Raw genomic sequence first — 57,671 nt, 5'->3', positions numbered from 1 at the left:
AAAATCTGAAGCCGCAAGAGCTATAAATGCAACCGATTTTTCGTATGGAGGAAATGGTTATGCAACATTAACTTTATACAAAAGCGGTGATGCAAAAGTGGCTTTTTTTGGAAATGAAAATAATAAGGAGAAAAAGCTTTTTGAGCATGAGATTATAAAAGCAAAGGAAATTAACTGGGCTTCAAATATCCCAAATAATTTTCCGTCAACGATTAAAACTTCAATTTATTCGCCGGAAATGACCAGAAAAAGTTTGGTGCATAAATTTTTATTCGGAAATCATTACAGAAAATACTACAGCCTGCCAATTGAAGTTAAAACAGCTACAGTAGATACTTTAAAAGGAGGTTTGAAACCCATTCGCGAAGGCGGAGGGCATCAATCAATTTCGTTACGAATGTCTGATCCACAAGGAAGGGAATATATAATGCGGGCTATGAAAAAAAGTGCTACAGTTTTTTTACAGTCGGTTGCTTTTAAGGATCAGTATATTGTAAACGATTTTCAGAAAACCTATACGGAGGATTTTTTACTGGATTTTTATACTACTTCTCATCCGTATGCTTCTTTTGTAACAGCGAGTATGTCTGATCAGATAGGACTTTCGCATACTAATCCAATTTTATATTATATTCCGAAACAGGAAGGTTTGAAAGAGTTTAATTCAAACTTTGGAGACCAGCTGTATATGGTAGAGGAACGTCCGGCTGACAATCATCTGGATGCTAAAAATTTTGGAAATCCATCCAATATTATCAGTACAGACGATATGATGAAAAATCTTCATAAAGATGAAAAATACGCTGTAGACGAAAAAGAATACATTAAAGCACGTTTGTTTGATATGCTTATTGGCGATTGGGACAGGCATAGTGACCAATGGCGCTGGGGCGAATATAAAAAAGAGGATAAGATTATTTACAAACCAATTCCGCGTGACCGTGATCAGGCTTTCGTTAAGTACGACGGGGCTTTACTTTCGCTTTTAATGAATATTCCGGCACTTCGTCATATGCGTACTTTTAAAGGCAAAATTGATAATATAAAATGGCTTAACAGAGAGCCGTATCCAATGGATTTGGCCTTTTTAAGAACTGCCGAAGAAAAAGACTGGATTGCAGAAGCTAAATTTATTCAGGAAAATTTATCAGATGCTGATATTGATACTGCTTTTAAAAACATGCCAAGAGAAGTTCAGGATGAAACGGTTGAGGACATCAAAAAGAAATTAAAAAACAGAAAAAAAGATCTTCAAAAATATGCTTCAGAGTATTTTGATGTGCTAAGCAGAACCGTAATGTTGGCCGGAACTGATAAAAAAGATAAATTCGTTATCAATTATAATTCGGAAAAAAGTATTGAAATTCAGGTTTTCAGAATTAAAAAAGAGGGAGATGATTTGGTTTACACCAAAACAGTAACCGATGCTAAAACTAAAAATTTATGGATTTACGGACTTGATGATAATGATGTTTTTGAGGTAAAAGGAGATCAAAAATCAAAAATAAAGATTCGTTTAATAGGTGGTCAGAACAATGACACTTATACTGTTGAAAACGGTAAAAAGGTTATTGTGTATGATTTTAAATCAAAAGAAAACACTTATAATTTAGATTCAAAAACCAGAACCCAGCTTACAGATGATTATGATGTTAATTTATATAATTATGAAAAGCCAAAATACAATGTAATATCAGGTCTTCCAAACATTGGATTTAATCCGGATGATGGTGTAAAAGTTGGTTTCAATTTGAATTACACGGTTAATAATTTTAAACAGAATCCATACACACAGCGACATGTTTTAAATGGATTTTATTATTTTGCGACTGGGGGTTTAGAATTTAATTATGCGGCACATTTTCCGGGATTATTAGGGAAATGGGTTATTGATGTTGAATCTCAGTATACTACGCCGAATTTTGCGATGAATTATTTTGGATACGGAAATGAAACTGAAAACGATGATGAAGAATTCGGGATGGATTACAACAGAGTCCGCATCAGAAAGTTTACTGTTTCGGGGGCGATAAGACACGTTGGGCGTTTTGGAAGTGAATTTAGCATACAGCCAATTTTTCAGCGTTTGACAGTGGAAGAAACGGAAAATCGTTTTATTGACGTACCCGGTATTATAAATCCGAATGTGTTTAACGGTCAGACATACGGAGGCTTAAAAGCAAAATATGTGTTTAAAAATTCTGATTTTGTAGCAAAACCAACTCTGGGAATACATTTTATGATTTCGGGAATGTGGGTAACAAATTTAACTGAAACTAAGCAAAATTTCCCAACACTTGAAAGTGTTTTAGGATTTACACATAAAATTGATCATAACGGAAAATTAGTTTTAGCTACGTTACTAAAAGGGAAAGCAATTTTAAATAATAATTTTGACTTTTATCACGGAGCTTCTTTAGGTGGTGATACTGATTTACGCGGGTACAGAAATGAACGTTTTTTAGGAAATTCCTATTTCTCTCAAAGTAGTGATTTGCGTTTTAGTATTGGAAAAATCCATCGTACGGTTGCACCAATGTCATACGGTATTCTTGGAGGTTTTGACTACGGAAGGATCTGGCTTGACGGAGAAAACTCAAGAAAATGGCATCAGGATTATGGCGGCGGATTATGGCTGAATGCTATGAATTTATTAACTGCAAGAATCTCTTATTTCCAGTCTCCTGACGAACCTGGGAGAGTTGTTTTTGGAGCAGCGTATAGTTTTTAATTTTAAGAGGCTAAGGTTCTGAGTTGCTAAGATTTTAAGTTTTTTCTTTGTTACCCAGAATCTCAGCAACTTGGATTATTTTAGCTTAAATTCATAAACATTTCCACTTATTTTATCGGTCTTCTCGTCGGCGATAAGTAGGGTGTTGTTGTCTTTGAAAACGACAGCTTCTTTTTGTGAAAAATGATTTAGGTTTATTTCAGTCTGTGAACCTTTATCAAATAAATCTCCTTTAAAGCCTTTCAATAAAACAATTTTATCATGACTTAGTAATGCTACTTTTTTGCCGTCGGGACTAATAGTTGCACTGGTTAAAACACAATGATTGTAGTTGCTGCAGGTTTTAAATTCGCCTATTTTAACTGCTTTTTGAGTTCCTGAAGCATTTTTGATTTTGTAAATAAATACAGTTCCGTCAAAACCTTTGCTTCGGTTTTTGGTAAAAAGATAAAAAGAACCGTTATGTTCAAAGAAGCTTTCCACATCATAAAATAGTTCTCTTTTCTTTGGAGGAAATTCTTTTTGTTCCGGATAGGAGAATGAAATTTTATATTCAGCTAAAGCAGTATCTTTATTTAGTTGATTTTTGTTGACTTTATAAATGCATAAATCCCTGCGTTCGTTGTCATTATTTCCAAAATCGCCAATATAAATATTGCCGCTTTTATCTTTGGTAATATCTTCCCAGTCTACGTTTTTTGCATTTGAAACAGTGATTGTTCTGGATAGTTTTCCTTGTGAATTAATTGCATAAATAGCATTTTTATTACCACTGTCTTCCAGTGAGTAGATTGTATTGGTTTCTGGGAAATAAGTTATTCCTGAAACTTCTTTTAGTTTTTTAGGAAGCGAATAAAGTGTTTTTAAATCGGTATTAGATTGTTGCTGACAAGCTAATAAAGCAATAGAAACGGTTATTACAAAAGACTTTTTCATAAAAATTATTTTTTTAAACCAAATTGGTGTTTTTAAAATTACGTGTTATAAATTCGAAGGCCGCATGCATGATATGCCCCATTGATTTGGCATTTTTAAATTTCATATCATTAGTATAACGGTATAATTCCATTTTTAGCTGATTCAAATGTTCTTCTGTTGAAATGGTATCGTGGCACATTATATTCAATAACTTTTTAATTCTGTTTTCCGCAGAGTGGATGCGTTTTGCCAAAATGGCACGCTCTTCGTCTTTATACTGAAAAATGGAACGTTCCTCAAGTTTTTCCTTAATCAGTTTTATCATTGGGTAATTTTCCTTGAAAAACTGAGGGCGGTACACTTTAAAATTGCCTTCATAACATTGCTGGTCAAAATCAATCGGACGAATTTTATACACTACCTGATCAAAATCATGAATTGGGACAATTACATAATTATAGGCTCTCATGTCGCCCAATAGCCTAATCATACAGCGTTCGTTAAATTTTACAAACTCTTTTGCAATTTGTGCTTTTTCTGTTTCTGTACATTTATCTAATAAGGTATCCATAAAAACATCACCGGGAATTCCGATAATATGTTCTTCTATCAAAGTATTATTGTAAACCAGAAAGTTGATTTTATCCGGCGAGAGAATGTCTTCTAATTCCAGTCCGTAAATTCTCGAAGCATCTGCTTTTTTGATGTAAAAATGAACGTAATTGTCATTCAGGATATTTCGTACTTTAATTCGGAAAGGTTTTGAATTTCCAAAAGTACAATAGTCAATTGCATCAACATTGAGGTACTGAATAATTTCGCTGTTTCCATCAGAATGTAATAGCGAATATATTTTTTTCAGGTTCAGATCAATTTCATTTCTTTCAAATTCATTGTAATAAACCCTGATCCATAACGTATCAATATCATTTTTATCGTACACATTTATAGAGCCTGAAAAGCGCAATAAGTCGTCATAAAACACAGAAACTTTTGAGATTCGTTCGTATCTTTCTAAATAGCTTAAAAGTGATTGTGTTAAAGGGTAAGAAGGTTTTTTAAAAAGCATTAAAGGCTCGCTCATTTTCAATATCTTTAAATGCAAATTTACATTAATTTATATTTAGGAGTAACAAAATAAAAGTTGAAACGTCTTACTAAAAACTAAAACCGTATAAATTTGGAAACCATACTAACAATTGAGAATCTTCATAAAAGATATGGGCGAATTCAGGCCTTGAAAAATATATCTTTTGAAATACAAAAAGGACGCGTTTATGGTATTTTAGGACCAAACGGAAGCGGAAAATCTACTACCTTAGGAATTGTGCTGAATGTTGTTAATCGGACATCAGGAAGTTACAGTTGGTTTGGTGGAAAAATGCAAACTCACGAAGCTCTAAAAAAAGTGGGTGCTATTATAGAACGTCCTAATTTTTATCCGTACATGACAGCCGAAGAAAATCTCAAGCTGGTTTGCAAAATAAAAAGTATTGATTATTCTAAAATCGATGAAAAACTGAATTTAGTAGATTTGGCAGAAAGGAAGAATAGTAAATTCAGTACATTCTCATTAGGAATGAAACAGCGTCTGGCGATTGCTTCTGCACTCTTAAATGATCCGGAAATCTTAATTTTGGATGAGCCCACAAATGGTTTAGATCCTCAGGGAATTCATCAGATTAGGGATATTATCAAAAAAATTGCTTCGCAGGGAACCACCATTTTACTGGCTTCACATTTATTGGATGAAGTTGAAAAAGTTTGCTCACACGTTGTTGTTTTGCGAAAAGGGGAGATGCTTTATTCAGGTTCTGTTGACGGAATGTCGGCAAATGAAAGTTTTTTTGAAGTTCAGTGCGAGGATAATGAAGCTTTGAAAATTGTTTTAACTGAACATTCGGCTGTTGACAGGATTACTGAAGAAGACGGGAAAGTTTTGGTTTATTTAAAATCAGAATTATCAGCTTCAGAATTGAATTTGTTTTTGTTTTCTAAAAATATTGCCTTGAATCATTTAGTAAAACGCAAAAACAGTTTAGAAGCCCAATTTTTAGAATTAACCCAAAATGCAAGTCCCAAAAACAACTAAGCCATGAACAGACTTCTCTCTATAGAATTACAGAAAATCTGGAAAAATAAAGCCAGTAAAGTGTTAACTATAACTTATTTTATTTTGCTTTCATTTATAGCTTTGATAGCTTCAATAAAATTTGAAATTGGATTTTTTAAGTTAAATTTAGCCGAAATGGGAATTTTTAATTTTCCGTTTATCTGGCATCTTAATACTTATATTGCTGCCTGGCTTAAGTTTTTTCTGGCGATTGTAATTGTTTCTATGATGGCAAATGAGTATAGTTACGGTACTTTAAAACAAAATTTAATAGATGGTTTGAGCAAAAAAGAATTTGTATTGTCTAAATTTTTAACGGTTGTACTTTTTGCTTTGTGCTCTACTGTTTTTGTTTTTGTAATGAGTCTGATTTTAGGGCTTTGTTTTTCATCTTATACAGAATTTGGAATAATTATCACAGATTTGGACTATTTGTTAGCCTTTTTTGTAAAACTGACGGGTTTCTTTTCTTTCTGTTTGTTTTTGGGAATTTTAGTAAAACGGTCTGCTTTTGCATTAGGTTTTCTTTTGGTATGGCTTTTTGTTGAATCAATTATTAGAGGTTTTTTAGCCTTTTGGATTTTTCCTAACAGTAATGTTGATGAAAAAATTACACAGTTTCTGCCTTTAGAATCTATGTCAAATCTGATTGTCTTGCCATTTTCAAGGTTATCTGTTATACGAAATATTCAGAATCAAATAGGATACCAAGACAATATAGATTACAGTACCAATTACTTTTCAGTTTTAATAGTTTTAGTCTGGACATTCTTGTTTGCTTACTTTTCGTATAAAGTGTTGAAAAAAAGAGATTTGTAATTTTTTTAAGGCTGTAGTTTTTTTCGGATTTTTTGAATATATCCCGAGAAATAATTTTGTAAAAGGACGTAAAAAAATATTTTGATATAAAAAGTAATGCAAAAATTATTACTTTTAAAATATGTTAAAAAATATACTTTTATATCTTTCACTGCTATTACTGCCATTTTTGAGTTTTTCACAATTTAGTAAAACTCATTATATACCGCCTGTAGTGGCTTCGGATGAAGTGCCTGTAGGAGAGCAGTATATTTATATTTCGACTCCAAGCTTAACTCCGGTAAGTTTTAGTATAAACGAAATTGGCGGAGCAATTACCACCGGAACAGTTTCCAGAGATATACCTTATGTTTTTGATATTAATGCACACAATGATAGTCAATTAGTTTTGAATGAATCTGAGGTAAGCAGTGTTAAGTCTAACAAAGGTTATGTTATTGAAGCAGGAGATGTAGTTTATGCAACAGTTAGGGTTATTGACAGAACCGAAAATCAGGCAAGTGAAATAGTTTCTAAAGGTTTGGCTGCATTAGGTACTCAGTTTAGAATTAGTGGTTTTACAAATAAAGTAAACGAGGGGTACTCAGAGGTGCATTTGACATTTGCATCTGTTTTAGCAACTGAAAACAATACAATAGTCAATTTTAAAGACATCAAAAATGGGGCAATTTTGATTAATAATAGCATTACAGCTAACTCAACCTTTAGTATTACTTTAAACAGTGGAGAAAGCTATACTATTGCAGTGAAAGGCCCAACGAAGACTAATAATGACGCACTGATTGGAGCATTGATTACTTCAAATAAACCAATAGCTGTTAATTGTGGTTCGTTTGCAGGATCCAATGGGGAGTTAAGAACTAATATGGATTTAGGATTGGATCAAATTGTTTCCGCAGAAAGAACAGGAACTGATTATATTTTTATTAAAAGTACTGGCTCAGACAATGTAGAAAAAGTGATTTTAATTGCTCATGAAGATAATACCGAAATATTTTTAAATGGCTCATTAACCCCAAATTATATCATTAATGCTGGTGAATATGTTTCGCTTTTAGGTTCGGATTATAATCTTCAGGGAAATTTGTATGTACGTTCCAGTAAAAATATCTTTGCTTATCAGAGTGTCGGGGATGGTTCAAGAACCGATGAAGCCAATCAGGAAATGTTTTTTGTTCCGCCTTTAAGCTGTCAGACTCCAAAATCGATAGATAATATTCCTGCTATTGAATCTATAGGGAATCGTGTTTTTACCGGCAGAGTTGCAATTACAACTAAAAAAGGTTCAGCTTTAAGTTTTGTAATTGATAAGGTTGCTTATACTTTAGCTTCCCTGCGTCCGGAAGTAAAAGTTTTAGGGCCAACTTCTGTAACCGGAAATACAGAATATGAATGTTATGTTTTAACAGGTCTAAAAGGAAATGTATCTGTTTTTTCTACTTCTCAATTGTATTTAGCGGCATACGGTAGTGAGAACGCCGCAACATTTGGAGGGTATTACTCAGGTTTTACCTTTAAACCCGAAGTGAATTTTCAACCATTAAATTTAAACCAATCGAGTTGTGTTCCTAATGTTAGGCTTAATGTGAGTTCTGTTGCCGGATTTGATGTTTTTCAATGGTATTTTAATGATTTGGAAATTCCGGGAGCTAATTCAAATAGCTATTCACCAACACAACCGGGATATTATAAAGTAAAAGCTATATTATCAGCCTGTGGAACAGAATTTTTTTCGGATGAAATTCCCGTTAGCGATTGTCCTGCTGATATGGATAATGACAAAGTTAATGACAATATAGATTTGGATAATGATGGGGATGGAATAGCGAACTGTACCGAATCGTTTGGGAATCAGAGTGTCAATCTTTCTAATTTAAGTTCGAATGCTATTTCTGTTGGTACTTATACAAATTCCTTCACTGGCGCGATTACTACTTCAATGACAACGAGCAGTGTGCCTTTTTCAGGAACCTCTGATGGAAGTTTTGTTAGCGAAGTACCTGCTGGTAAAGAGAATTGGGTAAAATATACAATGACTTTTGCAAAGCCTGCTTCAGTTGGACTGGATTATATTTCAACAGGAAATAGTACTGATTTACTGAATTCTACTGCTGAGTATATTGTAAATTCCGAAACGAATAAAACGATAACCGTATTAAATCCAAACAATCAATTATTGATTGATACCAATTATGACGGTTTTTATGAAAGCGGTGTAACTGAATTTTCATCCTTTGAAATTCGTTTCAGACTTAATGGTGCTGTCCCATTAGCCGCTGGTACGGGAACTTTTAAATTTTTAACGAATCAGTCTAAAATGCTTAGTTTTAAGCATCAAAATCTTTCAGATGTAGCATCAAACAGAACATCATTAAAATTCTATTTGGTATGTGTTCCTAGGGATTCAGATAATGACGGGATTGAAGATCAGTTAGATTTGGACAGTGATAATGATGGTATTCCGGATACTGTTGAAGCGCAAGGTGTAAATTTAAAAGCGGTTTCAAATGCTGATGCAAATCATGATGGAATTGATGATGCTTATGGAAGCGGATTAGTGCCCTCGGATTTTGATAATGATGCTATTCCTGATTATATAGATTTGGATAGTGATAATGATGGAATTTATGATGTAACTGAGTCTGGGAGTAATGCTGCAGATGTAAATCGGGATGGTGTAATTGACGGAAATAATTTTGGTGCAAATGGATTGGCAAATTCAGTAGAAACTACTCCGGAAAGTGGAAAACTAAATTATAGTTTAACAGATACTGATTCAGACGGCATTTATAATCATACAGAGCTTGATAGTGATAATGATTTGTGTTCTGATGTTATAGAAGCGGGTTTCGGTGACAGTAATAATGATCGTATTTTGGGAGCAGTTTTTCCTCCAACGGTAAATAAAAATGGAGTGGTTACAAGTGGAACTGGTTATACAAGTCCAAATTTAAATTACACAATTGCCGCACCCATCATTATTGATAAACAACCGGAGAACAAATCGGTTTGTGAATTACAAAATACAGTTTTTACAGTCACAGCTGCTTTAGTCTCAGGTTACCAATGGCAGGTTTCTACTAATAATGGTGTCACGTGGAATGATTTGATTAATAATACAGCGTATTCAGGTGTAAATACATTGTCTCTGACGGTGTCAAACGTTTTAAAATCAATGAATACGTATCAATACAGAGTGTTCCTGAACAGAGCAGGAAATTCCTGCGGATTATATTCTAATGCTGCAACTTTGACAATACTAGCATTGCCAGCGGTTAGTTCACCGGTAACTTTAGTGCAATGTGACGATGATATAGACGGTATTTCTACATTTAACCTGACTCAGAAGAATAATGCTATTTCAGCTAATTCAGCACTGGAAAAATTTAGTTATTACACTACTTTAGCAGCAGCAGAATCAAAAGATAACTCCTTCTTAATTGGAGATCCTTTAACTTATATTAGTTCAGACAAAACAATTTATGTGCGTATAGAAAATGCAAATGACTGTTTTAGCGTTTCACAATTGAGGCTTGTAGTATCTGTGACTCAAATTCCGAATAGTTTTAAAATTGCAGATTTTCAACTTTGTGATGATTTTATAAATGATGTTAGTACAGATACAGATGGTATTTCAGGTTTTGACTTTAGTAATGTAACGCAGCAAATTAAAAATACACTTCCTGCTCCTGTATCAAATTATGTTGTGAGTTATTATAAAAATGAGATTGATTTTCTGGCTGAAACTGATGCTCTCGGAAATTCATTGGCGATTGCAGATATTTCAAATTATCGAAATATTGGATATCCAAATAATCAAAAAATATGGGCAAGGGTCGAAAATTTCGTGTCTAATGATTGTTTTGGGTTTACAACTTTTAATTTAATAGTTAATCCATTTCCAAATATAGATTTGAATATTGATGGAATAGAAAATGAAATTGTGTGTAATAATTTACCTGAATTTATGGTAAAGCTTGAAGCTGGGATTAATGACGGTACACCAATAAATAATTATACCTATCAGTGGTATTTGGATGGAAATACAATTTTGGGAGCGACAACTTATTCGATAGAAGTAAATAAAGCAGGAATCTACACTGTTGAGGTAAAAAATACAAATAATTGTTCCAGAACCCGAACGATTAAAGTTGTGGCATCAGATATTGCGGGAATTTCAGCTGTTGAAATTAAAGATTTAAGCGAGAATAATTCGGTAATGGTAAATGTAACCGGTCCGGGAAATTATGTTTATAGTATGACGGGCTTAAAAGATTCTTATGTAGATTCAAATCTGTTTGTAAATGTTGATGTAGGTTTTCATACCATTTACATCAAAGATTTAAATGGATGTGGAATTATAGAAAAAAGAATTGCGGTGCTTGGAGCTCCAAAATTTTTCACTCCAAATGGAGATGGTCATAATGACACCTGGAATGTAAAAGGTGTAAGTGCAGAATTTTATTCAAAATCAATCCTTTATATTTTTGATAGATATGGAAAACTGATTAACCAGATTTCGCCTTTTGGTTCGGGCTGGGATGGAACATTTCAAGGAAGTCCAATGCCTGCTGACGATTACTGGTATACGGCAAAATTTGAAAATGGACGTGAAGCAAAAGGGCATTTTAGTTTGAAAAGATAATTTTTCAAATTCCAATTTTCAAATTCCAATTTTCAAATTCCAATAAAAATTTCTTAAAAAAAAGAATCCCAAACTCCATGATTGGAATTTGGGATTTCTATATTGAAATTTAAATCTTTTAGATTTTAAATCTTTTTCTATCAGTTTCAGTCAAATAGATTTTTCTTAAACGAATAGATTTTGGAGTAACCTCTACATATTCATCTTTTTGAATGTATTCTAAAGCTTCTTCTAATGAGAAAATGATTGGCGGGATGATTCTCGCTTTTTCATCATTTCCGGATGAACGAACGTTAGATTGTTTTTTCTCTTTCGTTACGTTTACACACATATCATCACCACGAGAGTTTTCTCCAATTACCTGACCTTCGTAAATTTCAGCATTTGGTTCAACAAAAAACTTACCACGGTCTTGTAATTTATCGATAGAGTAAGGAATAGCTTTTCCTTTTTCCATAGAAATCAATGAACCTTTGTTACGTCCTGCAATTTCACCTTTGTAAGGCTCATATCCAATGAAACGGTGTGACATAATCGCTTCACCGGCAGTAGCAGTAAGTAACTGATTACGTAATCCAATAATTCCACGAGATGGAATATTAAATTTAATAATCATACGCTCACCCTTAGTTTCCATACTTAACATTTCACCTTTACGAAGTGTAACAAATTCAACAGCTCTTCCAGAAAGATTTTCTGGTAAGTCGATTGTTAATTCTTCAATTGGCTCACATTTTTTACCATCAATCTCTTTAATGATAACTTGCGGCTGACCAATTTGTAATTCGTAACCTTCTCTTCTCATTGTTTCAATAAGAACAGATAAGTGAAGTACACCACGACCAAAAACCATGAATTTATCAGCAGAATCAGTTTCACCTAACTTCATCGCTAAGTTTTTCTCTAATTCTTTTGTTAAACGCTCTCTAATATGACGAGAAGTTACAAATTTACCCTCTTTACCAAAGAAAGGAGAGTCATTGATCGTAAATAACATACTCATTGTAGGCTCATCGATAGCAATAGATGCTAATCCTTCAGGATTTTCGTGATCAGATATTGTATCTCCAATTTCAAAACCTTCAATACCTACAACAGCACAAATATCTCCAGCAATTACTTCTGTAACTTTTTTACGTCCAAGACCTTCAAAAGTATGTAATTCTTTAATTCTTGATTTTGTTACAGTACCGTCTCTTTTTACCAAAGATATTGCCATACCTTCTTTTAAAATACCTCTTTCTAAACGACCAATAGCGATACGCCCAGTAAATGCAGAGAAATCTAAAGATGTAATCAACATTTGAGGATTACCTTCTGATACTTTAGGAGCTGGTACATTTTCAACAACCATATCCAATAATGCTTCCACATTATCAGTTACGTTTTCCCAATGATCAGACATCCAGTTGTTTTTTGCAGAACCATAAACTGTTGGAAAATCCAACTGCCATTCTTCAGCACCTAATTCAAACATTAAGTCAAAAACTTTTTCGTGAACTTCTTCAGGAGTACAGTTTTCTTTATCAACTTTGTTGATAACTACACAAGGCTTAAGACCTAAATCAATAGCTTTTTGTAATACGAAACGAGTTTGTGGCATCGGACCTTCAAATGCATCCACTAGCAAACATACACCATCGGCCATGTTCAACACACGTTCTACTTCACCTCCAAAATCGGCGTGACCAGGAGTATCAATAATATTGATTTTTGTCCCTTTGTACTGAACAGAAACGTTTTTAGAAGTAATGGTAATACCTCTCTCACGCTCTAAATCGTTATTATCAAGAATTAAATCACCTGTGTTTTCGTTTTCACGAAATAATTGACAGTGATACATAATTTTATCAACCAAAGTGGTTTTACCGTGATCGACGTGGGCAATAATTGCAATGTTTCTAATAGATTCCATCTGTGATTTTTAATGGGCGCAAAGGTACACTTTATTTTTTAATAAAAAACGTTTTGAAGATAGTTTACGTAATGCCAACGAATTAGTTTAACGAAATAGTAATAATACGATAGATTTTAAAGCATTTCTATTTGTTTCAATCTGGTTTATTTGTCTATATTTGAGTAATGAAAAGTAAACGCAAACAGATTACGCTGATATACATTGTCATTTCGTTATTTATGGCTATCTTATGTCATAAATTTCTAGTTTACTACGCTTTAAAAACTGAATTGTTTTATTACAGTTTTGTAAAAGACATCTTTTTTATACTTTTTACAGGTGTTATTTTTAATTATATTTTATCAAAAAATGAAAGCAGAAATGTTTCCATTTTAAAAAAAATGCAATTTACGAATGAAGAGATTAAAGAATCTAATGAAAAGTATGATATCGTTTCAAAAGCTACCAGTGATACAATATGGGATTGGAGAATTCAGGAGGATTACATTACCTGGAATAGAGGGATCGAAAATGTTTTTGGGTATAAACAGCAAGATGTAGGAATGACTTCGAAATGGTGGTTTGATAAAATTCACCCTGAAGATAGTATCAGAATGTCTGTTAAACTATATTCTTTTATTGAGCAGAAAACCGAAAAGTGGCAGGATCAATATCGGTTCAGATGTGCAGATGGAACTTATAAGTATGTTTTAGACAGAGGCTTTCTTTTAAAAGATGAAAATGGCAAGGCAGTCCGGATGATTGGTGCTATTCAGGATATTTCAAAACAAAAAGCAGAGGAGCAGAGACTTAAATTATTAGAAACTGTAATTACGCAATCTAAAGATTCTATTTTAATTACCGAGGCAAATTCTATAGATGGTAAAATTCCGAGAATTGTTTACGTAAATCCTGCTTTTTCTAAAATGTCAGGCTACGAATCCGATGAAATACTAGGGCAGTCACCAAATGTTTTTAAAGGGCCTAATTCGGATTCAGAAGCATTGAAAAAAGTATTAAAAGCAATCAGAGAAGAAAAAGAATGCTTGATTGAAACCATAAGCTATAGTAAAGACAAAAAGGAGTATTGGGTTCGTTTTTCAATGATTCCGATTTTTAATTCAGAAGGTGTTTTGTCTCATTGGATATCTATTCAGCAGGATATTACGGAAGAGAAAAAATTAGAAACAGAAAAAGAGCATTTAATTCGTGAATTGACCCAAAATAATAAAGATTTAAAGCAGTTTTCTTATATAACTTCGCATAATCTAAGAGCTCCGTTATCTAATTTGATGGGATTGCTAAATTTAATAGAGGATATTTCAATTGAAAATCCTGAATTAGAAGAAATATTAAGTGGCTTTTATAAGTCTACAAATCTCCTTAATGAAACGATTAATGATTTAGTAAAAGTTATCATTATAAAAGATAATCCTTCTATACAAAAAGAAATGGTTACTTTAAGTGAAGTTTTTGAAAATGTATTTGGTCAGTTATCCTTTCAAATAGAGATACATAAGCCAATAATAAAACTTAAGTTAGATAAAGTTCCTTTACTTAATACTAATAAGGCGTATATTGAAAGTATATTACTAAATTTGTTGACGAATTCGATAAAATATAAATCAGAGAATAGAAAATTAAAAATCTCTATAACTGCTGAACAGATTGATCAGAGAGTTTTTCTAACTTTTACTGATAACGGAATCGGTATTGATTTAGAAAGAAACGCTGATAAAGTTTTCGGATTGTATCAAAGGTTTCATAATTATCCAGATAGTAAAGGTCTTGGTTTATATCTTGTAAAATCTCAGGTTGAGACTATGGGAGGAACAATTAGTGTTGAGAGTGAGGTAAACAAAGGAACCTCATTTATCATAACATTTAAAAATTAAGTTATGTTGGAACAAATTTTATGTATTGATGATGATCCTATTACATTGATGCTGTCTAAAAAAGTAATTGCAAGATCTGGTTTTTCTGATGAAATCATTACAGCTCAAAACGGTGAAGAAGCGTTGTCGTATTTCAATACTTTAAAATATAGTAAAGAGCAGCCGGTAAAAAAACCGCAATTAATTTTTTTGGATTTAAACATGCCGGTCATGGGAGGATGGGAGTTTTTGGATCATTTTACATTATCGGATTACGATGAATTTAATTCAATAAATGTTATTGTTTTGTCCTCTACCATTAATCCTGAAGATCTGGCTAAGGCAAAAAAATATCCTATTATTCTTGACTTTCTTTCTAAGCCAATAACCTTGCAAATGATTGAATATCTGAAAAATAAAATAGAACTATAAAAAAACGGCAATTATAAATGTAATTGCCGTTTTTTGTTTTAAGTAAGTAATAGAAAATGAATGCCTTCTTAGTTTTTTTCTTCTTTATTGAAATATACTAAGTAGTAATACATTTGTTTTTCTTCATCCCAGCCTTTTTCAACAAATTTCTCAGCGCTTTCAGGATTGATAAAATCCATTTTAATCTGAATATGAGTATCCAGATTAATAACGTTTTTAATCGATTTTCTGGCGTCAGAAACTGCTGCGTTTGCAATAGGGAATGAGGTTACATCTTCGATGCTGTATTTTTCTCCTTTATCAACTTTATAGTTTTTAAATTCAGGAATTAAGTCCGGATTGTCTAATACTTCATTCAGGAAATTTTGTTCTTCAAACTGATCATTTTTAGCAAAATAATTCACAGATCGGTTCATGAACATTACTTCCTCTTTCTTGTCTTCTGCTGGTAAAACCACGTCTTTTGCGAAGTTTTGACAGAATTTTAAATATTTTTTTGTGATGAAATTTTCATCTTCAAAAGCATCAACAGATAAAAAGTGTTCTAGCCAGTAACGCGCATCGTAACGGTTGCTGTCTACAGTTAGAATTTTGTATCCTTCTTCTTTTTTATAGTTAAAAATCAAACATCCTTTATCTAATTTGCTAAGGTTGATTCCCTGTTGCAAAATCATTTCAAGATTACTGTCTTTTTCTTCAAACTGTAAAAAGTCGGCTTGTAATTCGCTTTTAAAAATTCCGATGGCATCCACAACATTATTGTCGATACTCAAATTCGTTAAATAAGTAACATAAACCTCTCCGTTTTTAATATGCGGATGATTCGACTGCTCGAATAAATGCGTAGTAATTTTTTTTGAAATCTCCTGTAAATTGCCCGGATTGGTAAAAATCTCCGTAGCATATTTAAACATGTCGTTGTAATCTAAATCAACTTCGTGTGCAAACTGATAATAGTTTTCTTCTTTCTCTCTAAAAGGCTTAAAAAAGTATTCTTTTATCAAAGGCACGATTTCATCATTTAAATTAAAAGGCTGTTCTGATAAAAAAATCGCTTCGTTTCGGCTTTTGTTTCCTACGCGGTGTATCGCAAGCGTCTCGATGTGGGTGTTGAATAAGTTGATCATGTTTAAAGGTGCTGAGGTTCTAAGTTGCTAAGATTCTGAGTTTTTTAGTTTCTGTCTTTCAATTTTTTGATAAATGAAACTAACATTCTTTCGACTTCTCGGCTGTCCTCGTATAAGTTATTAAATTCGTGTTCATTCAGATAAGTTATATTTTTTGCAATTTCTAATTGAGTTTGCATTTCAAATAAAGAACCTACTGAAATATTTAAAAAGCGTAAAAAATCTTTATTGCTTTCTCTTCCAGATCCTTCAGCAATATTACTTGGAATAGAAATGGAACATCGTCTAATTTGTGAAGTTAACCCGAAGATTTCTTCTTTTGGAAAATTATTTGTTGAAGAATAGATTTTGGTAGTTAAGGACATTGATTTTTGCCAGATAAGCAGACTTCTAAAATTACTCATTTTTATATTTTTAGTTCATTAAATATAAAAATAAGAAAAAACTTTCAAAAAAAACACACCTTAGTGACTCAGCATCTCAGAACCTTAGTAACTTTTTCTCTAATTCCAATTCTCCTCAAAACCAAAATCTTCAAAGCTGTCGTCTCCTTCAAACATGTCAAGATCGTCTTCGTCTAAGTCATCTTCAAATTCGCCGTAGATATCATCGTGCATATCGGCTTCAAAGTTTTTTTCACCTGAATCATCAGGCATTTCTCCGTGAGAGAATAAAGTTTCAGGATATGGTGCGCCTGCAATTTGGTCTTCAATAGCGGCCAGTTCTACAAGGAAAGTCCACATATTAATAAAATCATAAACGTAGATGATCTTCGTGTTTTCTTTGTCTAAGATAGAAGATAATGGATAATCACTCATAGTTCGCTGTTCGCCGGGAACGTCTCCGGTATCAAAAAGCGGAATTTCATCTTCCTGATTCCAGGTTTCGTCGCAAGTGTAAAACGAAGCCACTTCCATTCCGTCAAAACCAAAAGCGTTGAAGATTGCATTGTGTAAATCCTCAAGAGTGTCGTCTTCAAGAATTGCAATGTCTCTAAAAATATCTTCTTCGGCGTCCAGAATTACTCTAAATTTATAAACCATAATCTTTGTATTTTTTGAAAAGCCAAAGGTAAAATATAAATTATGATTTATGAATTAGTAATTACGATTTGTTGAAAACATTTTATTGTAATGAGTTTTTTATGTAGTATGTTATTTCTGGCAAAAAAATCATTTACGACTTAATCGTTTTCTGATTTTGTGATAATGTTTATGATAAGTGCTATGACTTGGGTAGCTTCTGCTTGATGTCATGTTGTTGAAAATTAGAGCAGTAAAAAGCAAAATCAAAACGCCAATTAGTACAGGTGAAAGTACATACATATACCCCAGATCTTTTATTTTATCTGAACCAATAATTGCAATAAGAGCCGTAGCACCTCCCGGTGGATGTAAAGTTTTGGTAATCTGCATTAAAATAATCGCCAGTGAAACAGCAAGAGGAGCCGCAATCCAGATAATATCGGGAGCTAATTTGTGAACGGTAACTCCAATAAATGCCGAAACTAAGTGTCCTCCAACTAAATTTCGGGGCTGTGAGAACGGGCTCTGAATAATTCCGTAAACCAGAACGCTCGATGCTCCAAAAGAACCTATTAAATAAACAGCATCATTTCCTGAAAAATGTATTGATTGAATATAAGCAAGGATTCCAATACCGGCAAATGATCCTAAAAAAGACCAAAAATGTTCTTTATAATCTACTAAAGTTTCTTTGTAGAGGATGTATCTCGTTTTGCGATATCCTCTTTTTATTTTTTGAACAGGCATACCTTTCTATTTTAATAAACCAGAAGAATAACTGTAAACCGTATAGGGATAAATCATTTTTGCAGTATATTTCGAAATCAGACAAACTACAAGAATTGGTAAAAACAAGGTGTAATCGTTTGTAAGTCCGCATACTAAAAATATTGCAGTAAAAGGTGCGTGGATACTGGCGCTTAACACTGCCGCCATTCCGATAATCATAAAGTTAACAGGGATTACATGCACTTCAAAAAAAGTATTTAAAACAGAAGCCAGTAATAATCCTAAAAAAGCACCAATAAAAAGACTTGGTGCAAAAACGCCTCCATCACCGCCTGAAGCTAGCGTTATGGAAGTGACAATTGGCTTAAGAAGTAGTATGCCAATAAAAGTTATGGCTAAAGTAAATGTCATGATTTGATTAGGAGCAATGAAACTGGTTTTAATAGCATGATACCCTTCACCATATAATTGTGGAAAAATAAACAGCGAGATGCTTAAAACAGCTGATCCTATTATAATTTTATAATAATGAGTATCAATTTTTCCGAATTGAGATTTAAAAAACAAAACACAGCGGGTTAGATAAACAGAATTCATACCGGCCAAAATTCCCAGAAGAATAAAATACGGAATTGCTTTTAAATGCCAGGTCGTAATTGAAATTGCAAACAAAGGTTCTTCTTTTAGAATAGAAAGTAATCCGAAAGCAATTGAAACCGCTATTACATTTGAAATGATAAAGGCTCGGGTCACTTTTCTTGAAATGACTTCCAAAGCGAATAAAATTCCGGCAATTGGACTGCTGAATAAAGCCGTAACTCCGGCCGCAACACCCGCACAAATTAATTCGGTTTTGTATTGACGGAAAACATTTTCTTTTTCGTGCGCTACAGAGCCAATTGTTGCTGTGGCAACTACGGTAGAAACTTCGATTCCGGTTGAACCTCCAAAAATAACTGTCAATAAACCGTTTATAAAATGTGACGGAATTTTATATGAAGGTAAATTTTTTGATTTTGAACCGGTACTTTCAAAAACCTCCTTAATTCCTTTGTTTTCTTTTTTCTTAAAAATATATTGCCTTAGGAAATAAATTACGGATAATCCAAAAACCGGAAAAATGATATAAAAAATTGGATTTACCGATACTTCATGAAAGAAGATTTCTTCGTAATATTCGGTTATTTTTTTTAGTGAAATTCCGAGAAAGGCAGAAAGAAAGCCAATTAAGATAGAAACAATAACTAATTTTCGGAATTTAATAAATTGATGATTTTTTTTGATTTGCGCCGTTTTGTTCATCAGAAAGTAAATTTGTAGACCGCAGGATTTTATTTGCGATTTCACAAAATTAGACAATCAAATCTGTTTTTTAATAATAAACTGTCTTTTTAATTTGTTAAAGTTGATAAAACAAGAAAATTCTTTCAGTATGTTTTTGTAAATATTGCGATGTAAATGAATCCCGAAAAGTTTTCTTTTTGTATAGAATTGCCTTTCAGTTTTAGCACGGTTTTTTCTAGTAAATCTTTATTTTAGAGTGTTAAAATTGATGTAAGCAGGGAAATTTGTTCAAGGTTTGATTTTGCCGCAAAGGACCTAAGGCACAAAGATTTTTTATTTAAAGCAATGATTAGAAATGCAGTTTGTCATTTGAAATGACAAAAAATGAGAAAATCTTTGAACCTTTGTAACTTTAACCCTTTGTTTCTTATTTATCTCTCATAAAACTCAATTGGCAATAAATCAGGGTCAGCGATAAAAGTAAATCGTTTTTGAGTGGTTTCATCAATTCTTATCGGTTCTGATTCGATCTTTTTTGTATTCAAAAAAGATACGGTCTCATCTAAATTAATGACTTCAAAAGCCAAATGACGCAAACCAACAGCTTCAGGTCTTGACGGTCTCTTTGGTGGGTTTGGGAACGAAAATAATTCGACAATATAAACGCCATTTAAAGCCAGATCTAATTTATACGACTGACGTTCTTCGCGATAGATTTCTCTGACAACAGTTAATCCTAAAACTTCGGTATAAAAAGTTTTAGATTTTTCGTAATCAGAACATAAAATGGCGATATGATGAACTTTGTTTAAGGTAAGCATTATGTGTTTGATTCAGGTTCCTGATTTAATTTACGAATAACTTTTGCGGGATTTCCAACAGCTAATGAATTCTCCGGAATGTCTTTTGTAACGACAGATCCAGCGCCAACAACACAACCTTTGCCAATCGTAACTCCCGGACAAATAACCGAGTTTCCGCCAATCCAGCAATCGTCTCCAATGGTAACCGGATACGCATTTTCGAGTGTTTTTCTTAATTCAGCATCAAGTGGATGACTTGCAGTATAGATTTGAACATTGGGTGCAATAAAAACATTTGAGCCAATAATTACCGGAGCGCAGTCTAAAACAACACAATTTACATTAAAATAAACGTTTTCTCCACAAAAAATATTATATCCGTAATCGCAGTGAAATGGTGGTTCGACATAAAAGCCGGCTTTGGCGTTCGGAATCAGTTCTTTTAAAATTTCTTTTGCTTTTTTGGTAACTCGATATTCTTTTACATTCAAAGTATGAAGTAAGTTTTTTGCGGCGCGACGACCTTTTACTAATTCCGGATCAAAGGCATTGTAGTATTCGCCGGAAATCATTTTTTCTTTTTCTGTTTTCATACCTTTTATTTTTAATCTATTTTATTTGATATTATTTTCTTTCAGAATTTTGTCTAAAGACTCGCTTCCCCAGCCTTCATTCATACTTTTGTTTTTCTTCCTAGTTTCAAGGATTCTTTTATTAATAGAGATATCTTTAAAGGCAATTAATGTTTCTGAAATTTGTAAATAAACATGGGGATTATCGTCTTTTAGCATTCTTTTAAAAAGGGGTTCAATAAAGATTTTGTCTTTAAATTCTAAAATTTTACTACAATACATTTCAAAATCATTAACATCTGTATTAATAATTTTATTTGTGATTATGCTGTAAGCTGTAGTTTTGTCATTCAAAAGAATAAAGTTTAACATTGTTTCATCTAAACTTTCACTTATCATATCGTTGTTAGTTTTTAGAATAGTTTCTGAGTTTATAGTTTGATAATTTTCTACTAATTTTTTATTAGTAAATTCGTATGTCTTAGATTTATTTAACCCTAATAGATACTTGAAACCCTCCATAGTAATAAGATTTTCTTCTTCCCATATTTTCCATAATAAATCATCATAAATTTTAGATTTATTTGCTAAAATTGCTTCATAAACAAAATGAATATGATATTTTTTAATGTTTTGATGTTTGACTTTTGTGAATGGAATTTTCAATAATTCTAGAGACTTCTGATTTTTATATGTTGCAATTGCTGTGTACAATTGCAGCCACTCACCATCATAATGGTCATCATTTAAAGTTAGGTTTAAGTTTTTTTCAAGCAGTGGTAAAAAGTCGGAATCAGGAAAATTTTGGATTGCTTTGTAAGTATAGAAATAACCGCTGTTACTATCGTTGTTTTTTAAAATCAAATTTATATCACTTTCTTTTTTATATTTTGCTAATGTAACTAAGGCAGTTTGATTGTTTTGTTTTATTACCAACTCACGAATTTTTGGATAAAGAAATTCTGTAGGGGACGCATTTTGGATAGCTCTAAATCTTGAATCCAGATTGTTTTCTCTATAAATTAAAAGACTATCAAGTATTACGAATTCCTTTTTATTCAATTTTTTTATATCGGTGTCAACATATTCCGGAGTAATAAGATTGATGAAAAAATCACCAACTTTTTCTTGAGATTTTATACAGCCAAATAGAGTTTCTATTGGTGTGTCATCTGTGATGTGTTTTTTTACAATTGAAAATAAGTCAGCTTCTTTATAATTTGATAATGCCCAGAACGAATAACATCTTACAACGCCGTTTGCATGATTAGTAAGGGCTTTCAATTCTTCTATTGAGGCATTTTTTTTTAAGTTTTCAAAATTCTCATATTGTTTTGGTTTTTTTCCTGACGAATAAACAGCTGATCCCATTAGAATATTAATTTTTTCTATTCTTAGGACTATGGCGGTTGTTTTTTTAGATAATTTTGATGTTTCAAAATTATTTTTTTTAACACAACCAAAAATAAAAACTGCTAAAAGAGATAAAAGGAATGAGAATTTGAAAACAGATTTATTCATTTGGAATGATTTAATTTAATGTGATACCTCTTCTTAATTAAATTTAAAATTTCTTCTTAGCGATTTTCTCATGTATTTTTACAGTTTCCTGCAAAGCAGCAGTTGCATACCAAGGTGTTAATTCGGCTTCAAGTAATTTTGCCTCAATTGCGGGATCGGTATCCACAAGTGCTTTTGCTTCGTCTATGGTTTCTACATTAAAAATATAAATGCCTCGATAATTTCTCTCGTTTTTCATAAAAGGCCCTGCGACAACCAGCTTTCCTTCTTTGGCTAATTTATTGATGTTTGCCATGTGGCCTTCAAATAATTTCTTGCTTTCCTCTTTGGAAATCGTTGTGTTGGTTCCCGATTTTAAAAGGCAGAAAACATATTTTTTCATTCCGTATTCGTCGGCTTGAAGTGATTTTGCTAATGTCTCATCATATCTTTTTTCTGTTTCCTGTGAAAATCCCATGGAGCAAAGTAAAAGAAACATTATTAGAATTGATTTTTTCATTTTTAGCGGTGTTGATTATTATTTATTTAGCATTTTGTTATTTATCAGTTCCAAATTCCTAATAGAATTTACAGGCACAATTTTGATATTAGCGTTTCCTTCTGATAGATAAAAATAATAAGCAGTATTAGACCCAATTATATAAACATTTTCAGATTTTTCATCACTATAATTCAGTTTGTAAGTATATTCTATATTATTGTTTTTTATATTCTCGGAAGTAAATTTTCCATCAGCAAGTCCATACCCGAGGAAAATAGATATTAAAAAAAAGCTGAGTGATTCGATTGCAATATTATTATAATAACCTAATCTTTCATTTTCTGATAATTCAGTTTTAATGGTCGTCGATCCAAAAAGCTTGTGCAGCCTTTTTTTGTCTTCGTTTTTTAGCAAAATTTGTGGAAGTTTAGAGTAAAAAATAAAAAGGACTACTATAAAAATAAAAATCAGTGGATGATAAGTAATCATAGCAATTGGACTTATCAAAATGTCCATGACAGATGAATATCTAATAATATTTATTCCAATTTGATAATAGAATATACTTTCTTTAACTATTCCTAATATGACAAGAAAAAGGTAGCCTAACGGAAGTAAATTTTGTATTTTATTGATGTTTTTCATCTGTACCTGTCTATTTAATTTTTAATGTTACAAAAGCTTCTTTAAAATTACAATCTGCCCTAAATGATACACATCGTGCTGTATAATTCCGTGAAGGTGTTCGTAATAGGTGTGATTATTATTAACGTATATTTTTGCTAAATCAGCATCATTAAAATCTTCAAGAAAAGCATTCCAGGCTTCTTGTGATTTAGCCAGATTTTGAAGCGATTGTTCCCAGGCGGCTTCAGAAGGATCTAAAACAGGTACAAAATAATTATGGTCAGGAGTCGTGATTACTTCTCCCTGCACACGTTTTAAAATGTTTCTTCTCCATTGGATAAGATGATTGACAATTTCCCAAATCGTATTAAGATTAGGGGTGGTTTTTTTATAAGCCTGCTCTGCGGTTACATCTGCTAAAGTATTTGTCAAGTTGACTTCCAGCCACGGATTTCCATTATAAATGGACTGATACAGATTCGAAATTCTTTTACTTTCTGACATAGTTGATCGTTTTTGAAACACTTTAGCTAAGATACAAATAAGTAATTTACAACTCATCCCCGAAATTCTACAATTGGGTTATTTAATATTTTTTAACAGGAATAGTTCAAATACATTTGCTTCATCAAAACCAAAGATGACATGAAAACCAAATTACTTTTTACAATATTTTTTTTATTTATTACGGCTTTAATTTTTGCCCAAAACACGATTTCAGGGAAAGTTCTGGACCAAAAAGGGAAGCCCGTTGCCGGTGCCAATATTTATTTAGACGGAACTTACGACGGAGCAACAAGTTCTGAAACCGGAGAGTTTTCTTTTGAAACTACTGAAACCGGAAATAAGTCTTTAGTAGTAAGCTTTTTGCTTTTCGAAACTTTTAAAAAAGAAATTGATGTGGCTAACTTTAAAGACCAAACGGTTAGACTAAGAGAAAATATAAATGCTCTGGATGCTGTTGTGATTACGGCAGGAACTTTAGAATCGGGAGATAAAGCGAGAGTTTCAGTTTTAAAACCTTTAGACATTGTTACTACAGCAGGTTCTGCCGGAAATATTATTGCAGCTTTACAGACTTTGCCGGGAACACAAAATGTAGGCGAAGACGGACGTTTGTTTGTACGCGGGGGAGAAGCCAGTGAAACCCAGACTTTTGTTGACGGAATCCGAGTAGCACAGCCATACGGGGCAACAACAAATAATTTGCCAACAAGAGGAAGGTTTTCTCCTTTTTTATTCAGCGGAATTGCTTTTTCTACCGGAGGCTACTCTGCAGAATATGGTGAAGCTTTGTCAAGTGTTTTACTTTTGAATACGCAGGATGAAGCAGATCATGATAAAACGGATATTGGTTTTATGACGGTAGGTTTAAGTTTAGGAAATACGCAAAAATGGAATAAAAGTTCTTTAAGTGTAAATATGATGTATGTAAATTTAGCGCCTTATCAAGCCGTGATTCCGCAGAATGTTGACTGGAACAGCCCTTACCAGTCACTTGGAGGAGAAACGGTTTACAGATACAAGTTTATAAACGGAATTTTTAAGCTGTATGCTTCTTTTGATGGAGAAAAATTCGATTTGAATCAGAAAAACATCAATTTCGAAAATCCAATCAGAACCGATATGAACAATAATAACTTTTATCTGAATTCTTCATACAAAGGGAGTTTTGGAACAGGATGGCAAATTACTTCAGGAATTAGTTATGGTTACAGCAAGAATAAGTTGAAATATGATGTTAACAATATTGACAATGATGAAAATGCTGCCCAGTTGAAATTAAAACTGCAAAAAAAGTTTTCGAATCATTTCAAATTGTCTTTTGGGGCTGATTATTTCATTACCAAATTCAATGAAGATTTTGATGATAATAATTCAGTTCAGGTTTCCAATGGCTATGATTCAAATATTGCTGCATTTTACACAGAAGGAGATATTCAGTTTTCAAAAAATCTGGCTGCGAAAGTTGGTTTCAGAATTTCGAATAATAGTTTATTAGATGAAACAGCAATTGCTCCAAGGGCTTCATTGGCGTATAAAGTATCAAAAAGCAGTCAGTTCTCCTTTGCTTACGGAGATTTTTCTCAGTCGCCTGTTGTAGATTATATCAAATATTCAAAATACCATCAGTTCGAAAGCGAGAAAGCAAGACACTATATTTTGAACTATCAGTTTACAAAACCGGGACAGACTTTTAGAGCCGAAGCGTATTATAAAGATTACAGCAATCTGGTTCAGTATGATACGAGAGATATTCAGTACAATTCGGTTTTCAATAACAACGGATCAGGATATGCAAAAGGAATAGACTTGTTTTGGAGAGACAGCAATTTGTATAAAAACTTAGAATACTGGATTTCTTATTCATATATCGATTCCGAAAGACAATATAAAAATTTTCCAACAATGGCAACGCCCAATTTCATTGCCAATCACAGTTTGTCAATTGTAACAAAATATTTTATCACCGACTGGAAATCGCAAATTGGTTTTACAAATAGTTTCAGTACAGGACGTCCGTACAATGATCCAAATCAAACACAGTTTATGAACGGAAAAACGAAGGCATACAACAGTCTGAGTTTTAACTGGGCTTATTTATTAACCACACAAAAGATTCTTTACTTTTCGGTTTCAAACATTTTAGGGACACAAAATGTTTTTGGATACGATTATGCCAGAACACCAGATGCAGGCGGAGTTTATCAAAGACAAGCCATTGTACCAACTGCAGACAGATTTTTCTTTTTAGGTTTCTTCTGGACGATTAGCAAGGATAAAAACGAGAATCAGTTGAAGAATCTTTAAAAGGTTCAGAGGTTCTAAGATGCTAAGGCACTAAGGGAAAAAAGCATCTTAGAGTCTTTAAAAAAACAATTCAGTAACCAAATTCGACAACTCAGTATCATTTAATTTTAAAAGACTAAAAACCAGCATACTTTTGAAGTATAAATTAATCATCAATAAAAAACTTAGAATCTCAGAACCTTAACAACTTAGTAACTTTAAAAAAAAAGAAATCATGACCAAAATCATCACCGCTATTACACTATTTATTTGCAGTTTATTATCTGCACAAACACAATTTGAACAAGGAATGGGAAAAGCTTTCGGGCTTTGGAAAGAAGGAAAAAATGCAGAAGCTTCGGCGATGTTTGAAAGAATTGCTGCAGCAGACAAAACCAGCTATTTGCCAAATTATTACGTAGCCTTAATCAATACAACAGCAGTTTTTACAGAAAAAGACAAAACAAAAATTGATTTGTTACTGACAAAAGCACAAGACGCTTTGGATCAGGAAATAATAAAAGATCAAAACAATGCTGAGTTATATGTTCTGCAGGCTTTGATTTATACAGGATATGTTGTCGCTGACCCAATGACAAACGGAATGAAATATTCTGGTAAAGTAATGGAAGCTTATGGAAAAGCAAAAGCAATTGATCCCAATAATCCGAGAGCCGTTTTTGGTGAAGCAGATTATCAGTTAGGAGGAGCAAAATGGACAGGCGTAGATACAAAACCTTTATGTGTGCAGGTTGATAAAGCTGTTGAACTTTTTGCTACTTTTAAACCAGAAACTCAATTTTCTCCAAAATGGGGATTAGAAAGGGCTTTGGAAGCACAGAAAAATTGCAAAAAATAAAACTTAATCGATAATACGGTATTTATGATAACAATAAACCCATATTTGTATTTTAATGGTAATTGTGAAGAAGCATTTAATTTTTATAAGGATGTCTTTGAAACTGAATTTAAATATGTTGGGCGTTACAATGATGTACCACAAGCAGATAAGCATTTTTTTAAAGAACAGAACAATAAAATCATGCATATTTCTCTGCCTGTTAGCAATCAAATGACATTGATGGGGAGTGATCATACAGAATTGCATAACGCAGGTATTTGTACTAATAATTTTTCCTTATCAATTACTACAGATAATAAAGAAGAAGCCGACAAGCTGTTTAAAAAACTTTCTGAAGGAGGTAAAATTAAATTAGCAATGAATGAAACGTTTTGGGGATCCTATTATGGAATTGTTAATGATAAATTTGGAATTAATTGGAAGATTAGTTTTGAAATAAATTAAAAAAGGTAACCAAAAAATAAATTGTAATAATGAGCAACTATAGAAATACATTTTCAGATTTAAAAAACGGAACAATTGTTTGTTTCAAAATTTCTATGATTTTTACAGTAATTTTTTCGGCTTTTTTAGGAGACGATTTAAATGTCAAAAATGTATTGCTTACGTTTGTTTTGAGTTGCATGTATTCTTTCGGGCTTGGTTTTGGTAATGGTTTTTTAAATATTTTTTTAGATAGGAAATGGGATTGGCTGGAACAAACTAATTTACGTGTCTATTATGGCATTTTAGTTACAATCTTATATACCATCCCAGTAGTTTTAGGAATAAACTATTTTATTTTTATCTTTTTGAGAAAAATGCCTTTGGATCAGTTCTTTAATCAGAATATGATATGGACACATCTTTTCTACATCATTTTATCTTTAGGAGTTTCCACTTTCATGCAGGCCAGAAGTTTTATGGTAAAATGGAAAATGGCGTCGAAATTTGAAATAACCCAACAAAAAATTATTGCAGGAACAGCAAATGCAAAATTTGAAAGTTTAAAAAATCAGATAGACCCACATTTTCTTTTTAACAGTCTCAATGTATTAAGTTCTTTAATAGAAGAAAACCCTGATAATGCACAGCGATTTACCACTTCTTTATCTAAAATATACCGGTATGTTTTAGAACAGAAAGATAAAGAACTGGTTTCTGTAGAAGATGAATTGTCATTTGCAAAAACCTATATGAATTTGCTGAAAATGCGATTTGAAAACAGTTTGTTTTACGAATTGCCTTCAACAGACATCAATCCTGATGCAAAAGTGGTTCCGTTATCGTTGCAGCTGTTATTAGAAAATACGGTAAAACATAATGTAGTAAGCGAACAAAAACCATTACATATCAGGATTTTTACAGACGGAGATTATCTTGCCATTCAAAATGATTTTCAAAAGAAAGAAGTTTTGCAGGACAGACAGGGAGTTGGATTGCAGAATATCGTGAATCGATACGCAATTATTACCAACAGAAAAGTATTAATCGAACAAAATGAACAAACATTCACAGTTAAAATTCCGATTTTAACCAAACAAATAACAGTTATGGAAACAAGTGCAGACTATAGCGATGAAAACAAAGCTTATTTCAGAGCTAAAAAAAGAGTAGAGGAATTAAAAGGATTTTACGCAAATGTAATTTCGTATTGTTGTGTGGTTCCGTTTTTAATTTTTATAAATTTGAGGTTTTCTCCTGGTTTTCAGTGGTTTTGGTTTTCGGCAATAGGCTGGGGATTTGGAGTCGTAATGCATGCTTTTAAAGTTTTTGGTTACAGTTCAGATTGGGAAGAACGAAAAATAAGAGAGATTCTGGAAAAAGAAAACAACAAACAAACTTGGAAATAATGGAAAAAAAATATGCTGAAGCTGACCGTTATTACGAAGCTCAAAAAAAAGTAAAGCAAATTAGAGAGTTTTATGAGCATTTGACAGTATTTGTTTTAGTTAATCCGATAGTTATCGCAGTTAATCTTATGACTTCTCCGGGTTACTTATGGTTTGTATGGTGTTTGATGGGCTGGGGAGTTGGAGTAGTTTTACATGGATTGAAGGCTTTTGAATACATGCCTTTTTTCGATAAGAAATGGGAAGAACGAAAAATTCAGGAGATTTTAGAGAAAGAAAAAAACAAGCAAACCTGGGAATAATTATGGAAGCAAATTTTAATAATGATCGTGAAGAATCAGTACTGAAAGAAATTGCAACTAAAAGAGTGGTCAAACTCAAGGCGTTTTACAGTCATACATTTGTTTATATTATTGGTGTAATTATTTATGTAATGAAAGCGTATTTTGGAGCGCCATTAAATTTCTTTCCTATAAAATATATCAATGGGTTTGTAATGTGGATCTGGACAACAGCATTTTTAATTTCTGCGGTAGATTTATTTGCTTCGTATAAAATTTTTGGAAAAGAATGGGAAGAGCGTAAAGTAAAAAGTCTATTAGAGAAAAAAACAAAAAAACAAAAATGGGAGTAATCATGGAAATAAATTATAACGAAGAAGACAAGTATTCTCAGGCTAAAAAGAAAGTCGAGGCTATAAAAGGATTTTATAGTAATTTAACGTCTTATGTAGGGGTTAATATTGTACTGATTTTTATCAATTTATATACAACGCCAAATCATTTATGGTTTTACTGGCCTTTGATATGGTGGGGAGTAGGAGTTGTTTTTCATGGATTGAAAGTTTTTGAAGTTTTTCCGGTTTTAGGAAAAGGCTGGGAAGAACGAAAAATCAAAGAAATCATGGAGAAAGAAAAAGAGAACAAAACAAATGGCAATAACCTTTAAATCAGAATAAAATGGGACGTTGTAGAAAACGCTTTTACGAAGAGTACAGGCAAGAGTTTGAAAATGATGAAAGTTTTGAAATCGCATACAAACAAGTAAAAAGGATAAAAGATTTTTATTCGCACTTAAAAGTTTATTTAATTGTTAATGCAGTCATTATTATTTCCAATTTAAGCAGGGATTTTTCTGATATAAGATGGAATGAAGGCGATTTTTTTGAATGGCATACGTATTCAACAGCTATTTTTTGGGGAATCGGTTTAGCCGCTCATGCATTATCTGTCTTTGGTCGTAATATTTTCTTTAGCGATGACTGGGAAAAAAGAAAAATTCAGGAATACATGAGTAAACAGCCAGTCAATAAGAATAAATGGGAATAACTTTATTTTTTTAATTTCAGCCAAATCAATGACCACATTAATTATAGAAGACGAAAAACCTGCTGCAAGATTATTACAGCGAAAGTTAGAAAAATTAAATATTGCTGTAGAAACCATGTTACATTCTGTTGAAGAATCTATCGATTGGTTTGCCAATAACGAACATCCCGATTTGATATTTCTAGATATTCAGCTTTCAGATGGTTTATCGTTCGAAATTTTTGAGAAAATAGACATTAAAAGCGCTATTATTTTTACGACTGCTTATGATGAATACGCTTTAAAAGCTTTTAAATTAAATAGCATCGATTATCTTTTAAAACCAATTGATGAAGATGATCTGGAAGTGGCGGTTGCAAAATATAAAACAAGAATTCCGAAACAAGATACAGGAAATCAAAATCTGCAGCTTAATTTTGAACAAATACGCCAAATGTTGTCCAATCCTTTTGAGAAGACTTATAAAGAAAGGTTTACAGTTAAAATTGGTCAACATTTAAAAGTAATTACAAAAGATGAAATCGAGTGTTTTTTTAGTGAAAACAAAGGAACTTACATTCATACTTTCGATAATCGAAATTATTTAATCGATTCGACTTTAGAAATTCTGGAACAGGAATTGGACAAGAAGGATTTCTTTCGCATAAGCAGAAAATTCATAGTTCCTTTAAAAGCCATTAAAGAAATTCAGGTGTACACCAATTCACGTCTGAAAGTAATTTTACCAACTTACAAAGAAGATGAGGTAATTGTGAGCCGAGAAAAAGTACAGGATTTTAAGGGGTGGTTAGGGTAGATTTTTGTAAGATGTGAAAAGTAAGATGTGAAAAGTAAGATGTGAAAAGTAAGATGTGAAAAGTAAGATGTGAAAAGTAAAATGTGAAATGTGAAAAGTGTCGTTCCTACGGAGCTTTATCTAACATACGTTTTATTATTCAACAGATTAAAATCCGTTGCTACAATATTTTTTATTTCTAAGGAATTTTTTGGTTGTTTTTATGTAATTAGATTTTCTAAAGAACCATAGTTCCAATTCATAAAAAAAAACATAAACAAAAGGTGTTGATTATCAATTGATTTAACGATTAATTCGGTCAGATAAGAGCCATCGGCTCGATAATATTGTAGGGCCGGATTTTAATCCGGTTGAAAATAACACGTTCCCAATCAGTAGAGCCATAGGCTCGGTTCATATTTTCGACATACTATAGACAATACAAAAAGAGCTGAAATTTTCAGCTCTTTTTGTATTATAAAATGTTATTTACTCAAACGATGCAGCGTATAGGTCATGGCACTTAAAAGGAAAAACGCCATAATCTGATGAATCAATCCTAAAGCCAAAGGAACGCTGTACAATAAAGTAAAAACCCCTAACAGAAACTGAATAAACACAAAAACGACCAGTATATTAATTCCGTTTGACTGGGTTCTGGTAAGCGAATATTTTTTGCTTTTGAAGAAAAGATAAAGAATTACGGCAACTACTGCATAAGCAAAAGTTCTGTGAACGAACTGAACACCGCTTTTCCCTTCAATTAAATTTTTGATTAAAGAAGACTGTTCAATAAAAACCGACTCGTGAATAAATTCCCCGTCACTCATTAAAGGCCAGTGATTGTGAATTAATCCGGCATTTAATCCGGCAACAAATCCGCCGTAAATAATTTGGATTAATAAAGCAGCCAATGCATAACGTGCAATAGTACGAAGTGGAACTATTCTGTTGATATTTCTTTCCGGATAGATCAAATCAAGAGCGACCCAAAGTGTATAAGCAAAGGTGATAAAGGCAAAAGTTAAGTGAAGTGAGAGTCTGAAGTGGCTTACATCCGGATTGTCAATTAATCCGCTTCTTACCATAAACCATCCAAGAAATCCCTGGAAACCTCCCATTGCCAAAAGAACAATACATTTTTTAATAGTAGGAGTGTCTAATTTCTTTTTGATTAAAAAGTAAACAAAGGGAACAAAGAAAACCAGACCAATAATACGGCCGATAAAACGGTGAAACCATTCCCAGAAATAAATAAATTTATAATCGGCTAATTGAAAATCATTGTGAATATTGATTTTTTGATACTCAGGAAATTTCTTGTATTGTTCAAAAGCTTCGTTCCATTTGGCTTCGGTTAAGGGCGGAAATGTGTCCGTTACCAAATGCCAGTCGGTCATAGATAAACCTGAATTGGTCAAACGTGTGATACCGCCCACGACTACCATTAAAAATAATAAAGCACAGCCCGATAGTAACCAAATGATTACTGATTTATTCTCTTTTTTCATTCTGTTCCGATTAATTCGATTTCGTTTTTATTTTTTGTTTTCGAAATTCTTTTTAAATATAATTTCGCAAAACATATGTTTACCAAGATGCTTGGAAGAAATATGATGCATCCAACAATAATTCTTGTTGTTAAATTTTGAGGGTCTAATTCTATATCAGTAAGATGATTCAATGCAGGACTTGTCATTACTAAAGCAATTAGAAAAATTATTGAACAAGGAGTAACAATAGATACTAAAAAATAAAGTAAATTGTACTTGTAATGTTTTTTTTTATTTTTTTTTAGTCCTTTGAAAAAAATATAGTTTGGATAGATAATAACTACAGCAAGTAAAATTCTATAAATTATTTTATAAAGATCCATTACTTTTTAAGAGTTAAATTCAACTTTGCAGCTCTTTTAATCACAAAATCATAAGCCGCCTGATAGTCATTTGGAATATCGCCTTCTAAAATAGCTTCTTTTACAGCTTCTTTCAAAACCCCAATTTCTCTTGAAGGTTTTAAATCAAACATTTCCATAATTTCTTCGCCGGAAATTGGCGGCTGAAAATTACGAACCTGATCGCGTTCTTCCACTTCTACAATTTTCTTTCGGACGATTTCAAAATTTTTATGATATTTTTTGAATTTTGCCGGATTTTTGGTTGTGATGTCAGCTTCGCATAAAGTCATCAAATTTTCAACATCTTCACCAGCATCAAAAACCAAACGACGAACTGCGCTGTCAGTCACAATATCCTGCGCCAAAACAATTGGGCGTGAACTCATGATAACCATTTTTTGCACAAATTTCATTTTATGGTTTAATGGCATGTGTAAACGTTCGAATATCTTCTTAGCCATTTTTCCGCCAAGAAATTCATGACCATGAAACGTCCAGCCTTGTTTTTTATTGAAACGCTTTGTTGGTGCTTTTCCGATATCGTGTAACAAAGCAGACCAGCGTAACCATACATCATCTGTATTTGGACAAATATTATCGACTACTTCAAGCGTGTGATAAAAATTGTTTTTATGGGTGTGACCTTCAATTTCTTCTACCTGATTCAAAGCCGTTAATTCAGGTAAGATTAAATCTAAAAGTCCGGTTTTGTATAAAAGTAAAAATCCGGTTGACGGTTTAGGTGTAGAAAGGATTTTGTTTAATTCATCTACGATTCTTTCGCCGGAAATGATTTTGATTCGATCTGCATTTTTGGTAATCGCATTCAACGAATTTTCTTCAATTTCGAAATTTAGCTGAGTTGCAAAACGAATGGCACGAAGCATACGCAATGGATCATCAGAATATGTAATATCAGGATCTAAAGGGGTTTTGATTGTTTTGCTTTCTAAATCAGCTAAGCCATTGAACGGGTCTAAAAGATTTCCAAAATTAGTTGAATTTAATGACAAAGCTAAAGCGTTGATGGTAAAATCACGACGGTTTTGATCGTCCTGCAAAGTTCCGTTTTCTACAATAGGATTTCTGCTGTCACGAGTATAAGATTCTTTGCGTGCGCCAACAAACTCAATATCGGTATCTTCAAAACGAAGCATTGCGGTACCGTAATTTTTAAAAACCTGAACTTTTGGTTTATTAGGAAGTAAATCAGAAACTTTAAGGGCTAATTCGATTCCGCTTCCAACTGCTACAACATCGATGTCTTTTTTAGAACCTCTGTTTAAAAGCAAATCACGAACAAATCCGCCGATTACATAAGAGTCAACGTTTAATTCCTGAGAAGCTTTCGAAATGATATCGAAGATTTTGTTTTGTAAAGCAGTTTTGTAATTTGTTTGTATAGCCACGAATTCTTCAATTTTTGAATAAAAAGGCATTTTAAATTTAAGTAGAAATAAAATGCATGCAAATTTACAACATAGAAAATGCCTATTACAATCTAGAGCTCACTTTTTTGAACAATTTCACATTTTGTGGCTTCGATTTTTATAAATTGGGAAAGGTTTGTCATGAATTGCACAAATTATTTTTTTTAGCCACTGATTACAGGATTAAAAGGATTAAAAAAATCGGTGTAAATCTTTTTATCCCGATCTATCGGTCAATGTCATTAAGTTAAGAAATTTTCAGTCGTCACTTCGAGTGATTTTTAATAATAATGCAATAGCTTTATGATTAAAAATTGTATCGAGAAGCTTTTTAATACTAAGGTTCTCGATACATTTTGTTTTAAAAAAAAGCTATCGCATTTTTTAACAAAACACTCGAACTGACGATAATGTCCCTTAACTTAATGACATTGAGTTATTGGTAGTGGCAAAAAATATTCGCAACCTGCACGAAAGAAAAATTCGTAAATTCGTGGCGAAAAAACTATACAATAATAAAACAAATCAATTGCAATAACATATTTTTAAAAATGCAATTTGTATTTTTGAATCATACAAAAACGTACAGATGAAAATTGTTATATCTCCGGCGAAATCTTTGAATTTCGAAAAAGAATTACCAACCCCTCAACATACTGAACCTTCTTTTTTAAAAGAAGCGAGAATTGTTCATAAAGTAGTAAAACAAAAAAAGCCAGCTGAATTATCCCAATTAATGTCAATCTCAGACAAACTAGCCGACCTGAACTGGAAAAGAAATCAGGATTGGAAAACACCTTTTACACCAGAAAATGCACGACCGGCAGTTTATACTTTTGATGGCGATGTTTATACCGGTTTGGATGCTTATACAATTCCGTTAGAAAAACTTGATGTTTTGCAGGATAAATTAAGAATCTTATCCGGGCTTTATGGCTTTTTAAAACCTTTAGATTTGATGCAGGCGTATCGTTTAGAAATGGGAACCAAAATGCCGGTTGGCGAATCTAAAAACCTGCACGAATTCTGGAAACCAACCGTAACAAAAGCTTTAAATAAAGAATTAAAAAAAGACGAACTGTTTGTGAATTTGGCAAGTAATGAATATTTTTCTGCGGTTGATGTAAAAGCATTAAAAGTTCCTGTAATTACGCCAGACTTTAAAGATTACAAAGATGGAAAACTTAAAATAATCAGTTTTTTTGCCAAAAAGGCGAGAGGCATGATGGTGCGTTATATTATTGATACCAATGCTGAAACTATTGATGATTTGAAAGGATTTAATTATGAAGGATATCAGTTTGATGCGAATCTTTCTAAAGGGAATCATTTGGTTTTTACAAGATAGTTTTTTTAAAAGATACTAAGGTTCTTAGTTGCTAAGATTCTAAGAATTTCACTTACTTTTTTAACCGCAAAGAGCGCAATCCCGATAGCTATCGGGATACGCAAGGTTCGCAAAGTTTTTACACAAAGCTTTGCGAACCTTGTGTTTTGTTACATCTTAAAAATAAAATCTTTGCGCTCTTTGCGGTTAAGCTAAAAAAAATAAACGCCGAATTCTAAATAATGAATTCGGCGTTTCTGCGTATTATAAAATTATTAATATTAATGCATTGCGTCGGCTGCACTAATTTTGTTCTTCCCTTTTTTAATGAAGAGAATAATCGGTATGCAACATAAAAACATAATTCCAAGATAGAGAAAGATATCCATGTAAGCCATTACGGTACTTTGTTTCAATATAGAAAGTTCTATAGCTTGATAAGCTTTCTTTAAAGCAACATCTGCGCTGTATCCTTTTGCCATAAAGGCATGCTGCATTCCTGCAATACGCTGTTGTACTTCAAATTTGGCAGGATCTAAATTATTAATTAAATCTACCCGGTGTGACTGACTGAAACGAGTGATGAAAGTGGTAATAATAGCAATACCAAATGAACCTCCCAATTGACGCATCATTCCGGTAAAGGCTGCTCCTTCACCAATTTGTTTTCCTTTTAAGGTTGAAAGCGAAAGTGTTGTTATAGGAACGAAAAGCAATCCTAAACCAATTCCTCTTAAAATCAAAGGCCAGTACATGTGTTCAACACCAGTATCAGGTGTCATTCTAGAATACATCATAAAAGTAAAGAAGAAGAAGACTAAAAATCCAACTCCAACCATATAACCTTGCGGTACACCTTTCTGAATCATATTTCCAACAAATGGCATCATGATGGCTGTTGTGATAGATCCCGGAATTAATAATAATCCTGCATCAGTGGCAGTCCATCCCAGGATTGACTGCGTGTAAATTGGAATGATTAAAGTAGAACCGTACAAACCAAAACCAAGAATGAAGCACATGATGGTTCCAATTCTTAAATTTCCATCTTTTAAAACACTTAAGTTTACGATTGGATGTTTATAAGTAAGCTCCCTCCAAATAAATAAAATCAATCCAAGAACGGTAACAACACTTAAGGTTACGATTAAAGAATCGTTAAACCAATCGTCTTGTTGTCCGTGTTCGAGTACGAATTGCAGAGATCCAATAAAGGCAGTCAATAAAATAATTCCCCACCAGTCAACCTGATTGGCTTTTAATTTTTCTCCGTATTTAGGGCTTCTGACAAAAGTTAAAGCCAAAATAGTAGCGATAATTCCCAACGGAATATTGATATAGAAAATATAAGGCCATGAATAATTATCAACCAAATAACCTCCTAAAGGTGGTCCAAGAGTTGGTCCAACAATTACACCCATTCCATAAATTGCTTGCGCCATTCCACGTTTTGCAACGGGGTAACTTTCTGTAATAATCGTTTGTGCTGTTACTAAAAGCGCTCCACCGCCCATACCTTGTACAAATCGAAAGGCTACAAGTTCCCATATATTGGTGGCATTACCACATAAAAAGGAACAGACTGTAAATATTATGATAGAAGCCACAAAATAATTACGTCTTCCAAATTGTTGCGATAGCCAGCTCGTCATCGGAATTACAATAACATTCGCAATTGCGTATGCTGTAATTACCCATGCAACATCAGTCAGGGTTGCCCCAAGACTTCCTCGCATGTCTGTTAGTGCTACGTTTACAATTGTCGTGTCAACAATTTCCAGCAATGCACAAAGTACTGCGGTAATCGTAATGATAACACGTCTAAAACCGTATTCTACTAAATCATCTTCTGCTTGTACTGTTGCTGCCATTTATTTTATTTCAAATGTACGTCTACATCCACATTCATTCCCGGTCTTAATAATTTTACTTTCTCAGGATCGTTTGAAGGGTCTAAACTGATTTTTACAGGTAATCTCTGAATCGTTTTTACGAAGTTTCCTGTAGCATTGTCAGGAGGCAATAAAGAAAAACGGGATCCTGTAGCTGGAGAAAAAGAAGTTACAATTCCTTTGAATTCGTAGTTTGGATATGCATCTACTTTTAAACTCACTTTTTGTCCCACAACCATTTTGTTTAATTGTGTTTCTTTGAAGTTTGCCACAACCCAAGCTTCGTTGTTATTAATGATGTAGAATAAAGACTGTCCCGGCTGAACCAATTGTCCCGGCTGGATATCAACTTTAGAAACCTGACCGTCAATCGCTGCGGTTACAACTGTATAAGTAAGGTTCAATTTGGCTACCTCAAGCATTGTTTGTGCTTTTTTGATATTTGCTGCTGCAACTTCTGTTTGTTTGTCAGAAGCTTTAGACTTAGATTCGATAACCGTTTTTTGATATGAACTTGCTCTTTGTTGCTGTTGTAAAACACGTACCTGATTTTCAGCTTCTTCTTTTGCAGTCAAAGCCTGCTCGTATTGTTGTTTTGTAATGGTATGTGTTTTGTATAAATTGTTATAACGGTTATAATCGTTTGTAAGCTGTCTCAGTCTGATTTTAGCACTTTCGATCGAACCGCTGGCTGATTTCATGTTGGCATCTGAAACATTAATACTTGCATACGCACTACCAATATCTGCTTTTGCAGCTTCGTATTGACCTTCAGCCCCTAATAAAGCGGCATGTGCTTCATCAATCTTTAACTGATAGTCTCTCTTGTCAATTGTAAACAAAGTATCTCCTTTTTTTACAAAATCATTATCTTTTACATACACTTTGCTAATGTATCCTGATACTCGCGGAATAATAGGATTCATTTTTTTCTCAATCTGTGCATCATCTGTTTCTTCATGAGCCTGAGAGTGTAAATATTTCGATATTCCGTAAGTTCCCCCTACTAAAACCAAAACGGTTAGTATGATGATGAATTTTTTATTTGTCTTTTTCTTTTCCATGAGAGCTAGCGATTATATTTTAGAAAGATTGAATGATTGAGATAATTGTCCTGATACTGAAAGTAATTCGTAATACTTTTGAATAATAGTAGCTTTTGATAAAGCTGTATTTATTTTAGCACTTAAGTGTTCAACGTCTGCCTCAACAAGATCGTTGGTGTCTGACAAACCGTTGTCGAATTTATCTTTAACCAGTCTGTAGTTTTCAGATGCCTGTTGTAAGGCTTCATCGTAAACCACGCTTTGATTAATGGCCAAGTCATAATCTTCAATAGATTTTTGAACTTCAATTTTGATGCGATCCGTTAAAAGTGCTTCAGAATTTTTTACTTCAAGCGCTCTACTTTCAGCTTCTCTTACGTGCGAATTGTTTTTTATAATTCCGGATAGATCATAAGACAAACCAACGCCAAAATTCATTGCATATTTTACGGTAATAAAATCTTTAAGGTCGAAAGCTGTATAACCTCCCAACAAAGCAATAGAAGGATAATAAGCTGATTTTGCAACTCTGATGTTTGCTTCACTTGCTTTAGACTGTAAGCGAACTGCCTCCAGGTCTTTTCTGTTTTCTAAGGCCAATGCGTCAGATGTTGGTGCATTGCTTGTTTTTAAATTGAAGAAATCCTGCTCGTTAACCTGAAGTTTTACAGAAGGTTCTAATTTAAGCAATGTCGTTAAATAGAAATTGATATTATTGATATTATTATTTGCTTCGTCAATAGATAATTGCGTTTTAGATACCAATAATTGCGCTTTCAATAAATCGTTTCTTGGTATAATTCCGTTTTTCTCTAATTCCGTAAAATCAGTTACACGCTGTTTTGCCTGTTTTTGGTTTTCGTTTAAAAGATCTAATGTTTTTTGGGCTTTGTATAATGCAGTGTAATAAGTAATGACACGAAGCGCAACATCTTCTTTTGTTTTAGCTGCATTGGCAGTTTCTGCTTCGTATAAGTTATCGTAGGCATCAATACTGCTCTGGATTTTAAATCCGGAGAAAATTGGCAAACTAAGATTAGCCATTCCTAACATAGCACGATCCGGAGAACCCATTGACTCTGAACCTGATCCTTCATTATGAAGGTCAATCGAAGCTTTTCCTAAGCGTTGGTATTGACCCGAAACTTTCAAATCCGGATATTGGTTATTCTTAACCGATTGCAATTCGTATTTTTTTGTGTTTACCTTAGTATTGGCAAGTGTAACTTCGTTACTTTTTTCCCACGCCAGCTTAACGGCTTCGTCTAAGGTTAAACTTGTTTTTTCTTGTGCTTCTGCTGAAGATATTCCGATAAAGAAAACTCCAAAGAGCATTAATTGACTAATTTTCATAAACAAGTAGTGCTTTTATAGTTTGTTGAATGTGCTTTGTAAGACTGGTCTTGATGTAATTGTTATACATTTCTTCGGTTTTTAAATTCAGTAATTCTACGAAGAAAGGTTTATTCATGTGAAAATGAAAAAAGGTTCCAATTATGGTAGGCGTAAGAAGCGGGATGATAACATCTTTTCTGAAAACGCCTTTTGCCTGACCTTGCGCTATAATACTTTCTACAGATTTTAGGTTTCCTTTTTTTAATTCGGTAAAAGCAATCATGCTTTTTTCTCTTTTTTCTGAATTGATTTCAAAATGTAAAACTCTGAAAATCCCTTTGTTACAACTTATTCTGTTAATGTAAATTTCGATTAATTTATTGACTTTTTCAATCGGTTCCAGATTTTCCTGTAATAAATTTTCGAGTTGTAGTTTTAAATCAGAAGTTTTGTAGATAATTAAAGCTTCAAGCAGCCTCTCTTTTGAACCAAAATAATACGAGACCATGGCAATATTAATTTTTGCATGTTTTGAGATATCCCGTATCGATGTACCTTCAAATCCTTTCTCTGAAAACAGTTTTTCAGCAACCTCCAGAATCTGAATTTTTTTGTCGTTTAATTCGATGTTTGACATGGTATTGTTTCTAACTGGGTACAAAATTAAACAAGTGTTTAAATTAAACGGTTGTTTAATTTTTGTTTAACAAAATATTAACGCAATACTTTGTTAGGTTTTAGTTAATGTCTGGTTGTTCCATTCACGCCATTTGTTGTTCATTTCACGACATTTATTTGGTATAGCTGTTTTTTAGAAGCAACTTTGTTATGAATTTTAAGAATAAAGCTATAAAATGAGAATGACTGTAAATTGTCCATAAACTAAAATTAAATAATTGCAGATGTGACAAACACCAATGAAGTTTACAGAATGTAATAATGATAATAAAACCGAAAAATGAATAAATTATTGTCCTTTCAAGTTATAGATTAATTAACTACCCAAGTGTAATTAGAATGAAACCCTAATCTAAAATTTGAAGATCTAAATTATATTTTTAATCAAGTTCAGTTTATTTTTTTAGAAGTTATGTTCAACTTAAAGGATTATATAATGAAAACATCAAAATATTTTATAGTTATAGTATTTAGTTTGTTTTTTGTGCAAACTGTTTCTGCACAAACTAAGAAAAAAACAACGGTAACAAAACAACAGGTTGCTAAAGAAAAAATAACTTTTGCAGAAAAAATATTAGATAATGATATTGATGCGGCTACCCTTCTTATAGATAATGTTTTTGGTGTACTGGGAGTTACTTTTACGGGTGTTGAAGACAGCAAAGATTATATTTATGATGAAAATTTAAAAAAAACGGATACTATTTTTAATCATTTCCGGACTTTACTTACAGATGCAAAGTTTAATGTTTTTTTGGTTGCAGACAATCGGAAAAAAGTTACCGAATTTAGAATAGTCGGTTCTTCTGAATTAGATGAAGTTTTTACTAAAAAAATCATTCAGACAACAGGAGTTTCAGGTTGGACAATTGTAGAAGCAAAAAGCAAAAATGCATTATATAAAAAAGGGAAATATTTCTCAAAAGTTATTTCTGAAGGTTATTTAGACTTTGAGGCTTTTGTTCCTGAAAAACAAAAATTAGAGGTAAGCACTGCATCTTTTATCGTTCATTCATCTTTCAAAGAAACTATTAGTTTCGCGCATCAACTGTTATTAAAGATGGGTGGCAATTTATTAGTTACCAAAAGATTATCGGTTTACAATGATGAAAATTATAACTTTGAAAGTTACAATCAGGAATTAATTTATTCTCAAGGTACAAAAGTTACTATCAGAGAGGATGCAAGCAAAAAAAAGTCCATTTTTATTACTAATCAGAGTGCTGTTGTTTTTGCGTCATTAAAAAGTAAGCTTTTAGACGAAAAATGGCAAGAGAAATATACCAATACTATTCATGATTGTGTTTATTACAGGAAAGATAATCTTATGGTTTCTCTTGCACTGTCGTATAAGTCTATAGAACTGTATGCCGTACCGGATTTAAATGATACACAAACGCAATTAACTTATGGAGAATTTTTGACTTTAAACCAGATGAATGACATCTATGATGGATTTAGCTATGAAGATAGAATTGCTTATATGAAAGATCATTTTGCCTTAAATGGATTTTATAATATCCCCACTTTTATTGTTAAAAGAAACGGATATAATATTAGGTATCTTTTTTTTGATAATAAAGAGTTTGAAAACAATTGGGGACATAAATTTTCGGTAGAAACTGATCATATGGATGTTAATAATTATTATACGGCAGGTATTGATAATTTATCTCTTCTTAGTGAAAATTCAAAAACTAAATTTGAAAATAATATAATGTCAAACAGAACCCAGTTTTATGATAAAGCAATTTATAATGCTAATAAAGCAGGTAAAGTGGCTAAAGAAAATGCAGAATTATTAGCCAAACAAAGACAAGAGGCAGAACAAAAACAATTGGAGATTCAAAGGGAACAAGAGAAAATAAAAAGAAATGCCGAGCTTACCGATGTAATTAATAAAACCACAGACCAATTACTTAATATGTTTAAAAAAGATTAGAGCTATGAAAACAATTATAACAGCAGTACTTATGTGCATAACATCGCTTTGCTGGTCTCAAGATGACGGTGAAGCTAAGTTGAACGAGTGCAAAACATTAACCCTGCAATTATTAAAAAACAATACTTCAAATAAAGATCTTACAGATTGTATGGTTTCTTTGGCTATTAAAGGGGGCGATTATATCAACCAATATAATGCATGGATGACTCAGGTTATAAAAAATTCGCAAGAAGAAATTCAGGCAGAACTTAGTTATTTAGAAAATCAAAAAAGTAAAGTAACAGAAGCCAGGCAGCAAAGTTTTAATTCTTTATTGGATAATGTAAATCAGAATGTTCAGAATAAAGTTAATTTGCAAAACAAATCTGCCGCTCCTAAAAGCTCGTTAACCTATCGTTGTGATGATTGTCCTATAGGAACTGCCAGATAGATTGTTAAGCGTATTTTGAAGTTGTAGTCAGGAGTTTTTTTAACAAAAATGACTTGACTAAATTAAAATATTTTTTTTTAAATTTTGCAGTAAAATAAATGAAATAATGTTCGAAATTTTTTTAAAAATCACATAAATTTATCCTGCTTGTTAATTATGTGATTTTCAGATGATGAGTTTACTGCAAAAGGCAAAAAAAATTTTCGTTTTCGGAATACTGTTGTTCCATACACTGGTTTTCTCTCAGATAAAAAATATTGTTTTTTCTTCAAAAACAGATAGTGTATCCTTATACAATAATGCCGAAATAGCATATACAAATAATGTTGAAGTCACTCTGGAAAAAGTGAGTCAACTTGACTTTAAGGTATTTAATAAAAACACAAAAAATGTTTTTCCTGTACCGGATACATTACAGTATGCCGTTATAAAATTTTCGATTCATAATAATCAAAGTGAGAATTCTAAAATATATCTCACAGCTAAAGATACCGTTTCATATTTAAAGTGTTATGAATTAGCAGATTCTAATTATGAATTTGTTGGCGGAACAGGTTATGCTTATTTTATATCGCAGGCTTCAATTAAAAATAATCATCATCAGTTGGTTATAAATTTAGCTAAAAACTCAATTACCACTTTTGTCATTTATATAAAGAAATATAAATACACATTAAAAATTCCTGAACTGCAATTGCAAAGCAACAAGGCGTATCTCACTGAGGTTGTAGAAAACAAAAGTAGTTTTAATTTTTATCTGGTTTTTACTACTATTATTGCAGGTTTTCAGTTGGCATTATTACTATTTGGGCTATTCAAAATATATTTTTATGGGTTCAAGAAAATTTATTTATTTTTTTCTCTCATTTGCTTTATGTTTATTTTATTTTATCTGAGTGAGATAAACGGAGTTGTTTATGAAACCAAATATTTGCCTTTTTTTACTAATGATATGGTTTATGACGCATTAGGAGATTTATATATTATTGCATTTAATTTTTTAATTATTAGTTTTTTTGATTTAGATAAGAAGAGTTTTCTATATAAATTTTTAACCAGAATTAGTTTTTTTTGGCTGCTCTTAATGTTTATAGAAATATTGCCATTTGTGCCAAATAAGATCGTAATTGTTATTTTTAGGTTTATCCTTAATACCTCTCCAATTGTAGATTTTATTACGTTGTCCTGCATTTTTTATTATGCATTGAACCACAGAAATGGCTATAGAAAATATATTTTTGTAGGTATTTTTATTTTGATGATCAGCTCGTTTGAAATTGCTTTTCCGAGGTTTCTCAATTTGATTCATCTTAGTCCTAATTGGATAAAAATATCAAAGTCGTCCTATCTATTACTACAGATTTGTGATAATATCAATTTTTGCTTTTTCTTTATAGCCTTCATTATTAAAGATAAAGAGATCTCTTTAGAAAAAGAAATATTAGAGATCGAACATTTAAAAAAAGTTGAAGAGGTAAAACAATTAAAAAAACTTGTCGAAAAAGAAAACATCATTTTAAAAGACAAAACAAAAATTAACTTAGACCAATTGGTTTACATTAAAGCAGAAGATCACTATCTGAATATTTTTACAATAGGAAAAAAAAGTCATTTAGTAAGAGGAAAGCTTACTGACATTATTAAAGAATTACCTTCTAATTTTATTAATTGTCATCGTTCTTACATTGTAAATAAAAATCATATTAAAAAGATACAATTTAAATTTATAACTATGGTTGATAATTCGGAGGTTCCTGTTTCCAGAGGATTTAAGATTTAATAAAAAAAAGAAAGCTGAATAAAATGTTTTACAAATTATTCAGCTTTTTAATTTATTGTTTTTTTTAATTATCGAATCTCTCCAATAAATTCTGCAATCTTTTTGCTTCCGCTTTCAGCTAAATGTTTGATGAAAGCGCTTCCAATAATTGCTCCTTTTGCATATTTTGTAGCCTGGCTGAAAGTTTCTTTATTCGAAATTCCGAAACCAACGATTTGAGGATTTTTCAAATTCATGTTTCCGATTCTTTCGAAATAACTTTCCTGAATGTTTCCAAAACCGGATTGTGATCCCGTTACACTTGCCGAACTTACCATATAAATAAATCCGTTTGAAACGCTGTCAATAAAACGAATACGCTCATCTGAAGTTTGAGGCGTAATTAAAAACACATTTATTAAACCGTATTTTTCGAAAATAGCTTTGTATTGGTCTGCGTAAACATCAACAGGTAAATCTGGAATAATTAATCCGTCGATACCAATTTCGGCACATTTTTGACAAAAAGCTTCCACTCCATATTGTAACATCGGATTAAAATATCCCATAATAATCAACGGAATTTTTACGCTTTCGCGGATGTTTTTCAGTTGGTCGAAAAGAATTTGGGTTGTCATTCCGTTATGAAGTGCTGTTGTTGAACTCGCCTGAATGGTTGGCCCATCTGCCAGAGGATCGCTAAAAGGCAAACCAATTTCAATTAAATCAACGCCGTTTTTTTCTAAATCCTGAATGATTTGTACGGTATCATTTAAACCTGGATATCCTGCCGAAAAATAAATCGAAAGAATCTTTTTATCTTCTTGTAATTTTTGAGTTATTCTGTTCATTGTTTTATCTTTTTGTTCCTGCAAGATTTTCAAAACTTGAAGGTATTGTCTTTTATTAATGTCAACCTACAAGGTTTTGAAAACCTTGCAGGATAATCTGAAACAGATTAATTTTCGATATAAATCCATGCAACAACTCCTGACTTCAGTATTATTTGAACTCTTTTGTATGCATTAGATTCGAATTGATCCGCTTTTGCCAAATCAGCACTGGAAATACTGTAAACGATTCCGTCTACAGCGTCCGATGGATTTTCGCTGGGCGTTGCTACAAAATAGTTTTCTATTCCAAATTCTTCTTCTATCTGAAGGTCTTTTAATTTATAACCTGTTAACTGATCCGGTGTTCCGGTTAACAGTTTATTGAAAACCTGCATCTGAATTTCTTTCGACTGTAATGTTCCGTAAGAGAATATCTGTTCCATAAATCTTTATTTTCTCGTTATTTGTTTGCGTTAGGGATTGGGAACGCCCAAATTACGATTTTTATTACAATTTAAAATAATCAATGTAATTATCTAAATCTTTATCGCCACGACCCGAAAGGCTGATTACCACAACGTCTGTAGGTTTAAATTTCTTTTGATCCAGAACGGCAAAAGCATGAGCACTCTCAATAGCCGGAATAATTCCTTCTAATTTCGTTAGCTGTAAACCTGCGTTCATGGCATCATCATCGGTTACTGAGAAAAATTCTCCACGGCCTGTTTCTGCCAAATGTGCGTGCATAGGACCAACACCAGGATAATCAAGACCGGCAGAAATCGAATAGGGTTCTGTAATTTGTCCGTCAGGAGTTTGCATTAAAAGGGTTTTGCAACCGTGAATAACACCTACTTTTCCTAATTTACTCGTTGCGGCACTATGTCCGCTATCAACGCCTTTTCCGGCTGCTTCGACTGCGATGATTCCAACTTCAGGCTCGTGCAAAAAGTGATAATACGTTCCGGCAGCGTTGCTTCCGCCACCAATACAAGCGACTACATAATCCGGATTTTCGCGTCCTTCTTTTTCTTTCAGCTGCCATTTGATTTCTTCTGAAATCACACTTTGAAAACGGGTTACCATATCCGGATAAGGATGAGGTCCAATCGCAGAACCGATGATATAATGTGTGTCAACCGGATTATTAATCCAGTCTCGAATTGCTTCGTTTGTAGCATCTTTTAAAGTTCTGGAACCTGAAAGAGCCGGACGAACTTCGGCACCTAACATTTTCATTCGTGCCACGTTTGGTGCCTGACGTGCAATGTCAATTTCGCCCATGTAAACAATACATTCCATGCCCATTAAAGCACAAACTGTTGCGGTAGCAACTCCGTGCTGACCGGCGCCGGTTTCGGCAATTATTCGTTTTTTGCCTAATTTTTTAGCAACTAAAATCTGCCCGATAGTATTGTTTACTTTGTGCGCTCCGGTATGATTTAAATCTTCTCTTTTTAGATAGATTTTAGTATTGTATTTTTCAGATAAACGTTTTGCAAAATAAAGCGGGCTGGGACGGCCAACGTAATCTTTGAGTAATTGGTCAAATTCTGCCTTAAAATCGGGTTCGGAAGTGATTTTTAAATAATTCTGGCGTAATTCTTCTACATTTGGATATAACATTTCAGGAATATAAGCTCCTCCAAATTCTCCGTAATATCCTTTTTCGTCGACGTTAAAATTCATTTTTTTTAAATTTTAGATGTTTACAATTTCTAATTTACGTTTGAAATTGCTAAATAGGTTTTTATTTTTCAGCCCCGGTTCGATTTCAAATTTACTATTTACATCGACACCGTAAATAGGTAATTTGCTTTTTGAAATTTCTTCAATGGCTTTTAATTCATTTATTCCAATGCCGCCACTTAAAAAGAATGGCTTGTCGGAATTGTATTTTTTTAAGATAGTCCAGTCAAAAGTGGTTCCGTTGCCACCTGGCAATTTTCCTTTGGTGTCAAACAGAAAATAATCACACACATTTTCAAAAGGTTTTATAATTTCAAAATCAAAATTTTCATCAGCCGAAAATACTTTAATGATTTCAATTTTAGGATCAATTTTATTTTTCAAATCCTGACAAAATTCAACGGATTCTTTTCCGTGTAACTGAACAGCCTGTAAATCGTGTTTGTCAATTTTTTTAATGATATTTTCAACGGATTCATTTACAAAAACGCCCACTTTTTTGATTGTTTTTATCAATTCAGGAATCTGACCGTTAAAATATCGAGCGGATTTTTCCCAGAAAATAAACCCCATATAATCGGGTAGGAGTGAGCCTACTTCGAGTATATTTTGAGGATATTTCATACCGCATATTTTGAGTTTCATTTTTTTTGATGCATTTTTTTAGCTTTAAGCTTTAAGCTTTTTAGCATAATGGTGATTTTTTCTTTTTTCAAAAGCTTACAGTCTAAAGCATATTGCCTATAGCTGACTAATAAAGTCAATAGCTGCTTTTCCTGCGTTGTCGGTTTTCATGAAGTTTTCTCCGATTAAAAAACCGCTGTAGCCGTAAGGTCTCAGCTCAGAAATGGCTTCTATTGATGAGATTCCGCTTTCAGAAACTTTTACAAAATCATCCGGAATTTGAGAAGCCAGCTGTTTGCTGAAATCAAGGCTTACTTCAAACGTTTTTAAATTTCTGTTGTTCACGCCAATCATGTCTAAACTCGGCATAATTGATTTTTCCAGTTCTTCCTGGTTGTGAACTTCCAGTAAAACTTCCAGACCTAATTTTTTGGCAAATTCAGACAAGGATTTGATTTCTTCACGGGTTAAAACCGCTGCGATCAGTAAAATCAAATCGGCTCCAAAGGCTTTTGCTTCCAGAATTTGGTATTCGTCTACAATAAATTCTTTTCGCAAAAGCGGAATGTTTACACTGGCTCTTGCCAAAAGCAAATCGTCTAAAGAACCGCCAAAATATTTTCCATCAGTTAAAACTGAAATTCCGCAAGCTCCGGCATCTTCATATCCTTTAACCACTTCTTCAACTGTAAAACTATGATTAATGACAGATTTTGAAGGGGAACGGCGTTTGTGTTCTGCGATAATTCCGGTTGAACTTGCTTTTAATTTCTGGCTTAAAGAAATGGATTCTCTTCCAAAAAACACTGAACTTTCCAATTGTGAAACCGGGATGATGGATTTTTTAAGAATTACTTCTCGCTTTTTGTCTATTATGATTTTGTCTAATATGTTCATTGTTTTGATTTGTTTCAAGTTTCAAGTTTTTTTAGTTTCACGTTCCAATAGCTTGAAACATGAAACATGAAACATGAAACTAATTTTTACTTAATTCCTGTAATTTTTTTAATGCCTGATGTCCTTTCCCAGACAATAAACTTTCTTTTGCCAATTCAAATCCTTCCAGAGGAGTACATTTTGTAACTGTCGCAATAGCCATTGCTGCATTTGCGAGCACTACATTGTTTTGAGCTTCTGTTCCTTTTCCCGAGATGATGTTGGTAAATATTTCAGCCGATTCTTCAATGGTTTTTCCGCCTTCGATTTCGCTTTGCGATAAAAGGCGAACACCAAAGTCTTCCGGTTTTAACATTCCTTCCATGTGTGATGTTATCGTTTTGGTTGGGCCTGTTAAAGAGATTTCATCGTATCCGTCAAGCGAATGTAAAATGGTGAAATTGATATCAGTATTTTGGTATAAATAGGCATACATTCGGGCTAGTTCCAGATTGAAAACGCCTACCAGTTGATTTTGTGGAAATGCCGGATTTACCATTGGTCCTAACATATTGAAGAATGTTTTTACCGCCAGTTCTTTACGGATTGGCCCAACATGTTTCATTGCCGGATGAAATAACGGTGCGTGCAAAACACAAATTCCGGCCTGATCGATACATTTTTCTAAGAAAGAAGCATCGTTGCTAAATTTGATTCCCATTTTTTCCATCACGTTACTAGATCCGGAAATCGATGAAACTCCGTAATTTCCATGTTTGGCAACTTTTATTCCGGCTCCTGCTGCAACAAATGAAGCTAAAGTCGAAATGTTGAAAGTGTCTTTTCCGTCACCACCCGTTCCGCACAAATCGATGGTATTGTAAGCTGATAAATCAACGCGAATACATAATTCTAATAAAGCTTCACGAAAACCCGAAAGTTCTTCAATTGTAATGCTTCGCATCATAAATACGGTCAAAAAAGCCGAAATCTGACTTGGATTGTATTGTCCGCTTGAAATATTAATCAATACGTTTTTTGCTTCTTCTTTCGTAAGCACTTCGTGATTGATTAGTTTATTTAATATTGTTTTCATTTTTTTTTGAGATTCTAAGTTGGTAAGGTTCTGAGATGCTAAGGTTTTGTTTCAGGTTTCATGTTCCAACAACTTGAAACTTGAAACCTGAAACAAAAATTAACTCTTTATCCAATTCTCTAAAATCCTTTTTCCGTTTGGTGTTAATACGCTTTCCGGATGAAATTGTACACCGCGTACATCATAAGTTCTGTGGCGTAATGACATTACCTGACCGTTTTCTTCAAACGAAGTAGCTTCTAAAACGTCCGGTAAATCAGCATCAACAACCCACGAATGGTATCGGCCAACTTCAAATTCATCTTCCAGTCCTTCAAATAATGATTCATCGGTAACTGCTTTTTTTACATTTGTTGCAACGCCATGATATACTTTGTCAAGGTTAGAAAGTGTTCCTCCAAAAACTTCACCGATTGCCTGTTGTCCTAAACAAACGCCTAAAATGCTTTTTGTTGGAGCATATTTGCGAATTACATCTTTCAGTAATCCTGCTTCATCCGGGATTCCAGGTCCTGGCGAAAGCAAAATTTTATCGAAAGAAGCAATTTCGTCAATATCAAATTCGTCGTTTCTGTAAACGGTTACTTCGCAGTTTAAATCTTCCAGATAGTGTACTAAGTTGTAAGTGAAACTATCGTAATTGTCTATAACTAAAATCTTTTTCATTGTGTTTGTTTTTTTGTTTCAGGTTTCAAGTTCCAGGTTTTCACGTTGCAGTTAACCTGAAACCTGAAACAAAGAAAACTTGAAACTGTTTTAAACTATATTTTCTCAGCCATTTCCAGAGCGGTATTCAATGCTCTTAATTTATTGTAAACTTCCTGCATTTCGCTTTCTTCGTCAGAACTGGCAACAATTCCTGCTCCCGCCTGACAGTGTAACTGATGATTTTTTGAAAGGAAAGTTCGAATCATAATCGCATGGTTGAAATTGCCTTCAAAATCCATGAAACCAATCGCACCTCCGTAGAAATTACGGTTTGTTTTTTCGTAATCTTCAATCAGCTGCATGGCTCTGTGTTTTGGAGCTCCGCTTAACGTTCCTGCAGGGAAAGTATCAGCAACGACCTGCATAGTTGTGGCTTTATCATGTAAATGTCCGGTAACTTTTGAAACCAGGTGGATCACGTGTGAGAAAAACTGAACTTCTCTGTATCTTTCTACATTTACATCATGACCGTTTCGGCTTAAATCGTTTCTGGCCAAATCGACCAGCATCACGTGTTCGCTGTTTTCTTTTTTATCTTCGGATAATTTTTTTGCCAGTTCAGCATCTTTCTCGTCATTACCGGTTCTTCTGAAAGTTCCGGCGATGGGGTGAATTTCGGCTTTTCTGTCTTTTACGATAATTTGTGCTTCGGGTGAAGACCCAAATATTTTGAAATCACCATAATCAAAAAAGAATAAATACGGAGATGGGTTGATGCTTCGTAAAGCACGATACACATTAAATTCGTCACCTTTGAAACCTTGTGTAAAACGACGCGAAAGAACCAATTGAAAAACGTCTCCCCGGAAACAATGTTTTTTAGCCAAAGCCACATTGTGTTTAAATTCTTCGTCAGTCAGGTTTGAGAAACCTTCACCTTCTTTAGTGAATTTATAAGAAGCGATATTTCTGGATTGTAATAATTGTTCAATTTCAGAAATATTGTTTCTTCCGTCAACGCTGTGGCAAAAAATATACGCTTCGTTTTTAAAGTGATTGATGGCAATGATGTTTTGATAAACCGCATAAAATACATCCGGAATTAAAGTTGCCGAATCTTTTTTGGCTATTTCTACTTTTTCGAAATAACGAACGGCATCATACGAAATATATCCAAACAAGCCATTATTGATGAATTTGAAATCGTTTTTCTCCGATTTAAACTGACCTGAAAATTGCTGGATTACTTCCGGAATATTGGTTGAAGCATCAATCGAAATTTGTTCTGTTGTACCGTCAGGGAAAGTTTTAGAAATAATTTCGTTTTCGATTTTAATCGTCGCAATCGGGTTACAACAGATATACGAGAAACTATTGTCGTTTCCGTGATAGTCACTACTTTCAAGCAATAAACTATTTGGAAATTTATCTCTGATTTTAAAATAAATGCTTACCGGCGTAATGGTGTCTGCCAGAATTTGTTTGTAGTGTGTGTTGAGTATAAAAGGTTTCAATGTATGTTGTTTTTTAGTTTTTAATATTTTTGTATGTTATAGTTTCGACCAAAAAAAAAGGCTTGTCGTGATGACAAGCCTTTTATATTTTATAGTTTACAATACCATAGGAAGCTTTGTTCACGACATTTGACGTAAATTGTTCCACCACCAAGTATTGTTCATTGTAATTTTCATAATCTTATTTTGATAAGGCAAATATATAAATGTAATTTGAATTAGATTGCATTAAAAGCGAAAAAAAACTTTTCTTAATTTAGAAATTTGTTAAATATCTAAAAATAATGACTGGTTTTTAGAACTTAATTTCCACTTGCAAGCGTGTTGTTTACGTTCATTCTAAAGTCCGGATTCCCTTTGATATTAGGCATTGTAAACAAATCGCTGTTTTTGATTTTTGTAAATTCTAAAGCGTTTTCCGGCTTGTTGTAATAGTTCTTAATTCCAGTATTATTGCTCACAGATTCACTTAAAATTTCACCACTGCAATTGTTAACAATCAGATTTTTGAATGTTATTTTAGATAAATTGACTTCACCATTACCAATATTTCCTTCCAATAAAGTAAAAGGGGTAAAGCCGGAAATGATGCTGTTAGTTAAGTTAAAAAAAGTATCTTCTCGAATATAAGCAGATTCACGAACTAATCCCTGATTGTTTTCTTCGAGATTAACCAACGTGATGTTGCTGGCATTTATTTTGGTCATTTTTTTGGTCATATCGGTATTTTCTATTTTGTCATACGAGTCTACTTCAAAGCATCTGGAACCTGAAATATCAGATGAAAAAGGATGACGAATAGCAATACTGTTACTAATATTGATTTGTGCTCCTTGAGTAAAATCAAAATCATCGTCAGTAGTTCGGTACGAAATTAAGTTATTCATGTTCAAATCGCCACCATAACATTCAAAAGAATCATCATTTGAATAGCTGATCTGGATATTACTTAAAACCGTTTTTTTTCCAACACCGGCTAATGAAAGTCCGTTAAGTTCTTTTAAAGCACTCAGTTTTCTTCCTGAAAATTCAATGCGCACATATTTCAAAACTCCTGAATTATCTTCAGCATCCTGACCTCCATAGTGATTCAGCATTGGTTCCAGATTAAAAGGCAAAGTGTTTATTCCTCCTAATTTATTGATAGGAGCTTTTCCCAGAATGATGATTCCACCCCAGTCACCAGGTCTTCTTTCAGTAATTTCTTTATTAGAAGTAAAAATTATGGGATCTGTTTCTAATCCTTCTGCGATAATTTTTGCACCATTTGTAATTACTAATGTACCGCAGGTTTTATCGTCTCCTCTGATAACTGTTCCGGGTTCAATTGTAAGGACAGCATTATTGGTTACATAAACAACTCCTACTAACTGATAGGTATTGCGTTTGGTTAGTTTTGTGTCTTTATCGATTGTACCGGCAATAATATTTGTGGCTTCGTTGTATTCAATATTGGCTGGTTTAAAATTAGTCCAGTTGTTCATCCAGTTAGATGTTCCTATGATTCCTTTTTGTTGTTGTGCCTGAAGAAAGAGAGTGCTGAAAAGTGTTATAATTGTAATGTGTATTGTAGTTTTCATAACTAACATTTTGATTTCTGTTTTTATTGTTTTTTAATAATGCCAAAATTAAAAGCCGAATGTTAATCAAAACGCTAAGCCTTGTTATGAAAGGGTTATTTGAGTATTAAGAACGTTATTTTTATGTTTTTTGATATTTTATTTTAAAAGGAAACCCCAACAATTTAAATTGTTGGGGTTTCCTGAATTTCAAATTAGTAAGTCTGAAATATTAGAATTTTAAAACTACAGTCAATTCGAAATCGTCATTGATAGTTTTGTCTCCTAAGTTTTCGAAGAAGTTACCAGAGTTGTATTTGATATCGTATTTAGTTCTGTCAACTTTAAATGCAGTTGTAGCAGTATTTCCTTTTACAGTGATGTCAAAAGTTACAGGTTTAGTGATTCCTTTGATAGTCAAATCAGCAGTAACTGTATAAACGTCAGTTGCTTTTGCTCCAATAGTTTTGAAAACTAATTTTGCAGTTGGGAATTTATCAGTTCCGAAGAAATCGTCAGCTTTTAAGTGACCGTTTAGTTTTCCTTGGTATTCTCCGGTTAAATCAGTTGCAGTTAATGAAGTCATATCAACAGTAAAAGAACCTCCTGTTAACTTTTTTCCTTTCAAAACTACTGCTCCTTCTTTGAAGTTTACAGTTCCTGAGTGCTCTCCGGTTACTTTTTTACCTACCCATTTGATAGTAGATGCTTTTACGTCGATTTTTTTAGTTTGTGCGTTTACTGATACTGACGCTACTGCTACGAATAATGCTATTGCAATTGTTTTTAAATTTTTCATGTTGTGAAATTGATTTTGATTGTTATTAATAATTATAGTGTGATAAATAATTCGTCCTGAGATTTTCTAACTTTTTTGTAATGTTGAGCTTCGTCCTCATCATGTCTGTAACCTATAGTAGCTACAACTGCTGCATTTAGACCTAATTTGTCAAAGCCTAAAATTTCATTGAATGCTGATGGGCTAAAACCTTCCATTGGTGTAGTGTCAATTTTTAATTCGGCAGCTGCACTTAATAATGTTCCTAAAGCGATGTAAGTTTGTTTAGCAGTCCAGATATTTTTAGCTTCTTGAGATAAGTTAGAAATAACGCCATTCATCATATCTGCAAATCCTCCTAAAGCATCTGTAGGAACTCCTCTGGTTTCGCTTATATTTTTGATGTACGCTTCAACTGATTTTGAATCAAGATTAAGATCATTTGCAAAAATGAACAGGTGAGAAGCATCTGTAATTTGAGTTTGTCCCCATGCTTCAGCTTTTAATTTTTCTCTTAATTCCGGGTTTTCTACGATAACCACTTTAAATGGCTGTAATCCGTATGAAGAAGCAGCTAATCTAACAGCTTCTTTTAATGTATTTAAATCTGATTCAGAGATTTTTTTGGTTGCATCAAATTTTTTGGTTGCATATCTCCAATTTAAATTTTCTAATAGTGTACTCATGATATTAATTTTGTTGGGTTCGGTATTTTTCTAATAATTGGTTTAATAATTCTAATTCTTCCGGGCTTATATTGGCAGCAAATTCACGCTCATGTGCATCTACTTTCGGGTCTAATTCTTTTAAAACGTCTAATCCTTTCTGCGTGATTAAAACTTCAATTTTTCTTCTGTTTCCCGGACAGACGTTTCGGGTTACATACTTTTTTAATAGCAGTTTGTCAACCAATCTTGTTGTGTTGCTGGTTTTGGCAAGCATGCGTTCCTGTATCACACACATATTGGCAGGATTTCCTTTTTGTCCTCTTAATATGCGCAGTACATTATATTGTTCTCCGGAAAGATCATACGGTTTTATCAACTCGTTGAAATGATCCTGAATCACATTTTGCGTGTACATGATATTTAGAATAACTTTTTTCGCATTATCCATCTTAACAGTACTTTTTATAACCTCTTCAATTGTCATAGTTGTAAGTGTATAATTTGTATATACAAATGTATAGCTTTTAATAGTTGTATATACAAATGTAGTGTTAATTTTTTGTTAATAAAATTAAACTGTTTTTTAATTGTATATAAATCCTATGTAATTAGTATAAAAGTAATATAATTTTTTTTAAAAAATATTGATTAAAGATATAATTTAAAAAATGTCATCCTGAGCGGAGTCGAAGACTTTTAGACAAGAAAGGGCTTCGACTAAGTTTATCCTGAGCGTAGCCGAATGGACTCAGCCTGATATTAATTTTTAATTTTATTACGATTTAAGAATAATTAGCGAATGTTTTAAAGGAGTAGGATGTTTATTTCTTGTAAGAGTATGACTTGCATGCTTCTTATTGAAATTCAGATAAGAGGTATATTTTGGATATTTTTTTAAAATCTGAAATTTCTTTGGTTATCCAGATTTCATCATGTCCGAGTTCTTTGGCAATTAGGCGTGCTGTTTTTTCAGAAGATTCAATTGCAGCTCTGGCGTCTAAAAATAATAAGCGAACACGTCTTGCCAGAACATCATCAACAGTTCTTGCCATTTCATAGCGAACAGCCCAGACTACTTCTGCCATTGTAAATTCGTGATTGGGATGTAATTTTTCGTTTAATTCAGGTTCGCTTTTTTGTAATTCGGTTATTTTAGGAATATCAGAACCATAGATATAAAGGTGATTGTTCCGATCAGCAGTAGTGGTGGGTTTGTTTCCATGTATAGCAAGGTGTTCAGTATTACATGGTTTTTTTGGCAGTTTACCGGTACTGATTGCCTTGTCTATAATATCTTCGGCAATTTTTCTGTAGGTTGTCCACTTTCCTCCGGTAATAGTGATTAAGCCGGTTTTAGAAACGAGAATTTTATGACTTCTGGAAACTTCTTTGGTGCTTTTACCTTCTTCTTTTGGAGCGGCCAGAGGGCGCAGACCTGCAAAAACAGATAATACATCGGCTCTCGTTGGTTTTTTTGTTAAAAAGCGTTGGGCTGTTTCCAAAACAAATTGGATTTCACTTTCCAGTGCAACAGGCTCTAAGCTATGGCTTTTAATTAACGTGTCTGTTGTCCCTACCACCACACGGTTATGCCACGGAACTGCAAATAAAACTCTTCCGTCTTTTGTTTTCGGAATCATCAGGGCTTGATCGCCGGGTAAAAATGATTTGTCAAACACCAAATGGATTCCCTGACTCGGAACGATATATTTTTTATACACTTTATCGTTGAGCTTCATTATGGCGTTTGTAAAAACCCCTGTAGCATTTATGATGGCTGATCCTTTTATCTCGTATTTAATTCCGGTTTCCTGATCGATTGCCTGTACGCCAACAACAGTTTCTTTGTTGTCTTTTATTAGATTAACAACCTTTATATAGTTAATGACACAAGCACCTTTTTCTACTGCGGTCTGCGCCAGATTGATGGCTAAGCGTGAATCATCGAATTGTCCGTCGTGATAAATAACGCCGTTTGCCAATCCATTTTCCTGTACATTCGGAAGCATTTCGATTGTTTTTTCTTTTGAAATGTATTTTGAAGCACCCAAACTTAAGCTGCCCGCCAATAAATCATAAATTTTTAAGCCGATAGTATAGAAATAACCGCTCCAGCGATTGTAATTCGGAATAACAAACGATTGGTTTTTTACCAAATGACCAGCGTTTTGAGCCAGTAAGCCTCTTTCTTTTAATGCTTCGCGTACCAAATGTACATCGCCTTGAGCCAGATAACGAACTCCGCCATGAACCAGTTTTGTGCTTCTGCTTGAAGTTCCTTTTGCAAAATCGACTGCTTCGAGTAAGATTGTTTTGTAACCTCTGCTGGCAGCATCAAGAGCAGTTCCTAAACCGCTTGCTCCTCCGCCAATGATTATAACGTCCCAATTTTCGGTATTTTGTATTTTGGATAATTCCTCTTTGCGATTCATATTTGCTTGCTATTTTGGGACTTGTTGTTG

The 57,671-nt window shown here is 33.1% G+C and carries 52 protein-coding genes (1 of these 52 running past the window's edge); 19 read left to right on the top strand and 33 right to left on the bottom strand.

Annotated elements, in window-relative coordinates:
• Positions 1 to 2,731: the 3' portion of a metallophosphoesterase gene (locus FLV_RS08400; protein ID WP_243232861.1), read on the top strand. 1,004 nt of this gene lie to the left of the window's left edge; only the last 2,731 of its 3,735 coding nucleotides appear in the window; the start codon falls outside the window, past its left edge; the stop codon is at positions 2,729 to 2,731.
• Positions 2,732 to 2,806: 75 nt separating this feature from the next.
• On the opposite strand, the gene FLV_RS08395 is transcribed toward FLV_RS08400, so the two are convergent.
• Positions 2,807 to 3,667 (bottom strand): SdiA-regulated domain-containing protein, encoded by an 861-nt coding sequence (locus FLV_RS08395; RefSeq protein WP_243232860.1) that lies wholly within the window; start codon positions 3,665 to 3,667, stop codon positions 2,807 to 2,809.
• Positions 3,668 to 3,680: 13 nt separating this feature from the next.
• The gene (locus tag FLV_RS08390; protein WP_243232859.1) at positions 3,681 to 4,733 is read right to left on the bottom strand and encodes a hypothetical protein; all 1,053 of its coding nucleotides are present in this window, start codon (positions 4,731 to 4,733) and stop codon (positions 3,681 to 3,683) included.
• A gap of 96 nt (positions 4,734 to 4,829) precedes the next feature.
• Here FLV_RS08390 and FLV_RS08385 point away from each other — a divergent pair, with 96 nt between their 5' ends.
• The 3 genes from FLV_RS08385 to FLV_RS08375 all read left to right on the top strand — a co-directional run bounded on the left by FLV_RS08385 (position 4,830) and on the right by FLV_RS08375 (position 11,226).
• Positions 4,830 to 5,741, top strand: a complete 912-nt coding sequence (locus FLV_RS08385; RefSeq protein ID WP_243232855.1) for an ABC transporter ATP-binding protein — start codon at positions 4,830 to 4,832, stop codon at positions 5,739 to 5,741.
• Positions 5,742 to 5,744: 3 nt separating this feature from the next.
• Positions 5,745 to 6,581 carry an ABC transporter permease gene (locus FLV_RS08380; RefSeq protein ID WP_243232853.1) on the top strand — a complete coding sequence of 279 codons (837 nt, stop codon included), beginning with the start codon at positions 5,745 to 5,747 and terminating at the stop codon, positions 6,579 to 6,581.
• Between the two features lie 121 nt (positions 6,582 to 6,702).
• Positions 6,703 to 11,226: a T9SS type B sorting domain-containing protein gene (locus FLV_RS08375; RefSeq protein ID WP_243232851.1), complete on the top strand. Its 4,524-nt coding sequence runs from the start codon at positions 6,703 to 6,705 to the stop codon at positions 11,224 to 11,226.
• Positions 11,227 to 11,344: 118 nt separating this feature from the next.
• Here FLV_RS08375 and typA read toward each other — a convergent pair whose 3' ends face one another.
• On the bottom strand, positions 11,345 to 13,141 hold the full coding sequence (typA, locus tag FLV_RS08370) for a translational GTPase TypA (protein WP_243232848.1): 1,797 nt from the start codon (positions 13,139 to 13,141) through the stop codon (positions 11,345 to 11,347).
• 167 nt (positions 13,142 to 13,308) lie between these two features.
• On the opposite strand from typA, the gene FLV_RS08365 reads away from it, so the two are divergent.
• Both FLV_RS08365 and FLV_RS08360 read left to right on the top strand, forming a co-directional pair.
• Positions 13,309 to 15,018, top strand: coding sequence for a PAS domain-containing sensor histidine kinase (locus tag FLV_RS08365; RefSeq protein WP_243232846.1), 1,710 nt, complete (start codon positions 13,309 to 13,311; stop codon positions 15,016 to 15,018).
• Positions 15,019 to 15,021: 3 nt separating this feature from the next.
• Positions 15,022 to 15,429: a response regulator gene (locus FLV_RS08360; RefSeq protein ID WP_243232845.1), complete on the top strand. Its 408-nt coding sequence runs from the start codon at positions 15,022 to 15,024 to the stop codon at positions 15,427 to 15,429.
• 68 nt (positions 15,430 to 15,497) lie between these two features.
• Here the strand turns inward: FLV_RS08360 and FLV_RS08355 are convergent, their stop codons facing one another.
• The 11 genes from FLV_RS08355 to FLV_RS08305 all read right to left on the bottom strand — a co-directional run bounded on the left by FLV_RS08355 (position 15,498) and on the right by FLV_RS08305 (position 24,102).
• The gene (locus tag FLV_RS08355) at positions 15,498 to 16,556 is read right to left on the bottom strand and encodes a nucleoid-associated protein (protein ID WP_243232842.1); all 1,059 of its coding nucleotides are present in this window, start codon (positions 16,554 to 16,556) and stop codon (positions 15,498 to 15,500) included.
• Positions 16,557 to 16,600: 44 nt separating this feature from the next.
• A complete protein-coding gene (locus FLV_RS08350) occupies positions 16,601 to 16,960 on the bottom strand; it encodes a four helix bundle protein (protein WP_243232840.1) in 360 nt (119 codons plus the stop codon).
• A gap of 99 nt (positions 16,961 to 17,059) precedes the next feature.
• On the bottom strand, positions 17,060 to 17,599 hold the full coding sequence (locus FLV_RS08345; RefSeq protein ID WP_243232839.1) for a plasmid pRiA4b ORF-3 family protein: 540 nt from the start codon (positions 17,597 to 17,599) through the stop codon (positions 17,060 to 17,062).
• 129 nt (positions 17,600 to 17,728) lie between these two features.
• Entirely contained in the window at positions 17,729 to 18,328 is a 600-nt protein-coding gene (locus FLV_RS08340) for an HPP family protein (protein WP_243232838.1), read from the bottom strand.
• Positions 18,329 to 18,334: 6 nt separating this feature from the next.
• The gene (locus FLV_RS08335) at positions 18,335 to 19,612 is read right to left on the bottom strand and encodes a chloride channel protein (protein ID WP_243232837.1); all 1,278 of its coding nucleotides are present in this window, start codon (positions 19,610 to 19,612) and stop codon (positions 18,335 to 18,337) included.
• Between the two features lie 413 nt (positions 19,613 to 20,025).
• The gene (locus FLV_RS08330) at positions 20,026 to 20,415 is read right to left on the bottom strand and encodes a VOC family protein (RefSeq protein WP_243232836.1); all 390 of its coding nucleotides are present in this window, start codon (positions 20,413 to 20,415) and stop codon (positions 20,026 to 20,028) included.
• Positions 20,415 to 20,990: a sugar O-acetyltransferase gene (locus FLV_RS08325; protein WP_243232835.1), complete on the bottom strand. Its 576-nt coding sequence runs from the start codon at positions 20,988 to 20,990 to the stop codon at positions 20,415 to 20,417. The genes FLV_RS08330 and FLV_RS08325 overlap by 1 nt, the downstream gene beginning before the upstream one ends.
• A 21-nt stretch (positions 20,991 to 21,011) precedes the next feature.
• On the bottom strand, positions 21,012 to 22,490 hold the full coding sequence (locus FLV_RS08320) for a hypothetical protein (protein WP_243232834.1): 1,479 nt from the start codon (positions 22,488 to 22,490) through the stop codon (positions 21,012 to 21,014).
• A gap of 43 nt (positions 22,491 to 22,533) precedes the next feature.
• Positions 22,534 to 22,989 carry a YciI family protein gene (locus tag FLV_RS08315; RefSeq protein WP_243232824.1) on the bottom strand — a complete coding sequence of 152 codons (456 nt, stop codon included), beginning with the start codon at positions 22,987 to 22,989 and terminating at the stop codon, positions 22,534 to 22,536.
• Between the two features lie 18 nt (positions 22,990 to 23,007).
• Positions 23,008 to 23,616 carry a hypothetical protein gene (locus FLV_RS08310; RefSeq protein ID WP_243232823.1) on the bottom strand — a complete coding sequence of 203 codons (609 nt, stop codon included), beginning with the start codon at positions 23,614 to 23,616 and terminating at the stop codon, positions 23,008 to 23,010.
• 27 nt (positions 23,617 to 23,643) lie between these two features.
• Positions 23,644 to 24,102, bottom strand: a complete 459-nt coding sequence (locus tag FLV_RS08305) for a DinB family protein (RefSeq protein ID WP_243232820.1) — start codon at positions 24,100 to 24,102, stop codon at positions 23,644 to 23,646.
• A gap of 141 nt (positions 24,103 to 24,243) precedes the next feature.
• On the opposite strand from FLV_RS08305, the gene FLV_RS08300 reads away from it, so the two are divergent.
• The 9 genes from FLV_RS08300 to FLV_RS08260 all read left to right on the top strand — a co-directional run bounded on the left by FLV_RS08300 (position 24,244) and on the right by FLV_RS08260 (position 31,206).
• On the top strand, positions 24,244 to 26,409 hold the full coding sequence (locus FLV_RS08300; protein WP_243232818.1) for a TonB-dependent receptor: 2,166 nt from the start codon (positions 24,244 to 24,246) through the stop codon (positions 26,407 to 26,409).
• Between the two features lie 214 nt (positions 26,410 to 26,623).
• Positions 26,624 to 27,247, top strand: coding sequence for a hypothetical protein (locus FLV_RS08295; protein ID WP_243232806.1), 624 nt, complete (start codon positions 26,624 to 26,626; stop codon positions 27,245 to 27,247).
• Between the two features lie 24 nt (positions 27,248 to 27,271).
• Positions 27,272 to 27,694: a VOC family protein gene (locus FLV_RS08290; RefSeq protein ID WP_243232805.1), complete on the top strand. Its 423-nt coding sequence runs from the start codon at positions 27,272 to 27,274 to the stop codon at positions 27,692 to 27,694.
• 29 nt (positions 27,695 to 27,723) lie between these two features.
• Complete coding sequence (locus FLV_RS08285) at positions 27,724 to 29,082, top strand: histidine kinase (protein ID WP_243232804.1); 1,359 nt, start codon at positions 27,724 to 27,726, stop codon at positions 29,080 to 29,082.
• Positions 29,082 to 29,384, top strand: a complete 303-nt coding sequence (locus tag FLV_RS08280) for a 2TM domain-containing protein (RefSeq protein ID WP_243232803.1) — start codon at positions 29,082 to 29,084, stop codon at positions 29,382 to 29,384. Before FLV_RS08285 ends, FLV_RS08280 begins: the two co-directional genes overlap by 1 nt.
• A gap of 2 nt (positions 29,385 to 29,386) precedes the next feature.
• A complete protein-coding gene (locus FLV_RS08275) occupies positions 29,387 to 29,716 on the top strand; it encodes a 2TM domain-containing protein (protein WP_243232797.1) in 330 nt (109 codons plus the stop codon).
• 2 nt (positions 29,717 to 29,718) lie between these two features.
• Positions 29,719 to 30,030: a 2TM domain-containing protein gene (locus FLV_RS08270; protein ID WP_243232795.1), complete on the top strand. Its 312-nt coding sequence runs from the start codon at positions 29,719 to 29,721 to the stop codon at positions 30,028 to 30,030.
• 11 nt (positions 30,031 to 30,041) lie between these two features.
• Positions 30,042 to 30,410 (top strand): 2TM domain-containing protein, encoded by a 369-nt coding sequence (locus tag FLV_RS08265; RefSeq protein ID WP_243232793.1) that lies wholly within the window; start codon positions 30,042 to 30,044, stop codon positions 30,408 to 30,410.
• Between the two features lie 28 nt (positions 30,411 to 30,438).
• On the top strand, positions 30,439 to 31,206 hold the full coding sequence (locus tag FLV_RS08260) for a LytR/AlgR family response regulator transcription factor (RefSeq protein ID WP_243232782.1): 768 nt from the start codon (positions 30,439 to 30,441) through the stop codon (positions 31,204 to 31,206).
• 464 nt (positions 31,207 to 31,670) lie between these two features.
• On the opposite strand, the gene FLV_RS08255 is transcribed toward FLV_RS08260, so the two are convergent.
• Together FLV_RS08255 and FLV_RS08250 are read right to left on the bottom strand one after the other, a co-directional pair.
• Positions 31,671 to 32,696, bottom strand: coding sequence for a COX15/CtaA family protein (locus FLV_RS08255; RefSeq protein ID WP_243232780.1), 1,026 nt, complete (start codon positions 32,694 to 32,696; stop codon positions 31,671 to 31,673).
• A 364-nt stretch (positions 32,697 to 33,060) separates the two neighbouring features.
• Positions 33,061 to 34,521: a CCA tRNA nucleotidyltransferase gene (locus FLV_RS08250; RefSeq protein ID WP_243232778.1), complete on the bottom strand. Its 1,461-nt coding sequence runs from the start codon at positions 34,519 to 34,521 to the stop codon at positions 33,061 to 33,063.
• Positions 34,522 to 35,101: 580 nt separating this feature from the next.
• Between FLV_RS08250 and yaaA the strand changes: the two genes are divergently transcribed.
• Complete coding sequence (gene yaaA / locus FLV_RS08245; protein WP_243232776.1) at positions 35,102 to 35,860, top strand: peroxide stress protein YaaA; 759 nt, start codon at positions 35,102 to 35,104, stop codon at positions 35,858 to 35,860.
• Between the two features lie 260 nt (positions 35,861 to 36,120).
• Here yaaA and FLV_RS08240 read toward each other — a convergent pair whose 3' ends face one another.
• From FLV_RS08240 to FLV_RS08225, 4 genes are read right to left on the bottom strand one after another with little or no spacing between them, the layout of a single operon-like run.
• Entirely contained in the window at positions 36,121 to 37,710 is a 1,590-nt protein-coding gene (locus tag FLV_RS08240) for an MDR family MFS transporter (RefSeq protein WP_243232775.1), read from the bottom strand.
• A 5-nt stretch (positions 37,711 to 37,715) separates the two neighbouring features.
• Positions 37,716 to 38,795 carry an HlyD family secretion protein gene (locus FLV_RS08235; RefSeq protein ID WP_243232773.1) on the bottom strand — a complete coding sequence of 360 codons (1,080 nt, stop codon included), beginning with the start codon at positions 38,793 to 38,795 and terminating at the stop codon, positions 37,716 to 37,718.
• Positions 38,796 to 38,807: 12 nt separating this feature from the next.
• Positions 38,808 to 40,130, bottom strand: a complete 1,323-nt coding sequence (locus tag FLV_RS08230) for a TolC family protein (RefSeq protein ID WP_243232771.1) — start codon at positions 40,128 to 40,130, stop codon at positions 38,808 to 38,810.
• Positions 40,120 to 40,749: a TetR/AcrR family transcriptional regulator gene (locus FLV_RS08225; RefSeq protein WP_243232769.1), complete on the bottom strand. Its 630-nt coding sequence runs from the start codon at positions 40,747 to 40,749 to the stop codon at positions 40,120 to 40,122. Before FLV_RS08225 ends, FLV_RS08230 begins: the two co-directional genes overlap by 11 nt.
• 477 nt (positions 40,750 to 41,226) lie before the next feature.
• Between FLV_RS08225 and FLV_RS08220 the strand changes: the two genes are divergently transcribed.
• The 3 genes from FLV_RS08220 (at position 41,227) to FLV_RS08210 (ending at position 44,945) form a co-directional block, all read left to right on the top strand.
• On the top strand, positions 41,227 to 42,732 hold the full coding sequence (locus FLV_RS08220) for a hypothetical protein (RefSeq protein WP_243232768.1): 1,506 nt from the start codon (positions 41,227 to 41,229) through the stop codon (positions 42,730 to 42,732).
• Between the two features lie 4 nt (positions 42,733 to 42,736).
• Positions 42,737 to 43,165 (top strand): hypothetical protein, encoded by a 429-nt coding sequence (locus tag FLV_RS08215; protein ID WP_243232765.1) that lies wholly within the window; start codon positions 42,737 to 42,739, stop codon positions 43,163 to 43,165.
• A 169-nt stretch (positions 43,166 to 43,334) separates the two neighbouring features.
• A complete protein-coding gene (locus FLV_RS08210) occupies positions 43,335 to 44,945 on the top strand; it encodes a LytTR family transcriptional regulator DNA-binding domain-containing protein (RefSeq protein ID WP_243232763.1) in 1,611 nt (536 codons plus the stop codon).
• 68 nt (positions 44,946 to 45,013) lie between these two features.
• Here FLV_RS08210 and trpA read toward each other — a convergent pair whose 3' ends face one another.
• The 13 genes from trpA to FLV_RS08145 all read right to left on the bottom strand — a co-directional run bounded on the left by trpA (position 45,014) and on the right by FLV_RS08145 (position 57,641).
• A complete protein-coding gene (gene trpA / locus FLV_RS08205) occupies positions 45,014 to 45,775 on the bottom strand; it encodes a tryptophan synthase subunit alpha (protein ID WP_243232762.1) in 762 nt (253 codons plus the stop codon).
• A 107-nt stretch (positions 45,776 to 45,882) separates the two neighbouring features.
• Positions 45,883 to 46,200, bottom strand: coding sequence for a gamma-glutamylcyclotransferase family protein (locus FLV_RS08200; RefSeq protein ID WP_243232760.1), 318 nt, complete (start codon positions 46,198 to 46,200; stop codon positions 45,883 to 45,885).
• Between the two features lie 64 nt (positions 46,201 to 46,264).
• Complete coding sequence (gene trpB / locus FLV_RS08195) at positions 46,265 to 47,446, bottom strand: tryptophan synthase subunit beta (RefSeq protein ID WP_243232758.1); 1,182 nt, start codon at positions 47,444 to 47,446, stop codon at positions 46,265 to 46,267.
• Positions 47,447 to 47,458: 12 nt separating this feature from the next.
• Positions 47,459 to 48,091, bottom strand: coding sequence for a phosphoribosylanthranilate isomerase (locus tag FLV_RS08190; RefSeq protein WP_243232755.1), 633 nt, complete (start codon positions 48,089 to 48,091; stop codon positions 47,459 to 47,461).
• A gap of 96 nt (positions 48,092 to 48,187) precedes the next feature.
• Complete coding sequence (gene trpC / locus FLV_RS08185; protein WP_243232754.1) at positions 48,188 to 48,967, bottom strand: indole-3-glycerol phosphate synthase TrpC; 780 nt, start codon at positions 48,965 to 48,967, stop codon at positions 48,188 to 48,190.
• Positions 48,968 to 49,046: 79 nt separating this feature from the next.
• Complete coding sequence (trpD, locus tag FLV_RS08180) at positions 49,047 to 50,042, bottom strand: anthranilate phosphoribosyltransferase (protein WP_243232753.1); 996 nt, start codon at positions 50,040 to 50,042, stop codon at positions 49,047 to 49,049.
• A gap of 99 nt (positions 50,043 to 50,141) precedes the next feature.
• Entirely contained in the window at positions 50,142 to 50,708 is a 567-nt protein-coding gene (locus tag FLV_RS08175) for an anthranilate synthase component II (RefSeq protein WP_243232752.1), read from the bottom strand.
• A 95-nt stretch (positions 50,709 to 50,803) separates the two neighbouring features.
• Complete coding sequence (locus tag FLV_RS08170) at positions 50,804 to 52,204, bottom strand: anthranilate synthase component I family protein (protein ID WP_243232751.1); 1,401 nt, start codon at positions 52,202 to 52,204, stop codon at positions 50,804 to 50,806.
• Positions 52,205 to 52,506: 302 nt separating this feature from the next.
• Positions 52,507 to 53,784 (bottom strand): hypothetical protein, encoded by a 1,278-nt coding sequence (locus FLV_RS08165; protein WP_243232750.1) that lies wholly within the window; start codon positions 53,782 to 53,784, stop codon positions 52,507 to 52,509.
• A 211-nt stretch (positions 53,785 to 53,995) separates the two neighbouring features.
• Entirely contained in the window at positions 53,996 to 54,562 is a 567-nt protein-coding gene (locus FLV_RS08160; RefSeq protein ID WP_243232744.1) for a YceI family protein, read from the bottom strand.
• A 32-nt stretch (positions 54,563 to 54,594) separates the two neighbouring features.
• Positions 54,595 to 55,227, bottom strand: coding sequence for an NAD(P)H-dependent oxidoreductase (locus FLV_RS08155; RefSeq protein WP_243232742.1), 633 nt, complete (start codon positions 55,225 to 55,227; stop codon positions 54,595 to 54,597).
• Between the two features lie 4 nt (positions 55,228 to 55,231).
• A complete protein-coding gene (locus FLV_RS08150) occupies positions 55,232 to 55,693 on the bottom strand; it encodes a MarR family winged helix-turn-helix transcriptional regulator (RefSeq protein ID WP_243232740.1) in 462 nt (153 codons plus the stop codon).
• Between the two features lie 370 nt (positions 55,694 to 56,063).
• On the bottom strand, positions 56,064 to 57,641 hold the full coding sequence (locus tag FLV_RS08145; RefSeq protein WP_243232738.1) for a glycerol-3-phosphate dehydrogenase/oxidase: 1,578 nt from the start codon (positions 57,639 to 57,641) through the stop codon (positions 56,064 to 56,066).
• Positions 57,642 to 57,671 lie beyond the last annotated feature (30 nt).

This window comes from Flavobacterium pectinovorum (assembly GCF_022802975.1).
Classification (GTDB): Bacteria; Bacteroidota; Bacteroidia; order Flavobacteriales; family Flavobacteriaceae; genus Flavobacterium; species Flavobacterium pectinovorum_B.
Note: the sequence above shows the minus strand (reverse complement) of the source record. Positions and strands in the feature narration are given on the sequence as shown.

Excerpts from the sequence above, each read along its gene's own strand:
- FLV_RS08395 (WP_243232860.1), bottom strand. The coding sequence starts at position 3,667 with ATGAAAAAGTCTTTTGTAATAACCGTTTCTATTGCTTTATTAGCTTGT.
- FLV_RS08390 (WP_243232859.1), bottom strand. The coding sequence starts at position 4,733 with ATGAGCGAGCCTTTAATGCTTTTTAAAAAACCTTCTTACCCTTTAACA.
- FLV_RS08380 (WP_243232853.1), top strand. The coding sequence starts at position 5,745 with ATGAACAGACTTCTCTCTATAGAATTACAGAAAATCTGGAAAAATAAA.
- FLV_RS08375 (WP_243232851.1), top strand. The coding sequence starts at position 6,703 with ATGTTAAAAAATATACTTTTATATCTTTCACTGCTATTACTGCCATTT.
- typA (WP_243232848.1), bottom strand. The coding sequence starts at position 13,141 with ATGGAATCTATTAGAAACATTGCAATTATTGCCCACGTCGATCACGGT.
- FLV_RS08365 (WP_243232846.1), top strand. The coding sequence starts at position 13,309 with ATGAAAAGTAAACGCAAACAGATTACGCTGATATACATTGTCATTTCG.
- FLV_RS08360 (WP_243232845.1), top strand. The coding sequence starts at position 15,022 with ATGTTGGAACAAATTTTATGTATTGATGATGATCCTATTACATTGATG.
- FLV_RS08355 (WP_243232842.1), bottom strand. The coding sequence starts at position 16,556 with ATGATCAACTTATTCAACACCCACATCGAGACGCTTGCGATACACCGC.
- FLV_RS08350 (WP_243232840.1), bottom strand. The coding sequence starts at position 16,960 with ATGAGTAATTTTAGAAGTCTGCTTATCTGGCAAAAATCAATGTCCTTA.
- FLV_RS08345 (WP_243232839.1), bottom strand. The coding sequence starts at position 17,599 with ATGGTTTATAAATTTAGAGTAATTCTGGACGCCGAAGAAGATATTTTT.
- FLV_RS08340 (WP_243232838.1), bottom strand. The coding sequence starts at position 18,328 with ATGCCTGTTCAAAAAATAAAAAGAGGATATCGCAAAACGAGATACATC.
- FLV_RS08335 (WP_243232837.1), bottom strand. The coding sequence starts at position 19,612 with ATGAACAAAACGGCGCAAATCAAAAAAAATCATCAATTTATTAAATTC.
- FLV_RS08330 (WP_243232836.1), bottom strand. The coding sequence starts at position 20,415 with ATGCTTACCTTAAACAAAGTTCATCATATCGCCATTTTATGTTCTGAT.
- FLV_RS08325 (WP_243232835.1), bottom strand. The coding sequence starts at position 20,990 with ATGAAAACAGAAAAAGAAAAAATGATTTCCGGCGAATACTACAATGCC.
- FLV_RS08320 (WP_243232834.1), bottom strand. The coding sequence starts at position 22,490 with ATGAATAAATCTGTTTTCAAATTCTCATTCCTTTTATCTCTTTTAGCA.
- FLV_RS08315 (WP_243232824.1), bottom strand. The coding sequence starts at position 22,989 with ATGAAAAAATCAATTCTAATAATGTTTCTTTTACTTTGCTCCATGGGA.
- FLV_RS08310 (WP_243232823.1), bottom strand. The coding sequence starts at position 23,616 with ATGAAAAACATCAATAAAATACAAAATTTACTTCCGTTAGGCTACCTT.
- FLV_RS08305 (WP_243232820.1), bottom strand. The coding sequence starts at position 24,102 with ATGTCAGAAAGTAAAAGAATTTCGAATCTGTATCAGTCCATTTATAAT.
- FLV_RS08300 (WP_243232818.1), top strand. The coding sequence starts at position 24,244 with ATGAAAACCAAATTACTTTTTACAATATTTTTTTTATTTATTACGGCT.
- FLV_RS08295 (WP_243232806.1), top strand. The coding sequence starts at position 26,624 with ATGACCAAAATCATCACCGCTATTACACTATTTATTTGCAGTTTATTA.
- FLV_RS08290 (WP_243232805.1), top strand. The coding sequence starts at position 27,272 with ATGATAACAATAAACCCATATTTGTATTTTAATGGTAATTGTGAAGAA.
- FLV_RS08285 (WP_243232804.1), top strand. The coding sequence starts at position 27,724 with ATGAGCAACTATAGAAATACATTTTCAGATTTAAAAAACGGAACAATT.
- FLV_RS08280 (WP_243232803.1), top strand. The coding sequence starts at position 29,082 with ATGGAAAAAAAATATGCTGAAGCTGACCGTTATTACGAAGCTCAAAAA.
- FLV_RS08275 (WP_243232797.1), top strand. The coding sequence starts at position 29,387 with ATGGAAGCAAATTTTAATAATGATCGTGAAGAATCAGTACTGAAAGAA.
- FLV_RS08270 (WP_243232795.1), top strand. The coding sequence starts at position 29,719 with ATGGAAATAAATTATAACGAAGAAGACAAGTATTCTCAGGCTAAAAAG.
- FLV_RS08265 (WP_243232793.1), top strand. The coding sequence starts at position 30,042 with ATGGGACGTTGTAGAAAACGCTTTTACGAAGAGTACAGGCAAGAGTTT.
- FLV_RS08260 (WP_243232782.1), top strand. The coding sequence starts at position 30,439 with ATGACCACATTAATTATAGAAGACGAAAAACCTGCTGCAAGATTATTA.
- FLV_RS08255 (WP_243232780.1), bottom strand. The coding sequence starts at position 32,696 with ATGAAAAAAGAGAATAAATCAGTAATCATTTGGTTACTATCGGGCTGT.
- FLV_RS08250 (WP_243232778.1), bottom strand. The coding sequence starts at position 34,521 with ATGCCTTTTTATTCAAAAATTGAAGAATTCGTGGCTATACAAACAAAT.
- yaaA (WP_243232776.1), top strand. The coding sequence starts at position 35,102 with ATGAAAATTGTTATATCTCCGGCGAAATCTTTGAATTTCGAAAAAGAA.
- FLV_RS08240 (WP_243232775.1), bottom strand. The coding sequence starts at position 37,710 with ATGGCAGCAACAGTACAAGCAGAAGATGATTTAGTAGAATACGGTTTT.
- FLV_RS08235 (WP_243232773.1), bottom strand. The coding sequence starts at position 38,795 with ATGGAAAAGAAAAAGACAAATAAAAAATTCATCATCATACTAACCGTT.
- FLV_RS08230 (WP_243232771.1), bottom strand. The coding sequence starts at position 40,130 with ATGAAAATTAGTCAATTAATGCTCTTTGGAGTTTTCTTTATCGGAATA.
- FLV_RS08225 (WP_243232769.1), bottom strand. The coding sequence starts at position 40,749 with ATGTCAAACATCGAATTAAACGACAAAAAAATTCAGATTCTGGAGGTT.
- FLV_RS08220 (WP_243232768.1), top strand. The coding sequence starts at position 41,227 with ATGAAAACATCAAAATATTTTATAGTTATAGTATTTAGTTTGTTTTTT.
- FLV_RS08215 (WP_243232765.1), top strand. The coding sequence starts at position 42,737 with ATGAAAACAATTATAACAGCAGTACTTATGTGCATAACATCGCTTTGC.
- FLV_RS08210 (WP_243232763.1), top strand. The coding sequence starts at position 43,335 with ATGATGAGTTTACTGCAAAAGGCAAAAAAAATTTTCGTTTTCGGAATA.
- trpA (WP_243232762.1), bottom strand. The coding sequence starts at position 45,775 with ATGAACAGAATAACTCAAAAATTACAAGAAGATAAAAAGATTCTTTCG.
- FLV_RS08200 (WP_243232760.1), bottom strand. The coding sequence starts at position 46,200 with ATGGAACAGATATTCTCTTACGGAACATTACAGTCGAAAGAAATTCAG.
- trpB (WP_243232758.1), bottom strand. The coding sequence starts at position 47,446 with ATGAATTTTAACGTCGACGAAAAAGGATATTACGGAGAATTTGGAGGA.
- FLV_RS08190 (WP_243232755.1), bottom strand. The coding sequence starts at position 48,091 with ATGAAACTCAAAATATGCGGTATGAAATATCCTCAAAATATACTCGAA.
- trpC (WP_243232754.1), bottom strand. The coding sequence starts at position 48,967 with ATGAACATATTAGACAAAATCATAATAGACAAAAAGCGAGAAGTAATT.
- trpD (WP_243232753.1), bottom strand. The coding sequence starts at position 50,042 with ATGAAAACAATATTAAATAAACTAATCAATCACGAAGTGCTTACGAAA.
- FLV_RS08175 (WP_243232752.1), bottom strand. The coding sequence starts at position 50,708 with ATGAAAAAGATTTTAGTTATAGACAATTACGATAGTTTCACTTACAAC.
- FLV_RS08165 (WP_243232750.1), bottom strand. The coding sequence starts at position 53,784 with ATGAAAACTACAATACACATTACAATTATAACACTTTTCAGCACTCTC.
- FLV_RS08160 (WP_243232744.1), bottom strand. The coding sequence starts at position 54,562 with ATGAAAAATTTAAAAACAATTGCAATAGCATTATTCGTAGCAGTAGCG.
- FLV_RS08155 (WP_243232742.1), bottom strand. The coding sequence starts at position 55,227 with ATGAGTACACTATTAGAAAATTTAAATTGGAGATATGCAACCAAAAAA.
- FLV_RS08150 (WP_243232740.1), bottom strand. The coding sequence starts at position 55,693 with ATGACAATTGAAGAGGTTATAAAAAGTACTGTTAAGATGGATAATGCG.
- FLV_RS08145 (WP_243232738.1), bottom strand. The coding sequence starts at position 57,641 with ATGAATCGCAAAGAGGAATTATCCAAAATACAAAATACCGAAAATTGG.